The sequence below is a fragment of the Bradyrhizobium hipponense genome (assembly GCF_008123965.1).
Classification (GTDB): Bacteria; Pseudomonadota; Alphaproteobacteria; order Rhizobiales; family Xanthobacteraceae; genus Bradyrhizobium; species Bradyrhizobium hipponense.
On the sequence record NZ_VSTH01000127.1, the window covers coordinates 1 to 57039 of the forward strand.

The 57039-nt window shown below is 64.0% G+C and carries 49 protein-coding genes (1 of these 49 only partly in view); 20 read left to right on the plus strand and 29 right to left on the minus strand.

Features of this window, described 5'->3' with window-relative positions; translation table 11 throughout:
* Positions 1–120: 120 nt before the first annotated feature.
* The 6 genes from FXV83_RS31380 to FXV83_RS31405 are packed head-to-tail and all read right to left on the minus strand — an operon-like array spanning position 121 to position 7644.
* Positions 121–933, minus strand: a complete 813-nt coding sequence (locus FXV83_RS31380) for an HAD family hydrolase (protein WP_148743455.1) — start codon at positions 931–933, stop codon at positions 121–123.
* Positions 930–1502 carry a gluconokinase gene (locus FXV83_RS31385; protein WP_148743456.1) on the minus strand — a complete coding sequence of 191 codons (573 nt, stop codon included), beginning with the start codon at positions 1500–1502 and terminating at the stop codon, positions 930–932. The genes FXV83_RS31380 and FXV83_RS31385 overlap by 4 nt, the downstream gene beginning before the upstream one ends.
* Positions 1489–2238 carry a 6-phosphogluconolactonase gene (pgl, locus tag FXV83_RS31390; RefSeq protein WP_187436298.1) on the minus strand — a complete coding sequence of 250 codons (750 nt, stop codon included), beginning with the start codon at positions 2236–2238 and terminating at the stop codon, positions 1489–1491. Before pgl ends, FXV83_RS31385 begins: the two co-directional genes overlap by 14 nt.
* A complete protein-coding gene (gene zwf / locus FXV83_RS31395) occupies positions 2238–3749 on the minus strand; it encodes a glucose-6-phosphate dehydrogenase (RefSeq protein ID WP_148743458.1) in 1512 nt (503 codons plus the stop codon). Before zwf ends, pgl begins: the two co-directional genes overlap by 1 nt.
* A 36-nt stretch (positions 3750–3785) precedes the next feature.
* Positions 3786–4781, minus strand: a complete 996-nt coding sequence (gene gnd, locus FXV83_RS31400) for a phosphogluconate dehydrogenase (NAD(+)-dependent, decarboxylating) (protein ID WP_148743459.1) — start codon at positions 4779–4781, stop codon at positions 3786–3788.
* A 13-nt stretch (positions 4782–4794) separates the two neighbouring features.
* Positions 4795–7644, minus strand: a complete 2850-nt coding sequence (locus FXV83_RS31405) for a bifunctional transaldolase/phosoglucose isomerase (RefSeq protein ID WP_148743460.1) — start codon at positions 7642–7644, stop codon at positions 4795–4797.
* A 303-nt stretch (positions 7645–7947) separates the two neighbouring features.
* Between FXV83_RS31405 and FXV83_RS31410 the strand changes: the two genes are divergently transcribed.
* The 4 genes from FXV83_RS31410 (at position 7948) to FXV83_RS31425 (ending at position 13670) form a co-directional block, all read left to right on the plus strand.
* The gene (locus FXV83_RS31410) at positions 7948–8556 is read left to right on the plus strand and encodes an STM3941 family protein (protein ID WP_148743461.1); all 609 of its coding nucleotides are present in this window, start codon (positions 7948–7950) and stop codon (positions 8554–8556) included.
* A gap of 341 nt (positions 8557–8897) precedes the next feature.
* Positions 8898–10841, plus strand: a complete 1944-nt coding sequence (locus FXV83_RS31415; protein ID WP_148743462.1) for a PrkA family serine protein kinase — start codon at positions 8898–8900, stop codon at positions 10839–10841.
* 19 nt (positions 10842–10860) lie between these two features.
* Entirely contained in the window at positions 10861–12138 is a 1278-nt protein-coding gene (locus FXV83_RS31420; protein ID WP_187436299.1) for a YeaH/YhbH family protein, read from the plus strand.
* Complete coding sequence (locus FXV83_RS31425; protein WP_148743464.1) at positions 12135–13670, plus strand: SpoVR family protein; 1536 nt, start codon at positions 12135–12137, stop codon at positions 13668–13670. The genes FXV83_RS31420 and FXV83_RS31425 overlap by 4 nt, the downstream gene beginning before the upstream one ends.
* A gap of 255 nt (positions 13671–13925) precedes the next feature.
* On the opposite strand, the gene FXV83_RS31430 is transcribed toward FXV83_RS31425, so the two are convergent.
* The 6 genes from FXV83_RS31430 to FXV83_RS31455 all read right to left on the minus strand — a co-directional run bounded on the left by FXV83_RS31430 (position 13926) and on the right by FXV83_RS31455 (position 16704).
* Positions 13926–14369: a DUF1801 domain-containing protein gene (locus FXV83_RS31430; RefSeq protein WP_148743465.1), complete on the minus strand. Its 444-nt coding sequence runs from the start codon at positions 14367–14369 to the stop codon at positions 13926–13928.
* Positions 14366–14584 (minus strand): hypothetical protein, encoded by a 219-nt coding sequence (locus tag FXV83_RS31435; protein WP_187436293.1) that lies wholly within the window; start codon positions 14582–14584, stop codon positions 14366–14368. Before FXV83_RS31435 ends, FXV83_RS31430 begins: the two co-directional genes overlap by 4 nt.
* Before the next feature lie 45 nt (positions 14585–14629).
* Positions 14630–15061, minus strand: coding sequence for an SRPBCC family protein (locus FXV83_RS31440; protein ID WP_148743466.1), 432 nt, complete (start codon positions 15059–15061; stop codon positions 14630–14632).
* Positions 15058–15381, minus strand: coding sequence for an ArsR/SmtB family transcription factor (locus tag FXV83_RS31445; RefSeq protein ID WP_148743467.1), 324 nt, complete (start codon positions 15379–15381; stop codon positions 15058–15060). Before FXV83_RS31445 ends, FXV83_RS31440 begins: the two co-directional genes overlap by 4 nt.
* Before the next feature lie 212 nt (positions 15382–15593).
* Positions 15594–16043, minus strand: a complete 450-nt coding sequence (locus tag FXV83_RS31450; RefSeq protein WP_148743468.1) for a DsrE family protein — start codon at positions 16041–16043, stop codon at positions 15594–15596.
* A 40-nt stretch (positions 16044–16083) separates the two neighbouring features.
* Positions 16084–16704 carry a hypothetical protein gene (locus FXV83_RS31455; protein WP_148743469.1) on the minus strand — a complete coding sequence of 207 codons (621 nt, stop codon included), beginning with the start codon at positions 16702–16704 and terminating at the stop codon, positions 16084–16086.
* Between the two features lie 334 nt (positions 16705–17038).
* Between FXV83_RS31455 and FXV83_RS31460 the strand changes: the two genes are divergently transcribed.
* Both FXV83_RS31460 and FXV83_RS31465 read left to right on the plus strand, forming a co-directional pair.
* A complete protein-coding gene (locus FXV83_RS31460; RefSeq protein ID WP_148743470.1) occupies positions 17039–18589 on the plus strand; it encodes an SUMF1/EgtB/PvdO family nonheme iron enzyme in 1551 nt (516 codons plus the stop codon).
* A gap of 17 nt (positions 18590–18606) precedes the next feature.
* Positions 18607–19053 carry a DUF4399 domain-containing protein gene (locus FXV83_RS31465; RefSeq protein ID WP_148743471.1) on the plus strand — a complete coding sequence of 149 codons (447 nt, stop codon included), beginning with the start codon at positions 18607–18609 and terminating at the stop codon, positions 19051–19053.
* Here FXV83_RS31465 and FXV83_RS31470 read toward each other — a convergent pair whose 3' ends face one another.
* From FXV83_RS31470 to pqqA, 9 genes are all read right to left on the minus strand, one after another.
* Positions 19054–20109: a 2-oxoacid:ferredoxin oxidoreductase subunit beta gene (locus FXV83_RS31470; protein ID WP_148743472.1), complete on the minus strand. Its 1056-nt coding sequence runs from the start codon at positions 20107–20109 to the stop codon at positions 19054–19056.
* 166 nt (positions 20110–20275) lie between these two features.
* Complete coding sequence (locus tag FXV83_RS31475; RefSeq protein WP_187436294.1) at positions 20276–22123, minus strand: 2-oxoacid:acceptor oxidoreductase subunit alpha; 1848 nt, start codon at positions 22121–22123, stop codon at positions 20276–20278.
* On the minus strand, positions 22093–23892 hold the full coding sequence (locus FXV83_RS31480; protein ID WP_148743474.1) for an FAD-dependent oxidoreductase: 1800 nt from the start codon (positions 23890–23892) through the stop codon (positions 22093–22095). Before FXV83_RS31480 ends, FXV83_RS31475 begins: the two co-directional genes overlap by 31 nt.
* 251 nt (positions 23893–24143) lie before the next feature.
* Positions 24144–25130: a prolyl aminopeptidase gene (gene pip, locus FXV83_RS31485; protein WP_148743475.1), complete on the minus strand. Its 987-nt coding sequence runs from the start codon at positions 25128–25130 to the stop codon at positions 24144–24146.
* Complete coding sequence (gene pqqE / locus FXV83_RS31490) at positions 25127–26317, minus strand: pyrroloquinoline quinone biosynthesis protein PqqE (protein WP_148743476.1); 1191 nt, start codon at positions 26315–26317, stop codon at positions 25127–25129. Before pqqE ends, pip begins: the two co-directional genes overlap by 4 nt.
* Positions 26314–26625 carry a pyrroloquinoline quinone biosynthesis peptide chaperone PqqD gene (gene pqqD / locus FXV83_RS31495; RefSeq protein WP_148743477.1) on the minus strand — a complete coding sequence of 104 codons (312 nt, stop codon included), beginning with the start codon at positions 26623–26625 and terminating at the stop codon, positions 26314–26316. The genes pqqE and pqqD overlap by 4 nt, the downstream gene beginning before the upstream one ends.
* 10 nt (positions 26626–26635) lie before the next feature.
* Positions 26636–27415 (minus strand): pyrroloquinoline-quinone synthase PqqC, encoded by a 780-nt coding sequence (gene pqqC, locus FXV83_RS31500; RefSeq protein WP_148743478.1) that lies wholly within the window; start codon positions 27413–27415, stop codon positions 26636–26638.
* Positions 27412–28341 carry a pyrroloquinoline quinone biosynthesis protein PqqB gene (gene pqqB, locus FXV83_RS31505; RefSeq protein ID WP_148743479.1) on the minus strand — a complete coding sequence of 310 codons (930 nt, stop codon included), beginning with the start codon at positions 28339–28341 and terminating at the stop codon, positions 27412–27414. The genes pqqC and pqqB overlap by 4 nt, the downstream gene beginning before the upstream one ends.
* 151 nt (positions 28342–28492) lie before the next feature.
* Positions 28493–28573, minus strand: a complete 81-nt coding sequence (pqqA, locus tag FXV83_RS31510; protein ID WP_007595659.1) for a pyrroloquinoline quinone precursor peptide PqqA — start codon at positions 28571–28573, stop codon at positions 28493–28495.
* Positions 28574–28822: 249 nt separating this feature from the next.
* Here pqqA and FXV83_RS31515 point away from each other — a divergent pair, with 249 nt between their 5' ends.
* The 5 genes from FXV83_RS31515 to FXV83_RS31540 all read left to right on the plus strand — a co-directional run bounded on the left by FXV83_RS31515 (position 28823) and on the right by FXV83_RS31540 (position 31899).
* Positions 28823–29080 carry a DUF6894 family protein gene (locus tag FXV83_RS31515; RefSeq protein WP_148743480.1) on the plus strand — a complete coding sequence of 86 codons (258 nt, stop codon included), beginning with the start codon at positions 28823–28825 and terminating at the stop codon, positions 29078–29080.
* A gap of 265 nt (positions 29081–29345) precedes the next feature.
* Positions 29346–30746, plus strand: coding sequence for an amidase family protein (locus tag FXV83_RS31525; protein ID WP_148743481.1), 1401 nt, complete (start codon positions 29346–29348; stop codon positions 30744–30746).
* 2 nt (positions 30747–30748) lie between these two features.
* Complete coding sequence (locus tag FXV83_RS31530) at positions 30749–31225, plus strand: glutathione peroxidase (RefSeq protein WP_148743482.1); 477 nt, start codon at positions 30749–30751, stop codon at positions 31223–31225.
* Complete coding sequence (locus FXV83_RS31535; RefSeq protein ID WP_018318553.1) at positions 31222–31479, plus strand: DUF3297 family protein; 258 nt, start codon at positions 31222–31224, stop codon at positions 31477–31479. The genes FXV83_RS31530 and FXV83_RS31535 overlap by 4 nt, the downstream gene beginning before the upstream one ends.
* Before the next feature lie 132 nt (positions 31480–31611).
* Positions 31612–31899: a GIY-YIG nuclease family protein gene (locus tag FXV83_RS31540; RefSeq protein WP_148743483.1), complete on the plus strand. Its 288-nt coding sequence runs from the start codon at positions 31612–31614 to the stop codon at positions 31897–31899.
* An 831-nt stretch (positions 31900–32730) separates the two neighbouring features.
* On the opposite strand, the gene FXV83_RS31550 is transcribed toward FXV83_RS31540, so the two are convergent.
* Complete coding sequence (locus FXV83_RS31550) at positions 32731–34083, minus strand: malonyl-CoA decarboxylase (RefSeq protein WP_148743485.1); 1353 nt, start codon at positions 34081–34083, stop codon at positions 32731–32733.
* A 270-nt stretch (positions 34084–34353) separates the two neighbouring features.
* A complete protein-coding gene (locus tag FXV83_RS31560; protein WP_187436295.1) occupies positions 34354–35154 on the minus strand; it encodes an AraC family transcriptional regulator in 801 nt (266 codons plus the stop codon).
* Between the two features lie 60 nt (positions 35155–35214).
* Between FXV83_RS31560 and FXV83_RS31565 the strand changes: the two genes are divergently transcribed.
* Entirely contained in the window at positions 35215–36387 is a 1173-nt protein-coding gene (locus tag FXV83_RS31565) for an MFS transporter (RefSeq protein WP_148743487.1), read from the plus strand.
* A gap of 419 nt (positions 36388–36806) precedes the next feature.
* Positions 36807–39074, plus strand: a complete 2268-nt coding sequence (locus FXV83_RS31570; protein ID WP_148743488.1) for a cation:proton antiporter domain-containing protein — start codon at positions 36807–36809, stop codon at positions 39072–39074.
* A 171-nt stretch (positions 39075–39245) separates the two neighbouring features.
* On the opposite strand, the gene FXV83_RS31575 is transcribed toward FXV83_RS31570, so the two are convergent.
* From FXV83_RS31575 to FXV83_RS31595, 5 genes are all read right to left on the minus strand, one after another.
* Complete coding sequence (locus FXV83_RS31575) at positions 39246–42404, minus strand: efflux RND transporter permease subunit (RefSeq protein WP_148743489.1); 3159 nt, start codon at positions 42402–42404, stop codon at positions 39246–39248.
* A gap of 12 nt (positions 42405–42416) precedes the next feature.
* On the minus strand, positions 42417–43610 hold the full coding sequence (locus tag FXV83_RS31580) for an efflux RND transporter periplasmic adaptor subunit (protein ID WP_187436300.1): 1194 nt from the start codon (positions 43608–43610) through the stop codon (positions 42417–42419).
* 414 nt (positions 43611–44024) lie between these two features.
* Entirely contained in the window at positions 44025–45098 is a 1074-nt protein-coding gene (locus FXV83_RS31585; protein WP_148743490.1) for a hypothetical protein, read from the minus strand.
* Between the two features lie 128 nt (positions 45099–45226).
* Entirely contained in the window at positions 45227–46720 is a 1494-nt protein-coding gene (locus tag FXV83_RS31590; RefSeq protein ID WP_148743491.1) for a flavin-containing monooxygenase, read from the minus strand.
* Between the two features lie 106 nt (positions 46721–46826).
* A complete protein-coding gene (locus FXV83_RS31595) occupies positions 46827–47276 on the minus strand; it encodes a cupin domain-containing protein (RefSeq protein WP_148743492.1) in 450 nt (149 codons plus the stop codon).
* Positions 47277–47465: 189 nt separating this feature from the next.
* Between FXV83_RS31595 and FXV83_RS31600 the strand changes: the two genes are divergently transcribed.
* Positions 47466–48491 (plus strand): AraC family transcriptional regulator, encoded by a 1026-nt coding sequence (locus FXV83_RS31600; RefSeq protein ID WP_148743493.1) that lies wholly within the window; start codon positions 47466–47468, stop codon positions 48489–48491.
* A 189-nt stretch (positions 48492–48680) separates the two neighbouring features.
* On the opposite strand, the gene FXV83_RS31605 is transcribed toward FXV83_RS31600, so the two are convergent.
* A complete protein-coding gene (locus FXV83_RS31605; protein ID WP_148743494.1) occupies positions 48681–49313 on the minus strand; it encodes a cupin domain-containing protein in 633 nt (210 codons plus the stop codon).
* 216 nt (positions 49314–49529) lie between these two features.
* Between FXV83_RS31605 and FXV83_RS31610 the strand changes: the two genes are divergently transcribed.
* The 6 genes from FXV83_RS31610 to FXV83_RS31640 all read left to right on the plus strand — a co-directional run.
* Positions 49530–51221, plus strand: a complete 1692-nt coding sequence (locus FXV83_RS31610; protein WP_148743495.1) for a peptide ABC transporter substrate-binding protein — start codon at positions 49530–49532, stop codon at positions 51219–51221.
* A 27-nt stretch (positions 51222–51248) separates the two neighbouring features.
* Entirely contained in the window at positions 51249–52199 is a 951-nt protein-coding gene (locus FXV83_RS31615) for an ABC transporter permease (RefSeq protein ID WP_148743496.1), read from the plus strand.
* Between the two features lie 3 nt (positions 52200–52202).
* Positions 52203–53078, plus strand: a complete 876-nt coding sequence (locus FXV83_RS31620) for an ABC transporter permease (RefSeq protein ID WP_148743497.1) — start codon at positions 52203–52205, stop codon at positions 53076–53078.
* A gap of 48 nt (positions 53079–53126) precedes the next feature.
* Positions 53127–54455 carry an NAD(P)/FAD-dependent oxidoreductase gene (locus FXV83_RS31625; RefSeq protein ID WP_148743498.1) on the plus strand — a complete coding sequence of 443 codons (1329 nt, stop codon included), beginning with the start codon at positions 53127–53129 and terminating at the stop codon, positions 54453–54455.
* A 13-nt stretch (positions 54456–54468) separates the two neighbouring features.
* Positions 54469–55395, plus strand: a complete 927-nt coding sequence (locus FXV83_RS31630) for a 2-hydroxyacid dehydrogenase (protein ID WP_148743499.1) — start codon at positions 54469–54471, stop codon at positions 55393–55395.
* Positions 55396–55596: 201 nt separating this feature from the next.
* Positions 55597–57039, plus strand: the 5' portion of a protein-coding gene (locus FXV83_RS31640) for an ABC transporter ATP-binding protein (protein WP_148743500.1). The gene runs 480 nt beyond the window's last position; 1443 of the gene's 1923 nt are visible here — the first part of the coding sequence; its start codon is at positions 55597–55599; the stop codon falls past the right edge of the window.

Genomic DNA, 57039 nt, shown 5'->3' on the forward strand with positions numbered 1-57039 from the left:
GGAGGGCTGGGGTGGGGGTGCTTCCTCAATCGAGACTCCCAATGAGGAGAGAGCCCTCACCCGGCGCTTCGCGCCGACCTCTCCCGCAAGCGGGAGAGGTTGAACGAACCTGCGGCCCGCTCACTCCACCCCATTCCGCTTCAAGATCATCTCGATCGCCTCGGCGAAGCCATCCTGCTCGTTGGTGGCGGTGACGTGGGTCGCCTGCTCCTTGACGTTGCCGGCGGCATTGCCCATGGCGATCGAGACGCCGCTGACGCGGAACATTGCGAGATCATTCTGCATGTCGCCGATGGTGGCGACCGCGTCGGTCGCAATTCCGAGGCGCTTGGCCATAGCCTCGACGAAAGTGCCCTTGTTGAAGCCGGGCGGGGTGATGTCGAGATAATAGGTCTGCGAGCGCACCGCGGTCGCCTCGCTGCCGAGCGCCTCCTGCATCACCTTCTCGCAACGCTCCAGCCCGGCTGCATCGGCGCTGGCGCCGACGATCTTGCAGGCGCTGGTGAGGTACGGCGAAAAATCGGCTATGACGGTCGGATCGGACCGGATCGTGCGCTGCTCGTGGGCGACGTAGCTGCCGTCTGGATTGTCGATCAGCCATTTGTCGGTGGTGAAGAGCCAGATGTCGGCGCCGAATTCCCGGAGGATCTGCAAGCTTCGCTCGGTCGCGCTTGCGGGGATGAGGTGCTGCTCGACCGCGTTCATCTCGGGATCGACGATCGAGGAGCCGTTGAACGGGCCGACCGGCAGCCAGATCGCGAGCGGCTCGATCAGGAAGCGCATGCCGATCGCGGGGCGGCTCGACGTGATGGTGAAGCCGATGCCGGCCTTGTGCAGCCGCTGCACCGCCGCCTTGGCGCGGTCGGTCAGCATCTTGTCCTTGGTCAGCAGCGTGCCATCGACATCGGAAACCACGAGTGAGATTTGCGTCATGGCAGAACCTTGGGTTTCATGGCCTTGGATGTCACGGCCCTGGGCTTGTCGCCGCCCAATTTCAACTGCCGCACGACGCCGTCCACGATCGCCTCGACGGTCTCGTCGATCGAGACGCTGATCACGTGCTCGCCCGCTTCCGGCGGCTCCAGCGTATTGAACTGGCTGGTCAAGAGCTCGGGCGGCATGAAATGGCCCTTGCGGCGCGCGAGCCGATCGGCGATCAGCTCCTTGCTGCCCTTCAGGAAGACGAAGCGGACGTCACTCCGTCCACGCAAGAGCACGTCACGATAGCTGTGCTTCAGAGCCGAGCAGGCAATGATGACGTGCTCGCCGCGTCCGCAGACCCGTGCGATCTCGTCGGCGATGGCGTTGAGCCACGGCCAGCGATCCTCGTCGGTGAGCGGGTGGCCGGCCCTCATCTTCTCGACGTTGCTGGCGGGGTGAAAGCTGTCGCCGTCCTCGAACCGCCAGCCGAGCCGCTCGCCCAGCGCTTTGGCGATCGTGCTCTTGCCCGAACCCGACACGCCCATCACGATCAATGCACAAGGTGCTTCAACGCCCGCCACGAATTCCCTCCGGAAGCGCGGCCTGGTCGACCAGCCAGACGGTTTCACCATTCGAGCGCGCGCGCAACGCCGGCAGGTTCTCGCCATTGAAGAGGCGCGTCAAGATCGGCTGCTTGTCGTGCCCGGCAATCTCGAACAGCATTTCGCGGCAGGACGCCAGCGCGGGCAGGGTGAGCGAGACTCGCGGCACGAAGGGCGCGACGTTGGCCTTGGGCACGCCGACGACCCAGCGCTGCGTCTCTTCGAGGGCAGGATAGCCGGGAAACAGCGAAGCGGTGTGGCCGTCCGGGCCTGCGCCCATCAGCACGAGATCGAATAGAGGCCGCGACGGATCCAGCCGCTCCTCGCCGTAGAAGGACTGCAGCTCGCGCGCATAGGCCTCGGCGCTGCGGTCGGGATTTTCCGCGGTGGTCGGGATCGGGTGAATATGGCCGGACGGCGCGCTGCGATCGAGGAAGGCTTCGCGCGCGACAGCCATGTTGTTGAGAGGATCGCCTTCGGGCACGAACCGCTCGTCCCCAATGAACCAGTGCACGCGTTCCCAGGGAATTTTGTCGCGCCAGGAATCGCCGCCGAGTAATTGATAAAGCCTCTTCGGGCTGGAGCCACCGGTGAGGCAGATCGCGATACGCCCGGGATTGGCCGCGATCCGCGCCATCACCCGTTCGGCCGCTGCGCGGGCGAGCGCCTCGGCGTCGGTCTCGACGATCAGCTTGGGCAGGCCGGCGGCTGCCATCACGAAAACTTCCGCCAGCTTCGCCCGTCACGCCGGAGCAATTCATCGGCACAAGCCGGTCCCTCGCTGCCGGCGGGATAGGTCTCGATACCGTTGACGCCCGCCTTCTTCCAGGCATCCAGGAACGGTTGCACTGCCTGCCACCCGGCCTCGACGCCATCGGCGCGCTGGAACAGGATGTTGTCGCCGATCATGCAGTCATAAATCAGCGTCTCGTAGCCGGTGCTGGGATCGGCCCGGAAATAGTCGCCGTAGCGGAACTTCATTTCGACGCCATCGATCATGACGCTCGGTCCCGGAATCTTGGCATTGAACTGAAGCTCGATGGTCTCGGTCGGCGCAATGCCGATGGTCAGGAAGTTCTGCGACAGACGGTCGACGGCCGTGCCCGAAAACATCGATAGCGGTGCCTGCTTGAACTTGATCGCAACTTCCGTGCGCTTGTGCGCCAATGCCTTGCCCGTGCGCAAATAGAAGGGCACGCCGGCCCAGCGCCAATTGTCGATCATCAGCTTCAGCGCGACATAGGTCTCCGTGCTGCTGCCGGGTTTGACATCCTGGGTATTGCGATAGTCCGGAATCTCGTCGTCGCCGATGCGGCCGGCGAGATATTGCGCGCGGACTGAATTCCTCAGCGCTTCCTCCTCGCTCGGCTGCTGGATCGCGGTGAGAACCTCGGCCTTCTCGGAACGCACGGAATGGGCATCGAAGCGGCTCGGTGGCTCCATCGCCACCAGCGACATCAGCTGGAACAGATGGTTCGGCACCATGTCGCGCAGCGCACCGGTGGCATCGTAGAAGCCGCCGCGATGACCGACGCCGAGCTTCTCCTCCACCGTGATCTGGATGTGGTCGATATGGTTGCGATTCCAGATCGGCTCGAACATGCCATTGGCAAAGCGCAGCACCAGGATGTTCTGCACCGTCTCCTTGCCGAGATAGTGATCGATCCGGTAGATCTGGTGCTCCTCCATGATCTTCAGCAGTTCGGCGTTCAAGGCGCGGGCCGAGGCGAGATCGGTGCCGAACGGCTTTTCGATCACGAGCCGCCGCCAGGCGCCGTTCTCCTTCATCATGCCGGTGCGGCCGAGCTCGCGCGCGGTCGGTGCGAATGCGGCCGGCGGAGTTGCGAGGTAAAACAGCCGGTTGCCACCGGTGTCCTGCGCGCATTCCAGCGAGTCCAGATGCTCGTGCAAGCGGTCGAACGACGGCGGGTCCTTCGGATCGGCCTCGACGAACGTCACGCATTGCAGCAGCTTCTGGGCGACGTCGTCGTCAACCGGTCTCGTCGCGAACTCGCGCAAGCCCTGCATCAGGCTATCGCGCAGCTCGTCATCCGACTGGCCCTTGCGGGCCACGCCGACGACGCAGAACTTTTCCGGTAGCAGGTGCTCGGCGGCGAGATTGTAGAGTGACGGCATCACGAGGCGGTGGGTGAGATCACCAGTGACACCAAAGATGACGAAGGCGCAATTTTCCGGCTTGCGCTTTGCTTGCGGGTCTTTTGTCACGAATGATCGGCCTTCGCTTGTTACTTGCTCTTCTTGCTAGGACTTCGCAGCGTCCGGCTGCTTCGGCTCCTTGTGGCCGCCGAAACCCGCGCGCATCGCGGAAAGAATTTTTTCGGCGAAGGTGTGTTCCTGGCGGGAACGGAAACGTGCGTAGAGGGCCGCGGTCAGGACTTCGGCCGGCACAGCCTCGTCGATCGCCGCATTCACGGTCCAGCGTCCTTCGCCGGAATCCTCGACGAAACCGGAATATTCGGACAGCGCCGGGCTGTCGGCGAGCGCTGTCGAGGTCAAATCGAGCAGCCAGGACGGGATCACGCTGCCGCGCCGCCACACCTCGGCGATATCTGCAAGATCGAAATCGTAGCGATGATCCGCCGGCAACGCCTCGATGCTGGCGTTCTTGAGAATATCGAAACCTTCCGCATAGGCCTGCATCAGGCCGTATTCGATGCCGTTGTGGATCATCTTGACGAAGTGACCGGCACCGACCGGGCCGGCATGGATGTAGCCCTGCTCGATGCGGGGATCGCGGCCGTCGCGTCCCGGCGTTCGCGCAATGTCGCCGGCGCCGGGCGCGAGCGCGGCGAAAATCGGATCGAGCCGGTCGACCACGACCTTCTCGCCGCCGATCATCATGCAATAGCCGCGGTCCAGTCCCCAGACGCCGCCGGAGGTCCCGACGTCGACATAATGGATGCCGCGCTCCCTCAGCGCCTTGCCGCGGCGAACGTCATCTTGCCAGAAGGTGTTGCCGCCGTCGATGATGACGTCGTCGGCCCCCATCACGTTCGCAAGCGTGTCGATCGTCGCTTCGGTGATGCGGCCGGCAGGCAGCATCACCCATGCGGTACGCGGTCGTTCCAGCTTGGCGACGAATTCTTCGAGCGTCGCCGAGCCCTGCGCGCCGTCTCCGACAAGGCCGGCGACGGCCTTGGCGTCCTTGTCATAGACCACGGTCGAATGGCCGTGACGCATCAGCCGGCGCACGATGTTGCCGCCCATCCGGCCGAGGCCGATCATGCCGAGTTGCATTTGAATTATTCCCTTAGTTCAGCGCGTCCGTGAGGGCGGCGTTGAGTGCCGCGAGACCTTTCTTGAGCCCGCCCTTCAAGTGCACGCGGAGCGCACGTCGGCCGCGCTCGGTGAGCACATCGAAATCGCCGCGCGCCTGTGCCGCCTTGATGACGCCAAAGCTGGCCTTCTGGCCCGGCACGCCCAGGTCCTTGGCATCATCGGCGGTGATCTGGAGGAATACGCCACTGTCGGGGCCGCCCTTGTAGGCCTGCCCGGTGGAGTGCAGGAAGCGCGGCCCGAACTCGGCGCAGGTCGCGACGTGGTGCTTCTCGCGCACTTCGAGCCGCATCGTCTGGAGCGCATCGATGGTGGCCTTGTCGCGCGCGATGTAGCCGAGCAGGGCGACATAGTCGCCGTGACTGGAGCGGGCGAGATGCGCCTTCAACCATGAGGTGAGATCGCCGTTGGCCCCTGCGGCACGCAGCGCTGTGGCGTTGGCCTCGTCGGTGTAGAGATCGGCCTCCGCGGTGCTGACCACCGGCTGTTCCGCCGGCAGCGCGCCGGTCTTCTCGAACGCGGCGGTGAGCTCGCGGGTCTTGATCTTGGCCGCTTCCACGTCGGGCTGATCGAACGGGTTGATGCCGAGGATGCTGCCTGCCACCGCGGTTGCCATCTCGAACCGGAAGAATTCCTGCCCGAGATGATCGATCGACTTCATGACGATGCGCACGACGGGATGGCCGGCCGCTTCGATCGCGGCAAGCTTTGAGTCGTGTGGGGCGTCCGCCTCGCCTTCGGTGCGGATGTCGATGAAGAACCGATCGTTGCCGTAAAGTGAGGGCTCGCCGAGCGGCTCGTCGGCAATCGGGATCAGGCCCTTGCCTTCCTTGCCGGTCGATTCGGCGATGAGCTGCTCGGCCCAGGCGCCGAAATCGGCGATCTTCTTCGACGTCAGGATCGTCACCTTGTCGCGGCCTTCGAGCCCGGCGAGACCCATGGCAAGCCCGAGCTGCACGCCGGGGTTTTCTTGCGGCGGCACGTCCGGTCCGCAGGAGCGGGCCATCGAGAGCGCATGCTTGACCAGGGTCTTGACGTCGATGCCCGCGGTTGCCGCCGGCACGAGGCCGAACGGCGAGAGAACCGAATAGCGACCGCCAATCGAGGGATCGCCATGGAATATCCGCGCATAGTTCAGTTTCTTGGCCGCCTTCTCCAGCGACGAGCCGGGATCGGTCACCGCGATGAAGCGATGGCCGGTCTTGACCGACGGCCCGACCGCCTGCGCGACACGCTCATGGAAATAATCCTTCATCGCGTTCGGCTCGGCGGTGCCGCCGGACTTGCTGGAGACGATGAACACGGTGTTGGCAATGTCGATCCGGGCTTCCATCGCCCGCACCTGCGCCGGATCGGTGGAATCTAGCACGTGCAGCTTCGGGAAGCCGGACTTCCGCGCGAAGGTCTCCGCCAGTACTTCCGGCCCTAGGCTCGATCCGCCCATGCCGAGCACGACGGCGTCGGAAAATTTCTGACCCTTGACGCGATTCGCGTAGTCCTCATAGTCGGCGACGTCGGCCTTTGCGGCGCTGTCCAGCCAGCCGAGCCATTTGTCCTCGTCCGCGCCGGTCCAGACCGACTTGTCGCGCTGCCACAGCCTGCGGATTTTCGCTGACGCCCGCCAGTCCTCGGTGCTCTTCGCCACGGCCTTGCCGAGCCCGTCACCGAGGGAGAGCAGCTGGCGATCGATCGCGGGCCCAAGCACGGTGGCGCGCTTGTGGGCGACTGCGCCATACAGCTTATCAGCGGCGTCGGCAAACTGCTTGACGCCGTCCTTCACCAGCTCGGCGGTGATGGCGTCGAGCGAGATGCCGGAGCGCTCCAGCTCCTCCAGCACGCGGCGGGCGTCCTCGACATTCTCTTCGAGACTGTCGCGCGTCTTGCCGTGGTCGCGGAACGCGTCCAGCGTCGCCGGCGGCATGGTGTTGATGGTGTCGGGGCCGATCAGTTCCTCGACATAGAGGACGTCGCTGTAGTCCTTGTTCTTGGTTCCGGTCGACGCCCACAGCATGCGCTGCGGCTTGGCGCCCCTGGCTGCAAGCTTGTCCCAGCGGGGACCTGCAAACAGCCGCCTGTAGTCCTGGTAGGCGACCTTGGCGTTGGCGATCGCGACCTTGCCTTTCAGCGCGGCGAGCCGCTCCTTTTCGGATGGGTCGTTGGCACGGGCGATCTTCTCGTCGAGCTGCTTGTCGACCATCGAGTCGATGCGGCTGACGAAGAAGCTCGCCACGCTCGCGACATGCGAAGGATCGCCGCCGCCCGCGACATATTTCTCCAGACCGGCGAGGTAGGCCTCGGCGACCTCGAGATAGACCGCTTTGGAGAACAGCAGCGTGATGTTGATGCTGATGCCTTCGCCGATGAGTTGTTCGATCGCCGGCAGGCCCTCGGGCGTCGCCGGGACCTTGACCATCAAGTTCCTGCGATTGACGTCCTTCCAGAGCCGCTTCGCCTCGGCGACCGTGCCCGCGGTGTCCAGTGCGAGATAAGGCGAGACCTCCAGGCTGACGAAGCCGTCCTGGCCCTTGAGGCGGGCATAGACCGGGCGGAGCACGTCGGCGGCATTCTGGATGTCCTCGACCGCGACGGCCTCGAACAGGTCGGCCACGGTCCGGTCGCCCCGCTTGAGCGCCTTGCCGATCGAGGCGTCGTATTCGTCCGAGCTGCCGATCGCCTTCTCGAAGATCGAGGGATTTGAGGTGACGCCCTTGACGCCGTCAGTCTCGATCAGCCGTTTCAAATCGCCCTTGGCGATGAAGCCACGGGCGAGGAAGTCCAGCCAGACGGCTTGTCCGTGCTTTTCCAGTTCTTTGACGGGATTCATGCTGTTTATTTATCTCCAAGCCTGCGGGCGAGGGGTTTCCGCGCCGGTCCTGACGCGCTATCCTCTAGCTTACATGCGCATCTGAGGGAACCTATCAAGGGTACAGGGGTTTTGCTCTCGGTGTAACTCCGTCGCGATCGTGACGATCCAGGCGGCAGTAGCGGTGTTGCGTAAAATTCTCCGGCCGGGACGGTTCGACCGGGGCGCGTTGCGTAGCGTCAGCCTGCCACGTCTGCTTGTCGCAGCGCAGAGTGCCGTCAGGGGGCTTCCAATCCGCCTGATGCATCGTTGGCTCGGTCGCAAATGGCCATGCTGGGGGAGAGCATGCACGCTGAAACTGAGGGTCTGGCACTCGCCGTTCCCGACGGGGCGCAATCGGCCGGCCCGGCCGTGTGTATCGACGCATCCCACGATCTTGAAATCGGTCAATGCGCGACGCGCCTGCGGCTGCTGGTCGCGGCGGGATTTGCGATGATGCTGATCAGTGCGAGCCTCGCCTTTGGCTGGTGGGATGTCATCGGCAACTATGGCACGACGATCGGCTATACCGGCATCATGGTGTTCGGCCTGGTCACCTGCCGGCTGATCTGGATGCTGCCGTCCGAACGGGGGCCGGTGGTGATCGTCACCACCTACGGCATCCGCGATCTCCGCATCGGCAATGAATTTCTGCTTTGGGAGTCGATTGAGGACGTTTCGGCTGAAGAATGCCGCGGACACAAGGTCATCGTGCTGACGCTGACGCCGGCCTTCCAGCGTCAGCTCGCCTGCATCCACGCCACCTCGCGCACTGCGACCGCCGATCGCGTCGTCATCCGGCCCGAGGGTCTGACGATTGATTTCGGTACCTTGCTGCGCGCCTGCCGCGACTGTCATGCTGGCAGCGATTCACGCACCGCATTGCGGCGATAGCGCGATCATGGCACGCAAAGCTTGGCCGCACGAACGTCATAAAGCCGCCGCCAGCCGGCGGTTATGCTGCAGTGCCGGATGGGCCTATCCCCGGTAATGCCCGGATGTTGCGGTGAGGCGACATTTGCTGGAAATTAGCGGATACAAGTATAGATTCGCATAAATAACAGGCAGCTGCCTGTTCGTAACTCACCCGATGCCTACGTTGTGCGTTGCGTGGTGAAGGTCCTCGGGTGTCGAATGTCCGTCATGTGCTCACGCTGATTCGAGAGTGGCGCTAAGGAACGGTCCGGTCGCTGCTTTAGTTCAGTTGTGTAGCGGAACTCACGCGGAGAGGGATCATGTACAACGATTCTCTATTCAACGCTTTCGCTCGGTCGTTCGAGGCGAGAAGCCAGCACGACATGTCGATGGCGGAATATCTGGAATCGTGTCGAAGCGATCCCATGAAATATGCAAATGCGGCCGAACGATTGCTAGCCGCGATCGGTGAACCCCAGACGATCGACACGGCCAAGGACCCACGCCTTGGCCGTATTTTTTTGAACCGCACGATCCGCACCTATCCGGCCTTTGCCGGTTTCTACGGCATGGAAGAGACCATCGAGCGCATCGTTGGTTTCTTCCGTCATGCCGCGCAAGGCCTCGAGGAGCGCAAGCAGATCCTCTATTTGCTCGGCCCGGTCGGCGGCGGCAAATCCTCGCTCGCCGAACGGCTGAAGTCGCTGATGGAAGTGCATCCGATCTACGTGCTGAAGGCCGGCGACGAAGTCTCGCCCGTGTTCGAGAGCCCGCTGAGCCTGTTCGATCCCGATCAGCTCGGCCCGATGCTGGAGGAAAAGTACGGCATTCCACGCCGGCGTCTCACCGGGTTGATGAGCCCGTGGTGCTACAAGCGCCTCGAGGCCTTCGGCGGCGACATCTCGCAGTTCCGCGTCGCCAAGATCCAGCCGTCGCGGCTGCGCCAGATCGCGATCGCCAAGACCGAGCCCGGTGACGAGAACAATCAGGACATCTCCTCGCTGGTCGGCAAGGTCGACATCCGCAAGCTCGAGACTTACGCCCAGAACGACCCCGATGCCTACAGCTATTCCGGCGGCCTCAACCGCGCCAACCAGGGCATCCTCGAATTCGTCGAGATGTTCAAGGCGCCGATCAAGATGCTGCACCCGCTGCTGACCGCTACGCAGGAAGGCAACTACATCGGCACCGAGAATATCGGCGCGATTCCGTTTACCGGCATCATCCTCGCACATTCCAACGAGGCCGAGTGGTCGAGCTTCAAGTCGAACAAGAACAACGAGGCCTTCATCGACCGCATCTGCGTGATCAAGGTGCCCTATGTCCTGCGCTACACCGAAGAGCAGAAGATTTACGAAAAGCTGATCCAGGGCTCCGAGCTTGCGTCTGCGCCGTGCGCGCCGGCGACGCTGGAAACGATGGCACGATTCTCGGTGATGTCGCGGCTGCGCAAGCACGAGAATTCCACGCTGTTTGCCAAAATGCGGGTTTACGATGGCGAAAGCCTGAAGGAATCCGATCCCAAAGCGCGTAGCGTCCAGGAATACCGGGATGCCGCCGGCGTCGACGAAGGCATGGATGGCGTCTCCACGCGCTTTGCCTTCAAAATCCTGGCCGCGACCTTCAACCACGATCCGCAGGAGGTTGCCGCCGACGCCGTGCACCTGATGTATGCGCTGGAACAGTCTATCCGCCGCGAGCAGCTTCCTGAGGAAATCGAAAAGCGTTACCTGGAATTCATCAAGGCGGAACTCGCACCGCGTTATGCCGAGTTCATCGGCAACGAGATCCAGAAGGCTTATCTCGAATCCTACTCGGATTACGGCCAGAATCTGTTCGACCGTTACGTCGATTACGCCGATGCCTGGATCGAGGATCAGGACTTCAAGGATCCCGACACCGGACAATTGCTCGATCGCGAATTGTTGAACCAGGAGCTGACCAAGATCGAGAAGCCGGCCGGCATCGCCAACCCAAAGGATTTCCGCAACGAGGTCGTCAAGTTCTCGTTGAGGGCCAGGGCGCAGAATGCCGGCAAGAATCCGACCTGGACCTCCTACGAGAAGATTCGCGATGTGATCGAAAAGCGGATATTCTCCCAGGTCGAGGACCTGCTTCCGGTCATCTCGTTCGGGTCCAAGAAGGACGGCGAGACGGAGAAGAAGCACGGCGAGTTCGTCGCACGCATGGTGGAGCGCGGCTACACCGAGCGTCAGGTTCGCCGGCTCGTCGAGTGGTACATGCGCGTGAAGCAAGCCGGTTGAGGCGGATGGGAACGTGGCCATTCACATTATTGACAGGCGCCTGAATCCAGGCGGCAAGAGTCTTGAGAACCGCCAGCGGTTCTTGCGTCGGGCCAAATCCCTGGTGCAGGGCGCCGTCAAGAAGACCTCGCAGGAACGCGACATCAAGGATGTCCTGGAGGGTGGCGAGGTCACGATTCCGCTCGACGGCATGCACGAGCCGCGCTTCCGCCGCGAAGGCGGCACGCGCGACATGGTGCTGCCCGGGAACAAGAAGTTCATCGAGGGCGACTATCTCCCTCGATCCGGCCAGGGCAGCGCCAAGGAATCCGGTCCGGGCGAAGGCGACAGCGAAGACGCCTTCCGTTTCGTGCTGAGCCGCGACGAATTCGTCGATCTCTTCCTCGACGATCTCGAGCTTCCGGATCTCGCCAAGCGCAAGATCGCGCAGACCGAGAGCGAGGGCATCCAGCGCGCCGGTTACACCACGTCCGGCTCGCCAGCCAACATCTCGGTCAGCCGGACGGTGCGGCTCGCGCTCGCGCGCCGCATCGCGCTCAAGCGGCCCCGCAAGGAAGAGATCGAGGAGCTGGAAGCCGCGATCGCCGCATGCACCGACGAGAATGAGCGCGCGGAACTCGTCGCCGAGCTCGAGAAGCTCAAGGCGAAATCCAAGCGCATTCCCTTCATCGATCCGCTCGACATCCGCTATCGCCGCTTCGAGACGGTGCCCAAGCCGGTCGCACAGGCGGTGATGTTCTGCCTGATGGACGTCTCCGGCTCGATGTCCGAACACATGAAGGATCTCGCCAAGCGCTTCTACATGCTGCTCTACGTCTTCCTGAAGCGGCGCTACAAGCATGTCGAGATCGTCTTCATCCGCCACACCGACCGCGCCGAGGAGGTCGACGAGCAGACTTTCTTCTACGGCCCGGCGTCCGGCGGCACGCTGGTCTCCAGCGCGCTCCAGGCGATGCACGAGATCGTGCGCGAGCGCTTCAATCCGGCGGACTGGAACATCTACGCGGCCCAGGCCTCCGACGGCGACAACTCCTATTCCGACGGCGAGCTCGCCGGCATGCTGCTGACCGACAAGATCCTCCCGGTTTGCCAGTTCTTCGCCTATCTCGAGGTCGGCGAATCCGGGGGCAGCGCTTTCGATCTCTCGGACTCCTCGCTCTGGACCCTTTACGAGCGCCTGCGTAGCACCGGCGCACCGCTCTCGATGCGCAAGGTCAGCGAACGCAGCGAGATTTTTCCGGTGTTCCACGACCTGTTCCAGCGCCGCGAAACTACTCAGGAGAAGGCCGCTCCATGACGGAACGCTTGTTCGAAGGCGCGGATTGGGATTTCCACACCTTGCAGCGCATTAGCGATGCCTGCGAGGCGGTGGCGTTGAAAGATCTCGGGCTCGACGTCTATCCGAACCAGATCGAGGTCATCACCGCCGAGCAGATGCTGGATGCCTACTCGTCCGTCGGCATGCCCCTGTTCTACAAGCACTGGTCGTTCGGCAAGCACTTCGCCTATCATGAGGCGTCCTACCGCAAGGGCCTGATGGGCCTCGCTTATGAGATCGTGATCAACTCCTCGCCCTGCATCTCCTACCTGATGGAGGAGAACACGGCGACGATGCAGACCCTCGTGATCGCGCACGCCGCGTTCGGTCACAACCACTTCTTCAAGAACAACTATCTGTTCAAGCAGTGGACCGACGCCGACGGCATTCTGGACTATCTCGATTTCGCCAAGAAGTATGTGATGAGTTGCGAGGCGCGCCACGGCCGCGTCGAGGTCGAACGCACGCTGGATGCCGCGCATGCGCTGATGTCGCATGGCATCGACCGCTACCCCGGCAAGAAGAAGCTGGATTTGCGCGCCGAGGAGAAGCGGGCAGGGCGCCGCCGCCAGCATGAAGAGGAAGTCTTCAACGACCTCTGGCGCACCGTGCCGGCAGGAAAGAGCAAGAGCCGCTCCGCGATCAGCGTCGAGCGCCGCCGCAAGCTGCTGGGCCTGCCGCAGGAGAATCTGCTTTATTTTCTGGAGAAGAGTGCGCCGCGGCTGGCGCCCTGGCAGCGCGAGCTTTTGCGGATCGTCCGCCACATCGCGCAATATTTCTATCCGCAGAGCCAGACCAAGGTGATGAACGAGGGGACGGCGACCTACGTCCACTACCGCATCATGACCAAGCTGCACGAGCAGGGTCGGCTCACCGACGGCAACTTCCTCGAATTCCTGCAATCCCACACCAATGTGGTGTTCCAGCCCGAATTCGACGATCGGCGCTTCTCGGGCTTCAATCCCTATGCGCTCGGCTTTTCCATGATGCAGGACATCGAGCGCATCGTTACCCGTCCTGAGGACGAGGACCGCGAATGGTTCCCGGACATCGCCGGAAAGAACGATGTGATGGGCGTGCTGCGCGACGTCTGGGCCAACTACCGCGATGAGAGTTTTATCGCCCAGTACCTGAGCCCCAAGCTGATGCGGCACTTCCGCATGTTCCATCTGCACGACGATCCCGAGGAGCGCGCCGGCATCCGGGTCGATGCCATTCACGACGAGCGTGGTTTCCGCCGCGTGCGACGCGAGCTCGCGCGGCAGCATGATGTCGGCTACATCGATGCCAATATCGAAGTGGTCGACGTCGATCTGTCCGGCGACCGCCGGCTGATCGTGCATCATCGCGTCATCAAGGGCTCGCAGCTCAACGAGACCGACGCCAAGCGGGTGCTGCAGCATCTCGCCGATCTCTGGACCTATGACGTCGCGCTGATCGAGGTCGACGCCAACGACAAGGTCTTGCGGGAATATGTCGTGAGTCCGCGCCCAATCACAGCGGCGGCCTGACGCCGCCGGTTAAGCAGGATGAGCCTTGATTGAATCGGCGCAAGCCGAGGGCGCGGTTCACCTCTCCCGTAGGGAGAGGTCGGATCGCATCGAAAGATGCGATCCGGGTGAGGGGTTACGGTCTCACTGAATGCCGCGGCCCCTCACCCGGATTGCGCGGGACGATGCTTTGCATCGCCAGGCGCAATCCGGCCTCTCCCCGTTGGGGAGAGGTGAACATCGCGGTGGCCGGCTGTATCTGATCATCATCGTGGTCTAAGCCGAGCGCTTTGCGGATTTGCCTTTGGCCTTGGAGGTATTCAGGTCCACGGCCGCGCGGATGAGCGCCTTCAGCGCCTTCTCATTGATTTTCTCGCCTTCGCGAACATCGATCGCGCGCCTCACGTTTCCCTCGAGGCTCGCGTTGAACAGCCCCGCGGGGTCGTCGAGCGCAGCGCCCTTGGCGAAGGTCAGCTTCACGACAGCCTTGTAGGTCTCGCCGGTGCAGATGATCCCGTCGTGCGACCACACCGGCACGCCCCGCCATTTCCATTCCTCGACCAGGTCGGGATCGGCGTCCTTGATCAGGGCGCGAAGCCGACTGAGCATCTCGCCGCGCCAGTCGCCAAGCTCCTTGATCCTGCCGTCGATCAACTTGGAGGCTGAAGCTCCGTCCGCTTCCTTCGCGCTGCTGGTCTTCGCCGTCACAGCTTTCTTCATGATCTTGCCTCGTTCACGCGCCGCTGGCTGACGTATGGCAGCGCGAACAGATATAGCCCGGTCGCGAGCAACGGAATCAGCGGGACGAACGCCAACAGCCCGATCCACACCGCCTGCATCTGCAGGGCGATGGCGACAATATTCGCGGTGACGGCAACCGTGAAGGCGATGGACAGCCAGCGATGGATCTGCCGTATCCAGATGTTCGAGCTCAATGGGACCTCCTCTGAAGATGATTGGAATGGACATCGCCGGCCGGGCTAGTCTGCCCGCGCCAGCAGCTCTTCAAGCTTTGCAAAAAACTGGTTCCAGCCGGCGTGCGCGCCGCCATAGGCCTGCTTCTGGTTGGGACGGAAGCCCGCCTGCTCCACGCGCAGATGCGTGCCCGCGCCGGTCGGCGTCAGCGTGAAGGTCACGACGCTCTTCAAATCGAAGGCCGCGTCCTCATGCGTGAAATTCCAAGTGTAGGCGAGCGATCGCTGCGGCTCGATGGCGAGGACCTCGCAATCCAGCACGCCGCCCCACTCGCCACGAAGATTGAAGCGATGGCCGACGGTGGGCTTGAAGTCGTTCTTCATCAGCCACTCCTCGATCAGATGCGGCTGCGTCAGCGCGCGCCAGATCCGCTCCGGCGGAAAGGCAAATTCGCGCTCGATGGTCACGGAACGGGTTTCAGTCTCAGCTTCGCTCATTGGTCCATCCTCTTCAGGAGATCGTCGAGGGCGTCGAGCCGGTTCTGCCAGAACCCGGCCATCTGGCTGGTCCAGTCGATCAGCGGATTCAGGGCGCCGGGCTGCGCGCTGTAGTGCGTCTGCCGCCCCTCGTGACGGTCGCGCACCAGCCCGGCCAGCTTCAGCGCGCCGAGATGTTTCGAGACCGCCGGCTGGGAAACGCCGGATAGCGCCGTCAGGGCCCCGACCGTCTGCTCGCCCTCGCGGCACAGCCGCTCGAAGATCGCCCGCCGGGTGGGATCGGCGAGCGTTCTGAACAGAAGGTCGGGGGCGGTGGACATGAGGAATCCATAACCAGCAAGTTATGGGTTAAACTAATAACTGTAGAGTTATGGATGAGTCAAGTGCGATGCGGATCACTTGGGACCTCTCCCGCTTGCGGGAGAGGTCGACGCGAAGCGTCGGGTCTCGATTGCGCAGACAGCCCTCTCCCCGACCCTCCCCCGCAAGCGGGGAAGGGAGCGCACCGAATTCGCGGAAGCGTTAGTGGCCCTCAGGGCCGCAGATAGAGATAGCCCTGCGACTGCAGCTCGGCCAGGCGGACCACGCCGCCCTTCTCCGCGCTGACGAAGCCCGGCAGCAGATCCGTCAGCGTGACGTTCTGCGCCTTCATCGTGTTGCCGCAGGCGGCGAGCTCGACGCCGTCCTTGGAGAAATCGCCGACACGCTTGCTGACATCGGGATTGGCCTGCGCCGAGTGGAACGCCTTCAGCGCCGGACCGTGGATCACCAGCGCGATCGTCACGTGCTCGGGCCCGCCGACGCCGTAGATGTGATTCTGGATGTTCCCGAGCACGAAATTGACCTTCTCGGCGTCGCTAAGATGGTAGACGACCTTGAGCTTGTTGCCCGCGCTGGCTTCCGTCGCGGCCTCGGCGCGGGATGTTGCAAACGCCGCGCCCAAAGCCGAGACTGCGCTCCAAAGGATATTTCGGCGGTTCATGGCGATCTCCCTGGACTGGCCTGACTTTGCCGCACGCATATCACTTGTGGCGCAGTGCGGCGAGTTCCTTGCGGTCGGTCACGAGCGAAGCGCACTCGCTGTTGTCGGTGCGGTCGAGGCGGAAAATCTTGTCGTCGGCGCCGGCCACCAACGATTCTTCGGCGTCGTCGTCCGGCTTGTTGTTCTGCCAGACTCTGACCCGCGCAAGCCGGACGATCGCGGACTCGTTCTCCTTCGACAACGCCACCCCGATGCCGCCGCCCTCACAGTCGACGCCGCAGCCGAGGCGGGCGTCGTTGCCGTCCTTGGTGAACACCACGTGACTGCACGAGCCGCTGGAATCGAAATCGCCGGAGCGGTGGCGGTATCTGAAGCCGAGCCGGAAGGAGTTGTGGAGCTGCTTGTCCTCCTTGTCGTATTCCGCTGAGACCAGCAGCTTCATCGAGGCGACCTTCTGCTTCGGGTGCCGCGCCAGATGTTCGGCATCGTAGCGGCGGACGAAGCAGGCATAGGCCTTGTCTCCGGGCGGCCCTGCGTACATCCGCGCGTTGAAGGTCTCGGCTTCGGCCCTGCTGGCCTCGCGAATGTCGTCGGCCTCCGCGGCATGGCCGGGGCCGCTGAGCGCGGCAAGGATAAAGGCAATGAAAAGAGAGAGCTTCATGATCGCACCGAATGCGGGAACGGCAATTGGCCCGACCGCGAGGGACGGCGCGGGCCGGTTTGCCATTGGTCGCAGGCCGAACGCGGCGCGTTCACGCTCGCAAGCCCGCGAGGCTCCGCCGCGGCACAGGGATGAGATAGATGGCGCCGTGCGCCGCGTTAGTCGCAGGTCGGGTCAGGAAGGTTCAATCAACGTGGAGCCGTCAATCCTTGGAACTCGATATCGGCGATCTCTTCGACGTTGTCCGAGTTCGTCAGTGTGATAGCCTTCACAAACGATTGCTTCTCGAAATTGTAGGCTGGGCGGCCTCTTGCAGTTTGTGGAGTGCCCCGCAATGGGCGAAATTCGCAACTTCAGATCCGGAAGCCACGATGAGCCGCCGCAAAACGGCAGGATGCCTCGTCGTCTCGCCGCGATCATCGTCGGTGACATAGTTTCCTACAGCCGCTTGATGCAGGCCGACGAGGAAGGCACGCATGTTCGCGTCAAGCGGATCGAGCGGGATCTCATCCAGCCCAGTATCGTCGAGCACCATGGAAGCCTGGTGAAGACGACGGGCGACGGCTTCATCGCTATTTTCGACAGTCCAGTTGAGGCGGTTCGCTGCAGCATCGTCATCCAGCAAAATCTCATTGGCCGTAACGCCTCGCTTCCGAAGGGGTCCCGGATCGAGTACCGGATCGGAGTCAATCTCGGTGATGTCATCGTGGAGCCGGACGACGTGTATGGCGATGGCGTCAACATCGCCACGCGTATCGAGGGTATTGCCGAGCCCGGTCAGGTCTACATCTCAGGTGCGATCTACGAGCAGATCAAGCACAAGGTGGTGTGCGGCTATGAGTCGCTTGGCGACCGCAAGGTGAAGAACATCACCGACCCCGTGCGCATCTATCGCGTGCTGCCGGACGCAGATGCCGTGGGCAGGACGCGCGGCCGGCGCGAGAATATGCTGCTATTCCTTCTGGCCCTGACACTGCTCGTTATTGCGAGCGGCGTACTTTGGTATCTGCTCATGCAGCCGCCCAGCCGCCTCGGCGAACAGGCTGCGGCGCCCCCGACGCCGGCTCCGGCAGCATCCCCGTCGCAATCCGTTCAAGCCGAACCCGGTTCGTCGACGCAGGTGCCGCAGACAGCACCCGCGGCTTCTCCCTCGACGGCCGCAGTGCCTGCAAGCGCGCCTTCGCCGACCCCATCGCAATCCACGGTGCCGGTCCAGGAGCCGGAAATGGTTGCGATCCGCGGCGGCAGTTTCGCAATGGGCAGCAACGATGACCCGACGGAAAGACCTGTCCATCAGGTCGCGATCAAGCCGTTCGCGATCGGAAAATATCCTGTGACCGTTCGTGAATGGAATGAATGTGCGGCAGCGAAGGCATGCGGCTTTACAGCGATCGGGAAGGACGACGCCCCCGTCACCAATGTGAGCTGGGCGGACGCACAGCAATATGCGGGCTGGCTCGCGCAGGCGACGAAGAAGCCGTACCGCCTTCCGAGTGAGGCAGAGTGGGAATATGCGGCGCGTGCCGGCACGCAGACCAAATACTGGTGGGGCGACAAGCTCCAGCCGGGCGTGGCCGGCTGCAAGGATTGCGGTGACGTCACAGCCGAGCAGCCGGCGAAAGTCGGCAGCTTCAAGCCCAATCCGTTCGGGCTCCACGACATGGGCGGCGGCGTCGATCAGTGGGTCGAGGACTGTTGGCACAGGACCTATCAGGGTGCGCCCGGCGACGGCTCGGCATGGACCGGCGGGGACTGCACCTCGCACGTGCTGCGCTCGGGCTCCTGGAAGAACGATTCGAGATATGTCCGGCCGTCCAACCGCGACGGTTACGATACCAATGTTCGCTACCCGACGCATGGATTCCGCATTGCGCTCAGTCCTTAAGCGCTGGAGGAGGTCTGATGAAAATCCTTCGCTGCGTTGCGCTGTCGGCGGCGCTCGCGTTGCTTCCGGGCATCGCCTATTCGCAGGGCAAGACAGCGCCCAAGGACGCGAAGGTTTATTTCATCACTCCGCGTGACGGTCAGAAGATCCGGGGCGGATTCTGGGCCCGGTTCGGGTTGCGGAACATGGGCGTGACGCATGCCGGCGACGACTACCATAACGCCGGTCATCATCATCTGTTGATCGACGTGAACGAACCGATTGATCCCAAGGAGCCGATTCCGCAGGACAAGTCGCATCTGCACTTCGGAGCAGGGCAGACCGAAACTCTTCTCGAGCTTCCGCCGGGGACGCACACGCTCCAGCTGGTGCTGGGCGATGCGAAGCACTATGCGTTCGAACCGCCCGTCGTGTCAGAGAAGATCACCATCCGCGTCAGGCCGCCCGTTTCAGCCGCTAAGTGATCACCGCAGGCTGGCGTTGAACTTGTCCAGCGCCGCCGAACCCGGGCAGAGCGTATCGGCCTCCAGAGTATTGAGCGGCGTCTCCACCGTGTTGAGATGCTCGTGCAAATCTTCCGCGTCGGGATCGACATAGAGCAGGCCGGTGACGATCTGGCCCTTGGCGGCGTGCTTCTGCAGGAAGGTCATGGCGCCAAGCCGGTCGTGGGGATCGTAGTCCGCATCGATCTTGCGCAGCGCGATTCTGCTGCCGTCGTGCTGCTCGACCATTTGCACCGTGCCCGGCGCATAATCGACGGCGATCGGATCGCGGCCCACCAGCACGTCGAGCCGGTTCACCGCGTCATTGTGCTCGCGGACATAATCGAAACTCTTGGTCGAACCGGCGTGGTTGTTGAAAGCGATGCAGGGGCTGATGACGTCGATGAAGGACGCGCCCTTGTGGCCGATTGCGGCCGCGATCAGCGGTACGAGTTGGCTCTTGTCGCCGGAGAAGCTGCGCGCGACGAAGGTCGCACCCAGCTGCAGCGCAATCGCGACGAGGTCGATCGCGTTGTCGGTGTTGGTGACGCCCTTCTTGGATTTCGAGCCGCGGTCGGCGGTTGCCGAGAATTGCCCCTTGGTCAGGCCGTAGACGCCGTTGTTCTCGACGATGTAGGTCATGTTGACGCCGCGCCGGATCGAATGCGCGAACTGGCCGAAGCCGATCGAGGCGGAATCGCCGTCGCCGGAGACGCCGAGATAGATCAGGTTGCGATTGGCGAGATTGGCGCCGGTCAGCACTGACGGCATGCGGCCGTGCACGGAGTTGAAGCCGTGCGAATTGCCGAGGAAATAGTCCGGCGTCTTTGACGAGCAGCCGATGCCGGAGATCTTCGCCACCCGGTGCGGCTCGATCGACAGTTCATAGCAGGCCTCGATGATCGAGGCCGTGATCGAATCGTGGCCGCAGCCGGCGCACAGCGTCGAGATCTTGCCCTCGTAGTCGCGATGGGTGTAGCCGAGCTCGTTCTTCTTCAGCCCCGGATGATGGAATTTCGGCTTTGCAATGTAGGTCATGACACCACCTGCGATCCCAAGCCCGTCATGGCCGGGCTTGTCCCGGCCATCCACGTCTTGGCCAGGAAGAAGAAAGGCGTGGATGCCCGGGCACAGGCGAGCGGAAGCGACGCCGTCCTTCGGACGGCTATGCCCGGGCATGACGATGGAGAGAGTGACGCGTAGGTCATGACACGGCCTTGCGGAGCGGGGTCACCTTGAGGTGATCCTGATGGTCGCCAATGGCTTTGGCGATGAAACGGGCGGTGATTGGCGAGCCGTCGTAATGCACGATCGGCACCAGCCGCACCGGGTCGATGCCGTTCTCGTTGACAATGAGCTGGCGGAGCTGGCTGTCGCGGTTCTGCTCGACCACGTAGACGAAGTCGTGCTCGGCGAGGAAGCTGGCGACACTCGAGTGGAATGGGAAGGCACGGATGCGCAAACGGTCGAGATGATGCCCGCGTGCCTCCAACAGGCCGATCGCTTCGTCCATCGCCGGCGAGGTCGAGCCGAAATAGATCACGCCATATTTGGTCGGCCGTTCCGCATTAGCCTGGAGCGGCCGCGGCACCAGATCCTGTGCCGTCTCGAATTTGCGCACCAGACGCTGCATGTTGTCGGCGTAGACCGTGCCTTCCTCGGAGTAGCGCGCATAGCGGTCGCGCGAGGTGCCGCGGGTGAAGTAGGAGCCCTTGGTCGGATGCGTACCGGGATAGGTGCGGTAGGGAATGCCGTCGCCATCGACATCGAGGTAGCGGCCGAAGTCGCGGCCTTCGTCCAGCATCTCGGCGGTCATCACCTTGCCACGGTCATATTGCTTTGCGTCGTCCCACTTCAGGGGACGGCAGAGGCGGTGGTTCATGCCTATATCAAGGTCGAGCATCAGGAAGATCGTGGTCTGAAGCCGCTCGGCGAGATCAAAGGCGGCGGCCGCAAACTCGAAGGCTTCCGCCGGATCCTCGGGGAATAGCAGCACGTGCTTGGTGTCGCCATGCGAAGCATAGGCGCAGGCGATGATGTCGCATTGCTGGGTGCGGGTCGGCATGCCCGTCGAGGGGCCGGCGCGCTGGATGTTCATGATCACGGCCGGAATCTCGGCGAAATATGACAGGCCAATGAACTCGGTCATCAAGGAGATGCCGGGACCGGAGGTCGCGGTGAAGGCGCGGGCGCCGTTCCAGGAGGCGCCGATCACGATACCGATCGAAGCCAGCTCGTCCTCGCCCTGCACGATGGCGTATTTCGCCTTGCCGGTCACAGGATCGTGCCGGTACTTCTTGCAGTGGCTGGTGAAGGCCTCCGCCACCGAGGAGGACGGCGTGATCGGATACCAGGCGCACACGGTGGCGCCGCCATAGACGGCGCCGAGTGCGGCTGCGCTATTGCCCTCGATGAAGATGCGGTCGCCGACCTTGTCGGACTTCTTGACGCGCAAGCCGATCGGGCATTTCAGGTTTTGCAGCGCCCAGTCGCGGCCGAGATGCAGCGCGTGAACGTTGGAGGAGAGCAGCTTCTCCTTGCCCTTGTACTGCTCGCCGATCAGCTGCTCGATCAGCTTCGGATCCATGTCGAGCAGCGCCGAGAGGCTGCCTAGATAGATGATGTTCTTGAACAGCTGACGCTGGCGCGGATCGGTGTAGGTCGAGTTGGTGATCGCGGTTAAGGGAACACCGATCACGGTGATGTCGCTGCGGAATTTGGTCGACGGCATCGGCTTGGTCGAATCGTAGAACAGATAGCCGCCGGGCTCGATGCCGGCGACGTCCTTGTCCCAGGTCTGCGGATTCATCGCCACCATCATGTCGACGCCGCCGCGGGCGCCGAGATGGCCGTCTTCCGTCACCCGCACCTCGTACCAGGTCGGCAGGCCCTGGATGTTGGAGGGGAAGATGTTGCGCGGACTCACCGGCACGCCATGACGCAGAATCGCACGAGCGAACATCTCGTTGGCGCTGGCCGAGCCCGATCCGTTGACGTTGGCGAAACGGACGACGAAGTCGTTTACGCTGCTGATCGGCTTTTTGTCGGACATGATGATCCTGCGTACGTCATTTCGATGAAATACTTCTGCATGTCCCAGGCGCCGGTGGGGCAGCGCTCGGCGCATAGCCCGCAATGCAGGCAAACGTCCTCGTCCTTCACCATCACGCGCCCGGTCTTGAGATCGCTGGAGACGTAGAGGTCCTGGTCCGGACGCGGCGAGGGCGCCTTCAGGCGCTGGCGCAGATCGGCTTCCTCGCCATTCTCTGTGAAGGTGATGCAATCCATCGGGCAAATGTCGACGCAGGCGTCGCATTCGATGCAGAGCGACGTCGAGAATACGGTCTCCACGTCGCAGTTCAGGCAGCGTTCGGCCTCGCCCAGCGCCAGCTTGACGTCATAGCCGAGCTCGACCTCGGCGCGGATGTCCTTCAGCGCAATCACCTTGTCGCGATGCGGCACCTTGAAGCGCTTGTCGTTGGAGATGTCGTTGTCATAACTCCATTCGTGAATGCCCATCTTCTGCGAGGAGACATGCACCTCTGGCAGCGGCCGTTCGTTGATGTCCTCGCCCGAGAGCATCTTGTGGATCGACAGCGCGGCATCATGGCCCTGCGCCACCGCCCAGATGATGTTCTTCGGCCCGAACGCGGCGTCGCCGCCGAAGAACACCTTTGGATTGGTCGAGACGAACGTCTTGGGATCGACCTTCGGCATATTCCACTTGTCGAACTCGATGCCGCAGTCGCGCTCGATCCAGGGGAAGGCGTTCTCCTGGCCGACCGCGACCAGCACGTCGTCGCATGCGAAGGTCTGGTCGGGCTCGCCCGAGGGCACCAGGTTGCGGCGGCCCTTGGCATCGTATTCGGCTTTCACCTTCTGGAAGGTGATGCCGGTGAGCTTGCCGCCTGCGTGGATGAAGGCGACGGGGACGAGGAAGTTGAGGATCGGGATGTCCTCGTGGATCGCGTCCTCCTTCTCCCAGGGCGAAGCCTTCATCTCCTCGAAGCCGGAGCGCACGATCACCTTGACATCTTCGCCGCCGAGCCGGCGCGCCGTGCGGCAGCAATCCATTGCGGTGTTGCCGCCGCCGAGCACGATCACGCGCTTGCCGATCTTATCGGTGTGGCCGAACGACACCGAGGACAGCCAGTCGATGCCGATATGGATGTTGGCCGCGGCCTCCTTCCGGCCGGGAATCTCGAGCTCGCGGCCGCGCGGTGCGCCCGAGCCGACGAAGATGGCGTCGTACTTCTCGGCGAGCAACGCCTGCATGCTCTCGATGCGATGACCGCCCTTGAACTCGACGCCGAGGCCCAGGATGTAGCCGGTCTCCTCGTCGATCACGGAGTTGGGCAGGCGGAATTTCGGGATCTGCGAGCGCATCATGCCGCCGGCTTCCGGATCGGCGTCGAACACGGTGCAGTGATAGCCGAGCGGCGCGAGATCGCGCGCCACCGTCAGCGACGCCGGGCCGCCACCGACCAGCGCAATGCGCTTGCCGTTCCTGGGCGAGGGCTTCGGCAGGCGCTGTCTGATGTCGTCCTTGAAGTCGGCGGCGACGCGCTTGAGGCGGCAGATCGCGACCGGCGTTTCCTCGACGCGTCCGCGCCGGCACGCCGGCTCGCATGGACGATCGCAGGTGCGTCCCAGAATTCCAGGAAACACGTTCGATTTCCAATTGATCATGTAGGCGTCGCTATAGCGGCCTTGGGCGATCAGTCGGATATATTCGGGAACCGGGGTGTGTGCGGGACAGGCCCATTGGCAATCGACCACCTTGTGAAAATAGTCGGGGGCCGCGATATCGGTCGGTTTCATTCCTACCCTGTCCGCACAGGCTCAAGGACCCGGCGGCCTTTTCTTGAGCTTGGCGAACGCCTAACGCGCGTCGATCTGGTTTCTGAATAGCATCATTGGGTTAGCTTATTAGAACCGCTCCGAAGTACAACGGCAAAATTGGGAAATCACCGGCTTTCATGGGAGCTGCGCGCACACAGCATTAACGGCTGCGCGCGAGATGCGGCAGTGCAGCATCTCGCGATGCGTGTGACACGGTAGGAGACAGATCTCTATCGCGCGGTCTTCGAAGCAAGGTCCGCGATCGACTTCATGACCGCGTCCCGCACGCCGGCATCATAGAGCGAATGTCCGGCTTCTTCCACGATGCGAACCTCGGAACCCGGCCATACTTTCGCGAGCGCCTCGGATGTCTCGGGCGGGCATAACAGATCGTAGCGGCCCTGAACGATGATGCCGGGAACGCCGGCGAGCCGGCCCGCATTCCGCAGCAGCTGGTGTTCGCTCATGAAGCTGTCGTTGACGAAATAGTGCGCCTCCATGAACGGCGTTGCGGGCAAAGTCCGCCATACGTTCAGCGAGGCCAGGTCCAGTCGCGTCCGCGCCGGCTTGTGTTCCGACAATGCTCGCTCGGTGTCGTGCCAGGCCCGCGCCGCGGGTCCATGCACGGCCGGATCGGCGTCGAGAATGCGGCGCCAATAGGCTTGCACCGGTTGCTCGCGTTCTTCTGGTGGAAGCACGCTCAGGAAGTCCGCGTGAAGAGCGGGATAAAACTGCGCCAGGCGCGAGGCGAAGGCCGCCTCGACCTCGGCCCGCGTGCCCAGGAAGGTCGCGCGCAGTGCGATGCCGGAGACGCGTTCGGGATGGGCCTCTGCGTAAGCCAGCGCCAAGGTCGCGCCCCAGGAGCCGCCGACCACCATCCAGCGTGCAAAACCGAATTTGTCGCGGATCTTCTCCATGTCCGCGATCAAATGCTGCGTGGTGTTATGCTCGCGCGATCCCTTGGGCCGGCTGCGGCCGCAGCCGCGCTGGTCGAACAGCACAGCGCAGAAGCGGTCAGGATCGAACAGCCGGCGATGGTCGGGCTGGCAGCCGCTGCCGGGCCCACCATGCAGATAGATCGCGGGAATGCCATCAGTGCGGCCGACGCTTTCGACATAGACCTCGTGGCCGTCGCCGACGTCGAGCAACTCGGAGGTCAGCGGCGCAAAGGGATCGGCACGCTTGGCCGCTGCGGCCGCGTCGGCGTCAGGCATCATTCGGATTCCAGAGTGCCGCCGGCAAAATTGCGGTAGATGAAGCGGTTGGTCTCGCCCTCGGCCTCGCGCTCGGCCTGCTTGAAGATGGTCTCGTGCAGCGGCGATAGCGCGCAGGCCGGATCGGTGTTGGCGGCGTCACCGGTCAGCGCAAAGGCCTGGCAGCGGCAGCCGCCGAAATCGATCTCGCGGAATGCGCAAGATTTGCACGGCTCCTTCATCCACCCCGTGCCGCGATAGCGGTTGAAGGCGTCCGAGTTCTGCCAGATCCAGGCGATCGAATGGTTGGAGCGCACGGATTCGAAATCGAGCCCGGTGATGCTCTCGGCGGCATGGCAGGGCAGCACCTTGCCGGCCGGCGAGATGTTGAAGAACTGCCGGCCCCAGCCCCCCATGCACTTCTTCGGCCGCAGCGCGTAATAATCCGGCACCACGTAGTCGATCGACAGCCGGCCCTTCAGCTGCTCGCGCGCCTCCTCGACGATGCGGGTGCACTCCTCTAACTGCGCCACCGTCGGCATCAGCGCGGCGCGGTTCTTCAGCGCCCAGCCGTAATATTGTACGTTGGCGACCTCGAGCCGGTCGGCGTCGAGATCGACCGCCATCTGGATGATCTCGGGGAGCTGGTGCAGGTTTTGGCGATGCATCACCGCGTTCACGGTGAGCGGCAGGTCGACCTCGCGCGTCCATTTTGCCACTTCGAGCTTCTTGCCATGCGCACCCTTGTAGCCGGCCACGCGATCGGACAGACTTATTTCGGTGCCTTGAAAGCTGATCTGCACATGGCAGAGCCCGGCATCCGCAAGATCGCTCAGTTTCTCGCGCGTCAGCAGCACGGCCGAGGTGATCAGATTGGTGTAAAGACCGGCGTCGCTGGCATGCTTGACCAGCTCGACGAGGTCCTTCCGCGCCGTCGGCTCGCCGCCGGAGAAGTGCACCTGAAGCACGCCGATCTCGGCAAGCTCGCTCAGCACCTTCTTCCATTCCTCGGTGGTCAGCTCCTTGCCGGAGCGGTCGAGCTCGACCGGGTTGGAGCAGTATGGGCATTGCAGCGGGCAGCGATGAGTGATCTCGAGCAGCACCGCAAGCGGAATGCCGAAGGTCTCCGCCGTCGAGCGCTGCTTCTCCAACACCGCGAGGCTGTCGCTGGCGTCGGGCGGGATTGTTGGATTACCGAGCAAATCGCTCATGACGTCTTCTCCCGGGCTTCGGTGAGAAAGCCCTTGTCGGCGAGATCCTGAAGCATGGCGATCACGTCGGTCAGGATCGCCTCGCGCGGCGCGGCGTATTTCGCCGCCAGCTGGTCGGAGATGTCGCCGACGCTGCGCTCGCCGTTGCAGAGCTGCAAGACCTCGACCGCGATCTCGTCCGGCGCCAGCACCCGCTCCGGCGCCAGGATCACCCAGACTTGCCGCGTCTCGTCATATCTGAGCTTGGCATGCCGCGGCAGCACCGGCCGGCTCGGCTCGCTGACGCTGATGTGACGCGGCCCGGCCATCGATTGCTCCTCAGCTCGCCTTGGGCACGAACGCGCCCGGCGGAATGTGCCCCTCAACATAGGCGTGGTAGAGCGCGTCGAGCTGCACCCACAGCACGTTGGTCTTGAAGATCAGCGCGTTGCAGACGGACGCGCGCTCCTCCGGCGTCCTGGCATGCGCCTTGACATAGTCGAGTGCAAAGCCGGCATCGCGCGGCGCCTGTGCCAGGCGGCGCTTGAAGTAGCTCATGGTATCCGGATTGACGAAGTCGTAATGCTCCAGCATGCCGGAGATGCGCTCTTCGTGCAGGTTCGGCGCGAACAATTCGGTGAGCGAGGAGGCGATCGCCTCCAGCGGGCTTTTTTCCCGGCAGTAGTGCACGTACGCCTCCACCGCAAAGCGCGTCGCGGGCAAAATGCCTTCCGTTGATTCCACATAGGCGGTGTCGAGCCCGAGGCCCTCTGTTAGCTTGAGCCAGCGCTCGATGCCGCCCTCGCTGCCGACGTCGCCGTCATGGTCCTCGATGCGGTGGCGCCATTCCACGCGCGTGGCGCGGTCGCGGAAGCGCGAGATCACCACCGCGTCCTTGATCGGGATCGTGCTCTGGTAATAGTAGCGGTTGAGCGCCCAGGCCTGGACCTGGCCCTTGTTCAGCTTGCCGCCGTGCAGCAGCTTATGGAACGGATGCAGGCTGTGATAGCGCGTCGCGCCAATGTGGCGCAGCGTCGCCTCGAGCTCCTCGGCCGAGTTGAGCCGGATGTCCTTGCCGATCGAGAGCGCGGTCATTCCTGTCAGCGACGCGGCATTCACAGCACGATCTCCGTTCCGTCGGCGGGTATCTGCCAACCCGCCTGTTCGGCCGCCTTGCGCTCGGGCGAGGAGGGCAAGAGAGCCGGATTCGAGTTATTGATATGCAGAAACATCTTCCTGTCGATAGTAAGATCGGCAAGCCGCGCGATCGCGCCGTCCTCGCCCGACATCGCGACATGTCCCATGCTCTTGCCGGTCTTGTGGCCGAGCCCGATCTTGATCATCTCGTCGTCCTGCCACACCGTGCCGTCGAAGAACACCAGCGCCGCGCCGTCGATCTCGGCCTTGAGCGCGTCGGTCACCTCGGCACATGCGGCGAGGAAATAAAAGCTCTTGCCGGTCGACCTGTCCGTAATCTTCAATCCAAGGGTATCGCCGTCGCCAGTCTCCCCGCCGGGATGCGCCTTGCCTTCGAGATACCAGGCCGACTTGCCGGGCACGGCGAATGGCAGCACCTCGATCCCCGAACGCGCGCCGTCGGGCAATCGCGGCTCGAATGGCTCGCTGATGTCGATCGGCTGCCGTCGCACGTTCTTTTCGTTCAGCACGTTGAAGATGCTGTTGGCCTTCAGGATCGCCAGCACCTTTTCATGCGCATAGACCGTGAACGGCGAACCCTCGCGCATCGAGAGCAGGCCCGCCACCGCATCCACCTCACCATTGGTCAGGATCACGCCGGCGATCGGCGTGTGACGCAGCGTGCCCGCCTTGGGATGCAGTTGCGGCGCGCCATTCAGCTGCTGGCGCAGATCGGGCGAGGCGTTGATCAAAAACCAATGCTCGCCGTCGCCGCTGAAGGCGACCGAGGCTTGCGTCCGCACAAGCTCACGGCCGTTTGCACGGGCTGCCCGGCAGCCCTCGCATCCGCAATTCCATTGCGGAACTCCGCCGCCGGCTGCGGCGCCCAGGACGACGACGCGAAGCATGATCCGTCTCCTGGAGGGAACGTTGCGAGGTGGATCTCAAGTCAACACAAATCCTGTCTTTCGGAAACGCATTGTGTCCGAAAGAACCCGACCTGCCTGAAACAACGCGACCGAACGATCCACCTGCGCTGAACACAAACTGACCAACCGCTTACTTGCGGGTGGCGCTCACATACATGTTGATTTCCATGCCGCAGGGCACTTCGACGATCTTGGGGGCTTTCCAGGCCATTTCGGCTCTCCATTTTCAGAATTCGGACGTATCCGCCCATGCCTTAAATTAGTGCCGGCGCAAAACTTCGCCAGTTAAATCTTTGGCTAAAGGTCTCATGTTGCGCCGCGAAATATGGGCTTGGAACACCGCTTTTGGTGAGGCAGTCTTGCGTTCGGCGCATTCGGTCGCGAACCCTGCCCTGATAAAGCAGTTGTGAGTGCAGTGCAGCTTTCAATCCGGTACAGGCGGCCCAATTGGATCTCGGTAATGCCCAAATACTTCTTCAACACCCGTATCGGCGATGAATTGATCGTAGATCCTGAAGGCGAGGATCTGCGCAATCCGGATCGTGCCTGGGAGGTAGCCCGCCAGATGATTCTGGAGGTGCTGAAATCCGAGGGGACCCAGCCGGCCCTGCTCGAGGCGGTGATCGAGGTCACTGACGTCGCCGGCGACATCGTGCTGGAATTCCCCTTCACCGAGGCGCTGCTGGACATGCCGGACCAATCGGCGACGCGGCATTAGCGTCGTGCGAGGTGTGCTCCCTCCCCCGCCTGCGGGGGAGGGTTGGGGAGAGGGTGCTTCCACGAGCGAGAACCCCCAGGAGGAGCGAGCCCTCACCCGCGCCTTCGGCGCGACCTCTCCCGCAAGCGGGAGAGGTTATGGAGCCCGCGGCTTCGATCGACCAAGCCAATCACCCGCTGACATCCCGCCCGCCCTCGCCCCTGCGAAATCGCATGGCTTTGCCGCTGTCCCGGCGCTAAAAGACGCCGGTCATACGGAGCAAGCCATGCAAGACCTCTGGCGCCTGTCGGCCGCCGACCTCGCCACCCTCGTCAAGTCCAAAAAAGTGTCCGCCAGGGAGGCCGCCAGGGCCGGCCTTGCCCGGCTCGATGCGGTCAACCCCAAGCTCAATGCTGTGATCGACCATCGGCCGGAGGACGTGCTCAAGCAGGCCGACGCCGTCGATGCGGCGATTGCGAGGGGTGAGGATCCCGGCGTTCTGGCCGGCGTGCCCGTCACCATCAAGGCCAATGTCGACCAGGAAGGCTTTGCCACCACCAACGGCCTCAAGCTGCAGCGCGACCTGATCGCCCGCGAAGACAATCCGGTGGTCGCCAATTTCCGCAAAGCGGGTGCCGTTCTGCTCGGTCGCACCAATTGCCCGGCCTTTTCCTATCGCTGGTTCACCACCAATCTGGTCCATGGCGACACCAAAAACCCGCGCGATGGCTCGCTGACCCCCGGCGGCTCGTCTGGTGGCGCCGGTTCGGCGGTCGCCGTCGGCATCGGCCACATCGCCCACGGCACCGACATCGCCGGCTCGATCCGCTATCCCGCCTATGCCTGCGGCGTGCATGGCCTGCGCCCGACGCTCGGCCGGATTCCGGCCTTCAACGCCGCGCTGCCGGAGCGCCCGATCGGGCCGCAAATCATGGCGGTCTCGGGTCCGCTGGCGCGCACCGTCAACGACATCAGGATTTCGCTCGCCGCCATGTCGGCCCGCGACGTCCGCGATCCCTGGTGGATGCCGGCGCCGCTCGAAGGTCCGGCGCGGCCGAAGCGCGCCGCGCTCTGCCTCAATCCGGACGGGCTTGCGACCACCCCGGAGGTGAAGGCGGCCGTCGCCGATGCCGGCAAGCGGCTGGAGCGCGCCGGCTGGACCGTCGAAGCGATCGAGAACACGCCGCCGATGCGCGAGGCGGTCGAGTGGCAGACAAAGCTCTGGCTCGGCGACGGCTACGAGGCGCAGCTGGAAATGGCCGAACGCGAGGGCGATCCCGGCGCGCTGGCATGCCTGCGCGGCAATCGCGCCAGGGTCACGCCGCTCGACCAGGCGAATTACGCCAAGGCGCTCATCCGCCGCGCCACGCTGACCCGGGACTGGATGCTGTTCTTCGAGCAATACGCGGTGGTGCTGACGCCGGTATCCGGCGAGCTGCCGTTCCCGGATCAGCTCGACCTCAAGGACGACGAATCTTTCGAGCGCGTCTGGGAGGCGCAACTGCCGCAGATCGCGATTCCCTTCATGGGACTGCCGGGCCTGGTGGTCTCGACCGGCCTCGTGGGCAAGGCTCCGGTCGGCGTGCACATCGTCTCCGGCCGCTACCGCGAGGACCTGTGTCTGCTCGCAGGCGAAGCGATCGAGGCCGGCGGCGTGCCGCCGTCGCCAATCGACCCCGTGGACTGATGATGTCGACCATCTACGACTTCAAGGCCAACTCGCTTGCCGGCGATGAGGTGCCGATGCGCCGCTTCGAGGGACAAGTGCTGCTGATCGTCAACACCGCGAGCAAATGCGGCTTCACGCCGCAATATCGCGGGCTCGAGGATCTGCACCGCGATCTCAATCCGCGCGGCTTTTCGGTGCTGGGCTTTCCCTGCAACCAGTTCGGCGCGCAGGAGCCGGGGCAGGCGAGCGAGATCCAGGCGTTCTGCTCGACCAATTACGATGTCACCTTTCCGCTGTTCGAGAAGATCGACGTCAACGGCAGCAATGCGCATCCTTTGTATGAGTACCTGAAACGTCAGCAATCCGGCCTGCTTGGCGCCTCCATCAAATGGAATTTCACAAAATTCCTGGTGGATCGCGCCGGCAAGGTGATCGCGCGCTACGCGCCGACAGCGCGGCCCGAAGGATTGCGGCAGCAAATCGAGACCCTGTTATGAGCGAGACAATCATGAGCGACGAATTTCCGGACCGCCTGTCGGTCGATCCGAACAGCCCCTATTACAATGCGGATATCCTGGCGCGCGACGTCGGCATCCGTTTCAAGGGCGTCGAGAAGACCAATGTCGAGGAGTACTGCATCAGCGAAGGCTGGGTCCGCGTCACCGCAGGCAACGCCAAGGACCGCCACGGCAACCCGCTGACCATCAAGGTGCATGGGCCGGTCGAGCCGTATTTCAGGGATAAGAAGTAGTCTGGCACGCCTCTCTCCCCTCGCAATGACGATGTTGGGCGAGCTTTGCGGTTTCCTCGTTCTATTGCGCTCGTTGCTCGCAATCATCTTGTGGTTGTGATATCGTGGTGGCTCTCTCAGCCGAGAGCGCTCATGAAGCAGCCTTGCGTGTACATGTTCGCCAATCGCCGCAATGGGACGATCTACACGGGCGTCACTTCCAATCCGCCGCGTCGCGCGTTCGAGCACCGCGAGGGATTGGTCAAGGGGTTCTCTTCGAAGTACGGCTGCAAGCTTCTCGTCTGGTACGAACTGCACGCGACCATCACCGACGCGATTACACGCGAAAAGCAGATCAAGGGCGGCAGCCGGGCGAACAAGCTTGCGCTGATCGAGACGCTTAATCCGGATTGGAAGGATTTGTACGAGACGCTGATTTGATGGCCGAGAGCGCGGCACCCGTTAGTCGCGTGATGTCGCCACACGCTCCGTCATTGCGAGCGCAGCGAAGCAATCCAGAGTCCTCGCGCGGAGGCAGTCTGGATTGCTTCGTCGCAAGAGCTCCTCGCAATGACGGCGGAGAGGGCGGTGTCGGCTGAGGGTGGCCGGGCCTCGGAGGAAGGCTGGAAGCTGCGCGAGATGTCGCCACACTCTCCGTCATTGCGAGCGCAGCGAAGCAATCCAGAGTCCTTCCGCGGCGGCAGTCTGGATTGCTTCGTCGCAAGAGCTCCTCGCAATGACGGCGGAGAGGGCGGTGTGCCAAGGCCGGGCCCTCAGCCCGCGGACGACGGAGCTGGAATCGTGCGAGGTGTCGCCACACTCTCCGTCATTGCGAGCGCAGCGAAGCAATCCAGAGTCTTTCCGCGGCGGCAGTCTGGATTGCTTCGTCGCAAGAGCTCCTCGCAATGACGGCGGAGAGGGCGGTGTCGGCTGAGGGCGGCCGGGCCTCGGCGGACGAAGGCTGGAAGTTGCGCGAGGTGTCGCCACACTCTCCGTCATTGCGAGCGCAGCGAAGCAATCCAGAGTCCTTCTGCGGCGGCAGTCTGGATTGCTTCGTCGCAAGAGCTCCTCGCAATGACGGCGGAGAGGGCGGTGTGCCAAGGCCGGGCCCTCAGCCCGCGGACGACGGAGCTGGAATCGTGCGAGGTGTCGCCACACTCTCCGTCATTGCGAGCGCAGCGAAGCAATCCAGAGTCCTTCCGCGGCGGCAGTCTGGATTGCTTCGTCGCAAGGGCTCCTCGCAATGACGAGGTGGTGCGAGCCGGCCGTCCGTTACGACAACCTCATATCCAGCCGCCGCCGCCCTTCGCCTTTCAGCAGCTTCTTTACCGCGCTTGAGGTCACGACCTCGCCGTCGTTGGCGTAAGCCTCGTGGTTCTTCTCGATGTCGTCGAGGCGGTAGAGATAGTTGACCATGACGCCCGCGGACTCCCGCATGCCCTTGGGCGAGAGGTCGCCGAGCCAGTTGATGCGCTCGAGCCGGGCGCCGTTGCCGAGATGGAAGCGGGCGACCGAGTCGATCAGCCGGCCCTTCGGCGTGCGTGCCTTCAGGAAATAGTGGGCGGCGAGCGGTTCAATCAGGCCGCGCAGCTGCGCGGTCGCATCCGCATCCTCGAACCATTTCGGCTCGTCCAGGCGCTTCAGCAGCTCGCGGTCTTCGTCCGAGAGCGGCAGGTCCTTGTCCTGCTTGATCCACGGCATGAAGCCCGGCACCGGCGACAGCGTCACGAAATTGTCGAGCTTCGGCAGTTCGCGGCGCAATTCCTCCACCACCTGCTTGATCAGGAAGCTGCCGAACGAGATGCCGCCGAGACCGCGCTGGGTGTTGGAGATCGAATAGAACACCGCGGTGCGCGCCCGCTCGATCGAGACGGGCCGGCGGTCGACCGCGAGCAGCGGCGCGATCGCGCCGGGGATCGTCTCGGTCAGCGCCACCTCGACGAAGATCAGGGGCTCGTCGACCATGGCGGGATGGAAGAAGGCGTAGCAGCGGCGGTCGACCGGATCGATGCGGCGGCGCAGATCGTCCCAATCGCTGATCTCGTGCACGGCTTCGTAACGAATGATCTTTTCGAGGATGTTGGCCGGGGTCGACCAGTCAATCCTGCGCAGCACGAGAAACCCCCTGTTGAACCACGAAGAGAGCAGATGCGACATGTCGCGATCGAGCGCGGCGAGATCGGTGTGCCCGTTCATCATCCCGAGCAGATCGGCGCGCATCTTGACGAGATCGCCGGTGCCGCCGGGCGCACGGTTGAGGCGGCGGATCAACTCCTGCCGCCGCGGCTCGGAGGCGAAATGCAATGAACTTGCGTCCTCGTCGCTGGGCCCGGCGCGCCACGTCTCGACCGCTTTTGCCAGACGCTCGCGATCGGGGCCGAAATCGCGCACCAGGGCCTCGAAGAACGCGCGGCGACCGGCCGCGTCCAGGTCCTGATAGAGATCGAGCACCTCGCGCGCCATGGCGGTACCGGACGCTTCGCCCCGACCGGAGAGCAGCGCGCCGCAGAGCTCGATCAGGCCGTCGGCATCCTGCTTGGTATCAGCAGAATCGCCACGGCGAAGCAGCGTGCGGCCGCGCTCGGAGATCGTGGCGAGCAGATCGGAGAAGAAGGCATTGGCCATCTGGGCTTTCGAATCCGGTTGTGCGGTGCGGGAAGCTTACACAGGATTTAGGCGGAAGCCGATCACATTCAAGCAGGCGAAGCCTGCATCTTCAGCGGTGCCATGCGCCGCAAGAAAGCTGTCATGCCCCGCGAAGGCCGTCATGTCATCCGACGCCGTCATGCCCCGCGAAGGCGGGGCATCCAGTACGCCGCGGCCTATCGGTTCAGCAACAGCGGCCTCGGAATACTGGATTGCCCGCCTTCGCGGGCAATGACAGCGCGAGGGAGGCTACCCCTTCCCGGCAAACTCCGTCGGCGTCCGTCCCGTCACCTGGCGGAACGCCGCCGAAAAAGCCGGCACGCTGGCATAGCCGAGCTGGGCCGCGAGCTGCTTGACCGAGACGTTGGCATCGGTCGACAGTCTTTCGATCGCCGCCGCGATGCGAGCGCGCTGGCACCAGCTCTTGAAGCTCAATTGTATCTCGCTCGAGAACAGTCGCGACAGCGTGCGCGCGGAGGTACCGACGTCCCGCGCCAGCGCGTCGATGTCGTGCAGGCCGGTGGGATCGTCGAGAACGATCATCGCGGCACGCCGGCAGCGCGGTTCGCGCGGCAGCGGTACGAAGGTCGCGGAATCCTCGGCCTGGTGCAATTCCAGCATCAGCAGGCGGACCAGCAGCTCGGTGCGCTCGGCCGTGTTGCGGGCATCGAACAGCGCGAGAATCGCCTGATGTAGCAGTGGCGACACCCGCACCACGAACTCTTTGGTCAGGCCCTGATAGCGCTTTTCTTGCTTGAGCCAGGGCAGGTCGAAATACAGCGTGCGCATCTCGATGTCGGCGAGCAGATCGATGGCGTGCTCGAGCCCGGCCGGAATCCAGACCGCGCGGTCCGGCGGCACCAGCCAGCGCCCTTTGGGTGTCGTCACCTGCATGGTGCCTTTGGCCGCATAGACCAGTTGCGCCTCACGGTGCAGATGCGGGTCGATCCGTAAGCCCTTGGGATAGTCGCGCGCGACCAGGTGCACGCCCGCGGGTGAGCGATGGTTGCTCCGGACCTCCCGCAGAATTGGCGTTTCCAAGACAGTCATTGGCAGCATCCCGTCATGGGTCCGACATATAACTCATTTCGGTGCAGGAGAGGATTCGGAATGAACAGCCCCAGCCGGGTGATCGGCTTCGTCAACGCAGGCCATTTCATCGACCATTATGCGATGCTGATCTTCGCCGCCGCCGTGATCATCATGGGGCCGGCGCTCGGCATGGCCTATTCGGAGCTGCTGCCTTATGCGACGCCCGGCTTCGTCGCCTTCGGTGCGGGATCGCTTTTGACCGGTTGGCTCGGGGACCGCTGGAGCCGCCGCCACATGATGCTGATCTTCTTCATCGGCATTGGCGCGGCCATGATCTCGGTCGGCTTGGTGCAGACCCCGTCGCAGCTCGGCGCGGCGCTGTTTGCGATTGGCATCTTCGCCTCGATCTATCATCCCGTCGGCACCGCGATGATCGTGTCCTATGCCGACAGACTCGGCCGCGAGATGGGGCTGAACGGCGTCTGGGGCAATCTCGGCGTGGCGTCCTCGGCTCTGGTCACCGGCGTAATCGGCCAGTATCTCGGCTGGCGCTTCGCCTTCATCGTTCCAGGCGTAGTGACGGTCCTGATCGGCATCGGCTTTGCGATGATGGTCGTGCATGAGGACCGCAAGGGCAGCAAGCAGGCGGCGGCTCAAGCGCGGGTGGCAAAGCAGGACATGTGGCGCGTGATCCTGGCGCTCTTGATCGTCGTCATCGCGATCTCCACGACCTTCAACGCGGTGACGGTGGCGCTGCCAAAACTGTTTGCGGAGCGGCTCGCGGATCTCACCAGAAGTCCTGCGCTGCTGGGTGTGATTGCGGCCTGCGTCTACGTGTTCGGCGCGATGACGCAGTACACGATCGGCCGGCTGCTCGACCGCTATTCGCTGAAGGCGGTGGCGCTGCCGCTGTCGTTCATGCTGGCGCCATTCCTGTATCTCGCCGCGACCCTGTCCAACCTGCCGCTGATCCTGGTTTCGATCGGCATCGTCATGGGCGCCTTCGGACAGGTCACGGTCAACGACGCCATGGTCGGCAAATACACCACCGAAGAGTGGCGCTCGCGCGCCTATGCCGTACGCTATTTCGTCGGCTTCACCGCTGCCGGCGCCTCCGTCGGCCTGGTTGCCTGGCTCTACGAGCAGGGCGGCTTCGTCACCATGCTGCACGCCTTCGCCGCACTCTGCCTGCTGGCGATCGCCGCCGCGCTCATCCTGCCCCGCGAGATCAGGACGCCGCAGCCGGTTTAACGGATGTCGCGAGGCCCTCGGCTCGCGCCACATCGTCATTGCGAGGAGCCCTTGCGACGAAGCAATCCAGACTGCCCCGCGGAGGGACTCTGGATTGCTTCGCCGCGCTCGCAATGACGGAGAAGCTAGGAATGAGGGGATATGGCGGCACTTCGCGCAAGCCGCCCATGATGCAATTCTGCCGGTGTTTTGCCCGACGAGTCAAACGTCGGCGCGGGCCACAAAACCTCGGCCAGAAAACCTCAACGCCATCAACGCCGTTCTACTTTGCATGGGGTTGTTTTCGACTTTTTTGCTTTCGCCCCGTCAAGCCGGCCGCGAGCGGCGGGAACCCGCTCCACCTCCCGCGGGTTCTACTTCCTCCGGCACTTGCCGGGACGTTGAAGGGGCGGGACAGTTGAAGGGGGAAAGACACCCGCATGCAGTGGAGCCTGCTCCGAACGGTCGATCTTGTCCCCGCGGCGCTTGTCCTCACCACGATTGCGGCCGGTGCCGAGGGCGGCAAATCGGCCGCTCCCTCCGAATTCCTTTTGGTGGCGCAGATCGTGCTGCTGATTGCCGTCGGCCGCGGCCTCGGCGAGACCATGCAGCGCATCGGTCAGCCCTCGGTGATGGGCGAGCTGCTCGCCGGCATCCTGCTCGGGCCGTCGCTGTTCGGCTGGATCTGGCCGGAGGCGCAGCAGGCGATCTTCCCCAGGGCGCCCGAGCAGAAGGCGATGATCGACGGCATCGCCCAATTCGGCATCCTGCTGCTGTTGCTGCTGACCGGCATGGAGACCGACCTCAAGCTGGTCAGGAAGGTCGGCAAAGCCGCGATCGCGATCTCGATCGCCGGCATCCTCGTGCCCTTCGCCTGCGGTTTTGCGCTCGGCGAGTTCCTGCCCGATGCGCTGCTGCCCAATCCGCAAGCCCGCCTGGTGGCCTCGCTGTTCATGGGCACGGCGCTGTCGATCTCCTCGGTGAAGATCGTCGCGATGGTCGTGCGCGAGATGAACTTCATGCGCCGCAATGTCGGCCAGATCATCGTCGCGACCGCCGTGATCGACGACACCATCGGCTGGATCATCATCGCGGTCATCTTCAGCCTGGCCTCGCAGGGCACGCTGGATGTCGCCTCCCTCGCCAAGGCGGTGCTCGGCACGCTCGCCTTCCTCGCCGTCAGCTTCACCATCGGCCGCCGGCTGGTGTTCCAGCTGATCCGCTGGGCCAACGACACGCTCGTCAGCACCGCCCCGGTCGTCACGGTGATCCTGCTGCTGATGGGCGCGATGGCGCTGATCACGCATCTGATCGGCGTCCACACGGTGCTCGGCGCCTTCGTCGCCGGCATCCTGGTCGGGGAATCGCCGATCCTGACGCGGCAGATCGACGAGCGCCTGCGCGGGCTGATCTCGAGCTTCTTCATGCCGGTGTTCTTCGGCCTTGCCGGGCTCAGCGCCGATCTGTCGGTGCTCCGCGACCCCAATCTCCTGATGCTCACCGGCCTGCTGGTCGTGATCGCCAGTGTCGGCAAGTTCGGCGGCGCGTTCGTCGGCGGCACCCTGGGCGGCCTGAACTATCGGGAGTCCCTGGCGCTCGCGAGCGGGATGAACGCGCGCGGCTCGACCGAGGTCATCATCGCGACCATCGGCCTGTCCATCGGCGTGCTCAGCCAGAACCTGTTCACGATGATCGTGACCATGGCGATCCTGACGACGATGGCGATGCCGCCGATGCTGCGCGCGGCGCTGGCGAAGCTACCGATGAGCGAAGACGAGAAGGGGCGCCTGGAGCGCGAGGAGTTCGAGAAGCGCGGTTTCGTCGCCAATCTCGAACGTCCCCTGCTGGCGGTGGACGAGAGCGTCAACGCCACCTTCGCCGCACATATCGCGGGCCTGATCGCCGGCAAGCGCGGCCTGCCGATCACCGTCCTGCATATCGGCAAGCGCGCCGAGGAGCAGGAGAAGGGCCGCGGCGCAGAAGAGAGCCACGAAGCCGTGGTGAAGAAGGCCGCCGGAGCCTTGTCGGCCCATGGCGAGGGCGACGCCGGCAGCGTCGATGTCGTCACGCGGGCGAGGCGCGCGGAGCTCGGCGAGACCATCGCCGCCGAAGCGCGCAAGGGCTTTGATCTCCTTGTCGTCGGCGTCGGCAAGATCACCGCCGCCAAGGACCGCTTCGACCAGACGATCGAGGACATCGCCGCCGGGTTCGAAGGTCCGCTCGCGATCGTGGCGGCCAAGGGCAAGCATTTGAAGCAGCCGACGCCGGACGCCCTCAACATCCTCGTTCCCATCTCCGGCAGCGGTGTCTCGAAGCGCGGCGCGGAAGTCGCGGTCGCACTGGCACAGGCCGGATCAGGCTCGCTCCGGGTGATCTATGTGGCGACGACGCGGGACAAGGGCGCGCAGCGCGGCGCGTCCCGCGGGCTGAGCCAGGAGGAAGGTATCCTGAAGGACGCCAGCGACCTCGCCGCCCGTTACGACGTCGACATCACCACGACCTTGCGCGTGAACCGCGCGCCGGAAGCTGCGATTCTGCGCGAGATCGACACCACCGACGTCGATCTCGTGGTGATGGGCGTCGACCGCATCCAGGCGGATCATCTCTCCTTCGGTGGCGTCGCCGGCGCCGTGCTCGGGCGGTCGAAGGTCTCGGTGCTGCTGGTTTCGAGCGGCGAGGCGCAGCAGGCGCCGGCGGAGAAGGCGTGAAGGCCGGTACACTCCCTCTCCCGCTTGCGGGAGAGGGCAGGGGAGAGGGTGTCTCCTCATTGGGACACTCCCGATGAGGAGAGAGCCCTCACCCGGCGCTTCGCGCCGACCTCTCCCGCAAGCGGGAGAGGTTGCAGCGAGTTCGTGGCCGCACGATCTGCCAAACTTGCTTTAGGACTTCACCTCCGCCACCGGCTGCGCCTTCGGCGACTTCTTCGACGCGCGCCAGTTCTCGAAGCGCTGCACCACCACGAAGAAGGCCGGCACGAACAGCACCGCAAGGCAGGTCGAGGCCAGCATGCCCGAGAATACGGTGATGCCGATCGACTTGCGCGCACTGGCGCCGGCGCCCGTTGCGAGCACCAGCGGAACCACGCCGAGGATGAAGGCGAACGAGGTCATCAGGATCGGGCGGAAACGGGCGCGCGCCGCCTCGATCGCGGACTCCAGCACCGGCTTGCCGTCGCGCCCGTGCAGCTCAAGCCCGACCTCGACGATCAGGATGGCGTTCTTGGCCGACAGCGCGATCAGCAGGATCAAGCCGATCTGGCAGTAGAGATTATTATCGATCTTTAACGCGTTGAGGATCAGCATCGGCCCGATCAGCGACAGCGGCACCGCCAGGATCACCGAGATCGGCGCGTACCAGCTCTCGTACTGGCCGGCGAGCACGAGATAGACCAGCAGCATGGCAAGCCCGAACACCCAGTAGATCTGGTTGGAGACCGCCTTCTCCTGATACGACATCGCAGTCCATTCGAAGCCGGTGCCCGGCGGCAGCGTCTTGTCTGCGATCTCTTCCATCAGTTGCAGCGACTGGCCGGATGAATAGCCCTGCGCCGGCAGACCGACGATGGTTGAGGATGGATAGAGGTTGTACAGGCTGATCAGCGACGGGCCCGTCGCCGCCGTGATCTTGGCGACGGTGCCGATCGGGATCATGTCGCCGTTCGAGTTGCGCACCTGCATGTTGGCGATGTCGCGCTCGGTGACGCGGAACGCCGGATCGGCCTGGGTGTACACCTGGAACACGCGGCCGAACTTGTTGAACTGGTTGACATAGGACGAGCCGAGATAGGTCGACAGCGCCGCGAACACCTGATCGGTCGTCACGTGCAGCGTCTGGGTCTTGATGCGATCGATCTCGACGTTGAACTGCGGCACCGAAGAGCGGAACGAGGACTGCACCCGCTGCAGCGCGCTCTGGCTCTGGGCGTTAGAGACCATCGCACCGGTGATGGCCTGGAGCTTTGCGAAATCGCTGTTGCCGTCGCGCAGCTCGACCTGCATCGAGAAGCCGGCCGCGTTGCCGATGCCCTGGATCGGGGGCGGCGGCAGCACCACCGTGCGCGCTTCCATGATGGTCGCGAGCTTGTCGTTCAGCCCGTACACCAGCGAGCGCAGGTCCTCGCCGGGTCCTTTGCGCGCCTCCCAGTCCTTCAGGATGATGTAGGCGACGCCGGCATTGGCCAGGCTCGCGCTGCTGTCGAGCGCGGAGATGCCGGCGATGGTGATGACCTGCTGGACGCCCGGCGTCTCCTTGATCAGCTCGCTCGCTCTGTCGAGCACCGTCTGGGTTCGTTCCAGCGCGGCGCCATCGGGCAGCTGCACGGCGGCGATCAGATAGCCCTGGTCCTCGATCGGCAGGAAGCCGGTCGGCACCCGCGACAGGCCATAGCCGCCGATCCCGATCAGCACCAGTGCGATCGCAACCGAGATCGTGCTGTTCCTGCACAGCACGCCAATGAGCCGCGTGTAGCCCCGCTCGAGCCTGTTATAGACCGCGTTGAAGCCGCGGTAGAAGAAATTGCGCTGCTCCGGCGGCACCGTCGGCCGCAGCCAGAGCGCGCATTGCGTCGGCTTCAAGGTGGCAGCGTTGATGGCACTGAGCAGCGCGGTCGCGGCGATCACCAGCGCGAATTGCGAATAGATCCGCCCGGTGAGGCCGGCGAGGAACGACGCCGGCAGAAACACCCAGATCAGCACCAGGGTGATGCCGACGATCGGCGCGAATAGCTGGTCCATCGCCTTGATCGCGGCGTCGTGGCCGTTCATGCCCTGCTCGATGTTGTGGGCGGCGCCCTCGACCACGACGATGGCGTCGTCGACCACGATGCCGATTGCCAGCACGATCGCAAACAGCGTCGACATGTTGATGGTGAAGCCGAGCGCCGCCATCGCGGCGAAGGCGCCGATGATGGTGACCGGCACCGTCGTCGCCGGCACCAGCATGGCGCGCCAGTCCTGCAGGAACACCAGGATCACGACCAGCACCAGGAGGCCAGCCTCGATCAGGGTCATGTAGACCTCGTGCACCGAGGCCTCGACGAATTTGGTGGTGTCGAACGGCGTGTCGTATTTGATGCCTTCCGGGAACCGCTTGGCGAGCTCCGCCATCTTCTTCTCGACGGCCTGCTCGACCTGAAGCGCGTTGGCGCCGGGCGATTGGAACACGCCGATGCCGGTGGCGGGCTGCTTGTTGAGCGAGAAGATCTGGCTGTAGGTCTGCGCGCCGAGCTCAACCCAGCCGACGTCGCGCACCCGCGTGACGTCGCCGCTAGTGCCTGATTTGACGATGATGTTCTCGAACTGGCCGGTGTCGTCGAGCCGGCCGTTGACGTTGAGCGTGTACTGGAATGCCTGGCCGGGTGGCGTCGGCGGCGCACCGACCTGGCCGGCCGAGACCTGCTGGCTCTGCTGCTGGATCGCCTGGATGACATCCTGCGGCACGAGGCCACGGACTTGCAGTTTGTTCGGATCGAGCCACACCCGCATCGAATATTGGCCGGCGCCGAACACCGTGACGTTGCCGACGCCGGGCAGGCGCGAAAGCTCGTCGCGGATGTTGATGGTGGCGTAGTTGCTCAAGTAGAGGCTGTCGAACCGGGAGTCCGGCGAGGTCAGCGTCACGAACAGCAGGATCGAGGTCGACTTCTTCTGGACGGTGACCCCTTGGTTCTGCACGGACGTCGGCAATTGCGACAGCGCGCTGGAGACGCGATTCTGCACCAGTACCTGCGCGAAGTTGAGGTCAGTGCCGATCTTGAAAGTGACGGTTAGCGTGTAGGTGCCGTCGGAGCCGCTATAGGACTGCATGTAGAGCATGTCCTCGACGCCGTTGACCTGTTGTTCTATCGGCAAGGCAACCGTGTCGATCACGGTCTTGGCGCTGGCGCCGGGATAGCGCGTGGTCACCTGCACCGTCGGTGGCACCACGTCGGGATATTGCGCGATCGCGAGGTTGAACAGCGCGACCCCGCCGACCAGGATCATCAGTAGCGCGATGACGTTCGAGAGGACCGGCCGCTCGATGAAGAATTTTGAGATCATGGCCGGCGGCTCCTACTTGGCAGACGCCTGCGGCTGCTCGATCTTTGTGACTTGCGGGTCGATCTTCTGGCCGGGGATCACCCGCAGCAGCCCTGCGATGACGACGCGGTCGTCCGGCTTCAGGCCGCTTTCGATCACGCGCAGGCCGTTGTCGACGGGACCGATCTGCACCTTGCGCTGCTCGACGGTGTTGTCCTTGCCGACCACGAGCAGATAGCGGCCGCCCTGGTCGCTGCCGAGCGCGGTGTCCGGCACGAGCAGGGCCGCTTGATCCTGATCGAAGGGCACGCGGACGCGGACGAAATAACCAGGCAGCAACACGCGCTTGTCGTTGGGCACGAGGCCGCGCACCGCAAGCGTGCCGGTCGAGGTGTTGAGGGTGGGCGAGACATAGTCGAGGTGGCCTTCATGCGGATAGCCGGACTCGGTCTGCAGGCCGACCTGGATCGGGAATTGCTTGAGGTCAGTAGGCGTAAGACCCCGTCGGGCCGCCTCGGCGCGAATGCGCAGCACGTCCTGCTCGTTGACGGTGAAGTTCACATAGATCGGGTCCATCGCGACGATGGTCGCGAGCTGGGTCGGGGAGGAGACGCCGACGAGTTCGCCGATCGAGACCATGTGCGCGCTGACGATGCCGTCGAATGGCGCGCTCACCTTGGTGTAGCCGTAATTGACCTCGGCGAGCCTGGTATTGACTTGGGCCTGCTGGAGAGTCGCCTGAGCGTTGTCGCGAGTCGATGTCGAGGTGTCGAGGGTGGACTGCGAGACCGCCTGGCGCTGCACGAGCTCGGCCTGCCGCTTGAAATCGGCTTCGGCCTGCTTGACCGTGGCCTGCGCACCGGCTTCGGCTGCCTGCGCCTGGTCCAGCTTGAGCTTGTAAGTCTCCGGCTCGATCGTGAACAGCTGGGTGCCTTGTTTGACGAAGGTGCCGTCCTGGTAATCGATCGATTGCAGAAAGCCCTGCACGCGGGCCACGAGATCGACGCTCTTGATTGGCGCCGTGTTACCGGTGGCTTCGACATAGCGCGTCACCGCCCGCTGCACCGGCGCGGCGACATCCACCTTGGGCGGGGGCGGGGCGACGAAAGTGTTCTTGTCCTCGCAGCCGGCGAGCGCGATCACGGCCATCATGGCGGCCAGCGCCCGCCCGATATGTCTCCACTCACCATTGCGTCGTGCGGGAGATGCGGAATTCGCGCAGGTCATTCGATGGCCCCCGATTGCAGTCTGTCGGAGCGGCAGGCTAGCAACAAATGATCGGCCGTGGAACACCATAGCCATGGCAGCCAGGGGGCTTGCACTGCAAACAGTGGCATGGCCTTTGACAGGTTTGTCATGACGAGGCGCCACGCGGACAGCAGCCGCTTCATTGCTCGTGAGACCGATGACGGGACCGTTGCTGGCATCGAGCCAGTCGAGCGTATCGCGCGCGGTGACCGCCAGCGGTCGCAAGGTCAATCCGGCCTCGTCTGCTGGCGACCTATCGCGCGTGAGGAAGCCCACGAAGTCGGGCAGGGGCAGTCCCATCGGAAGCGATCGCGGGCGCCCAGCGCATGAGGTCGTTCCCTTCCAGGAACGTCCAGTAGCATCGATCCGCTCCGCCTGCGGCCGATCAATCTTTCACCGCTCCTTGATCTCCGCGTACTTCGCCAGCGCCCGTTCGAACTTCCTGTTGAACAGCCACATGGCGCCGAGAATTTCGCGGAAGCTTGGCGAGGTCCGCGACCTGTCGGCCTGTCCGAATGCGAAGATGCTGTTGTTGCGCAGATGCTTCATGATGGTGGGACTAGACACCCTGTAGTCCAGCAGATTGCCAGATTTGAGCGCTGAACGTGTCGGGGTGGGAATGATCTGGATCAGCTCGAACAGCTTCATCTGGTCGATCGGATCGGGCAGCGTCTTCACGATCACGGGGATCTCCGCGAAAAGCTCGGCATGCGCATTCATGAGGCCGTCTCGCACCGCGGTCCAATGGTTGAAGCGGTGATCGGTGCCGCGGGCGCGCGCCTCTTCCTTGTCGTCGCGCGCGTTCAGCTCGGGATCGGCCGCGGCGACCGCAGGCTTGATGGCCTCCCATTTCCGGCGTCCGTTACGGTCTTCGGACGGGCCGGTCTGAAGACTGCCCATATAGGTGTTCGAGCGCCCGTTGCGGACATTCTGCTTGCCGTTGGTCTCCGCAAAGAACAGCCCGAGGCTGATCCGGCCGGCCGCTTCGGCGTGAACCGGGGCCAGCCCCTTGGCGCGCGCGATCGCAACCGCAAGATCGACGACGTCCTTGAACGGCGTTGCCGAGGCTTGCGCGCCGGCAGGTGGCGCCTCCATCAGGTCGAACAGCCGTCCGTATTCGTCGATCAGCGGTTCGATGTCGGCGTCGAAATAGGCTGGTGGAATTTCGAACTTGTTCGGCCTTCCGATCCTGGACGGCATGGCGTCAGTGAGATCCTTGTAGGTGCTGATCACCGCGACCCGCGCCAGATAGATCGCCTGTCCGGGCAGGTTTGGCAGCGGCTGCTTCGACTCGATCTGGTTGCGCCGCTCGGCAAGGATCGATTTGAAATCGACGAGCGCGCGCTCGTAGGCGGCAAGCGCATCGGATTGCCTGGCGGTGAGCGCATCCTTCTGTCCCATGGCGGGCGCCATGATGGCGAAGGCAACAGCCATGAAGGCTGCAACGGCAAGACGTCTCGGTCTCATTGCCCGTTCCCCAAGGTCTGCGAAGGCCTTCCGATGAGGCCTGTCGATTCGATGGCCAAGGGGATCGTAAACATCGGATGCGAGGGCTGGCGAGATGCAAATCCCCGCTCAACAGCAATTCTTCGCCGTCATGCCGCCGCACGATAGTCCGGAGCCGAAGCCAGGAACTTCGCGTAGGCATCCGCGTCCGGCGGCTGGAAGCGGCCTGCGAGCCCGCCACGCTTCTGTTCCTTGGTGCCGATGTCGGCCAGCAGCTCATCGAAATGGCGGTAGTGATAGGGCGCGACGCAAAGACCGCCGTAGACGCCGGCGGCCGGCCGCTCGACCCGCTTGAAGTGCAGCATCATCTCGATGTTCTCGCGCATCTGTTGCGCACTCGGCTGACGTGCGAGCTGACCGTCGGCATAACGGACCAGCCAGTTGGCGGCGAGGTCGGCGCAGAGCACGGTGCAGAATGAGGAGTTGAAGCCGACGAAGCCAAGATCCGGCAGGTCGGGATTGGCGATCAAGCGATAGAGCCGGTACTGCCCGTCCGCGTCGACCAGCTTTGCCTGATACGCGGCGGGCAGGAATGGCACGCCGAGCTTGTAGCCGATCGCGAGCAGCGCGACATCCGCAGCGACGCGCTCGCCGCCGCTCATCACGATGGTGTCGCCGTCATAATGATCGAAGCTGCCGAGCACGGCCTTGATGCGGCCGTCGGCCACCATCGGATAGAAGCCGGGCGTTGCGATCGGTACCGAGCAGTTGACGCCGTCCTCGATCCGCTCCTTCGGCACCATCTTGCATCGCTTCAGCTTGAGCTGCGTTTTCAACAGGCCCTCCAGCCCGCGCCAGTTCGCCCAGACCAACGGTGCGGCGATGCGGTGCGCAAGCCGCGACATCGCCCCGATACCCCAGCCCGGAAACATCTCCTCCTGGGCGCGGATGTAGAGGATGCGCTTGAAGTTCACGAGCCCGCCGATGAAATAAGGAATGCGCCAGACCGGCTCGCGCATCACGATCGTCACCTCGCGTGCGCCTGCCTTCACGGCGTTCACCGCGATATCGGTCGCCGATTTCGATCCGCCGAGCACGACGACGCGGCGGCCTTTGGTCAGTGCCGGATCGTTGTATTTCGATGAATGGAGGACCTGTCCGCCCTTCGCCACAAACCCGTCTTTGCCGGCGCAGTGCAACTCCCGCGGCTCGTTGAATTGCCCGGTGCAGACCGCGACGAAGTCGAAATCTTCGATCGAGGCTGCGCCGTCCTTGTTGGTGAGCGCGAGCGTCCAGCCCGGCCTGCCGTCGGCGCGCCGCTCCATGCCCGATACCCCGGTGTTGAGGCGCAGCATGGCGTCGAGGCCAAAACTCCGGGCATAGTCGCTGAGATAGGCATGGACCTGCGGCCCGGTCGGCCATTCCGGGTAGGAGTCGGGCATGGCGCGGTCAGTGTAGCGGTAGAGCTCCTTGGGGCTCTGGGTCTGCACCTCCGGATAGGAGCGCGCGGGCTCCCAGACGCCGCCGAGATCGCCGCTGCGCTCGACGATGGTGACTCGATGACCGCGAGTCGAGAACGCCTTGGCGGCGGCAAGGCCGGAGACGCCGGCGCCGATTACGCAGACATACTTTGGACTGACCATCGGATTGCTCGCAAATTCGAGTGTTCTGGGCACAGCAGGCCGCGTTCGGCCGCGCTGTACGGCCGCTCGACCTGCGACGAAGCAGAAATGGGAGGAGGCCGGCCGCCTAGTCGTTCGCTTCAGGCGGCAGGAAGTCGACCTCGTGCAGCGCCGAGATGCGCACCACCTCGGCGGGGTCGGTCAGATTGTGCAGCTGGTTGAACAACGCTTCCAGCTTCTGCATGGGCGAGACCCAGAACAGCGCACGGCAGGGCTTATCCGACTTGTTGAAATAGCCGTGCGGAATGCCGCGCGGCATGCGCACGAGGTCGCCTGCATGGGCCTTGACCCACTGTCCGTCGAGCTTGAGGTCGAGCACGCCCTCCTGCACCAGGATGAATTCCTCCTGGGTCGGGTGGATGTGGACCGGCACGAACTGGCCCGGCTCGCTGTTGGTCTCGAACGCGAAAGTGGAGTCGGTGACGGCCTTGGGGAAATACACCTGGCCCAGGATGTTCCAGGTCTTGCCGCCATATCCGGTGCCGTTCGCGGTAATGCCCTTCTCGAGTGCAGTCATAGCTCGCCTCCATCGTGGATCCCAGCGAGGGTGGAGCTTCGGGCACGCGCAGGGCGCTGTCTATCCGCTAAACGAATCCCTGCGCGGCCGGTGGCCGCACAGCCCGACGTTTTTGCCTCAGGGCTCTTTCCGCGGGCCGGGAACTCTTATAGGCTTAAAACACTTCCGTGGCGCGAAGGGTGGTCGACCATGTCCGCTGCCGAGCTCGAAACGAGTGCGCGTCGGTCCGGTGCCGAAAGGCTCACGGCGTTCGCCCGCGTCACCACTGATGACGTCGACGAGGCGGCCGAGCAGATCGGGCGCATCTTCTGCCCGCATGACCTGATGCCGGCCCAGGCGCGGCCATCCGGCTTCTATGCTACACACAATTGCGCGGCGTTCGACGGCTTCTCCATCAACTACGTTGCCTATGGTGGGTCGGTCACGATCGATCCCGGCTGCCTTGAGCGCTTCTTTCTGGTGCAGATCCCGCTCGCGGGCACGGCCCGCATTCGTGCCGGCGCCCGCGAACTCGACACCGCGCCGGAGCGGATGGCGTCGTTGTTGTCGCCGACGATTCCGACCCGAATGGTTTGGACCGGTTGCGCGCAGGCGATCCTGCTGCTTGACCGCCGCGTGGTCGAGCAGCGCGCCGCTGCATTGTCGGGCAGGGCGGCCGGTACGATCGAGTTCGATCCGGCCATCGATCTCGATAACCCGGCCGCGCGCAGCCTCTGGGCGAAGCTCGATGACCTCATGACGCTCGCCGAGCGCCTCGGTCCCGGCGCCAGGCTGCCGGCGGTCGCCGGCGCCAACTGGCGCGAGGCGCTGCTCGACCATCTTCTCAACGCCCAGCCGCATGGTTTGTCCGGCGCGGTCCGAACCTTCTCGGGCCGGGCCGAACGCCTGCCGCGCGCCCTGCGCGCCGCGCGCGACTGTCTCCACGACATGGCTTGCGAACCGCTCGACCTCGTGCAACTGGCATCCTCCTCCGGCGTTGGCATCCGCGCGCTCCAGCTTGGCTTCCGCCGACATTTCGGCGTGTCGATCTCGGAGATGCTGCTCGACATTCGCCTTGCCAAACTACACGCCCGGCTCTCGCGCGCCGCCCCTGATGCCTCCATCACCGGCATCGCCTTCGATCTCGGCTTCACCCATCTCGGTCGTATGGCCGGCGCCTATCGCGAAAAATTCGGCGAGACGCCATCGGCGACGCTGAGACGACGGATGAGCTAGGGGCGACGAGCTACTTTCGCGATCGGGTCGTGCCGCCCTCGTCAGTCGCCTGTTTGCGCAAGAAGCGCTCGACATCGGCCTGCGCCGGCACTGTGGAGGAGTCCGGCTTCATGTGAGCTACAGACTCCAAGCGTCTGCGTCGAGGGTCAATTTCCGGCGGCGCGAGACGGCCGGCTTTTCCGCGGCGGTTCAACCTGCGGGCGAATCGGCCTGGCGCAGCGTCGTTACCCAGATCACGCGCGCCACCTGCTGGGTCGGGTTGTCGAACATGTGCGGCACGATGCTCGGAAAGCGAAAGCTGTCGCCGGCCTCGAGCAGATGCGCCTGGTTGTCGAGCCACAGCCGCAGGCTGCCTGAGAGGATATAGCCGGCCTTCTCGCCGGTGTGCTGCAGGAAGTCGGTGCCGGACGAGGCGCCGGGATTGAGCGTGAGCTCGTAGAGTTCGAGCTGGCCCTGGTCTGCCGGCGTCAGCGCCTCCTTGACGACGCCGCTGGCCGTGAGCCGCAGCAGCCGCCGGCTGTTCTTGCGCACGATGTAGCGCTGCACGTCGGCGGGATCGCTAGTCTCGAAGAAATAGGAAATGGGAACGTCGAGGGCGATGCTGAGCAGGCGCAGCGTGCGTATCGACGGCATGGCGCGCGCGCGTTCGAGCTGGCTGATCATGCCGTTGGAAAGGCCGGTGCGGTTGGCGACGTCCTGGATCGAAAGGCCGGCGCGCTGGCGGAGCAGGCGTACGGTCTCGCCGAGGCGCTGGTCGACCGCATCGTCGCTCTCGATCGTCGGGGCGTCCTTCGGACCGCTTGTGTCGCCGCGACCATCCATGTCGCTCTCCCATGCATCATCTCGCCGCCGGACCGCACCGTCCGAGGCTTCAGCCAGAGTGAAAAGGTCGCGCATACTAGCAATGCGATTGACAGCTGTATTTAGTCATGATGAACTTTTGATAGAAAAATTTAGAAGCACTAAAGCCCACTCCTGTCCCTTGCCGGGGTCTCGGGGCGCGGGAGATGGTGCCGCGTGCGACAACGGAGAGTGGTCATGGCAGACGACACCGGCAGGTTCGGCGCTCCGGCACTGCATCTCGGCATTCCGAATCGCCGTCAGTTCTTTCAGCTCGGTGTTGGCGCGGCGGCGGGGTGGAGTCTTTCCGGCTCCACGTTTGCCCAGAGCGAACGCCCGACCAATCCTCCGGACAAGCCGCGCGGGCAGGTGATCGCGGCGCTGTCGCAGGAGCCGACCGTCTTTCATCCCCTGATGCCGGGCATCGAGGTCGATCAGGGCATCTGGTGGCAGGTGTTCTCGCCACTCTGGTTCATCGATCCCGATGGCAACTTCGTTCCCGACCTCGCCCGCGAAGTCCCGACGATCGAGAACGGCGGCCTGTCGGCCGACGGTCTGACCTGGAAGATCAAGCTGCGCAGCGACGTGAAGTGGCACGATGGCACGCCGTTCACCGCCGAGGACGTCAAGTTCTCGCTCGATCTGATCAACAATCCGGATTTCCGCGCGCGCAGCCGCGTCGGCCATAGCCTGGTGAAGGACATCAAGGTCGTCGCGCCCGACGAGATCCATTGGCGGATGGAAGCTGCCTATTCGCCCTACATGTCGATCCTGGGGGCGCTGACCTTCATCGTGCCCAAGCACATCCTGGAGAAGGTGACCGATCCGAACGCCTCGCCGTTCCACAACGCGCCGGTCGGGACCGGACCGTTCCGCTGGGGCGAGCGCGTGCCGGGCGACCACATTCAGTTGAATGCCCATACCGGCTACCACGGCAAGGGACCTTACCTCGAGCGCGTCGTCTTCAAATACATTCCGGACCTCACTGTTCTCTACACGCAGTTCCGCACCGGTCAGGTCGATTACACTGGCCTGCAAGGCATTTTGCCGAACTTCGTCCAGGAGGCGAAGGCGCTGAAGGGGCGCAAGATCTTCGTCTCCTCGACGTCATCGGTGGAGCACATCGCGCCCAATCTGGAGTTTGGTCCTTTCGCGGACCGCACGGTGCGCGAGGCGCTGTATCTCGCCATCAACAAGCAGGCGATCATCGATGCCCTGAACTATGGCCTGCCGAGGCAGACCGAAAGTTTCGTGCCGCAGCAGGCCTGGTCGTTCCAGCAGGGACTGCCGCAGCACAAATACGATCCTGCAAAAGCCAATACACTGCTCGATGCCGCCGGATGGGCTCGCGGCTCCGGCGGCGTGCGCGAGAAGGGCGGCGTCAAGCTCGAATTCGCCAATTCGACGACATCGGGCAACGCGGTGCGCGAGCAGACCCAGCAGCTTCTGATCCAGGACTGGCGTGCCATTGGCGCTGCGATGCGCGTCAACAACATGCCGGCCGCCGTCATCTGGGGTGACTTCTGGCAGCAATCAAAATTCAATTCGGTGATAGTCGGGGTGAACTTCATGTTGGGCAGCGATCCCGACGTGACGCCCCGCTTCGGCTCCGGCGCGATTCCCGCCAAGGGCGGCCGTGGCTACAACACCTATCAGTACCGCAGCCCGGAGGCCGACCGTCTCCTCGCCGAGGGCGCCAAGCAGTTCGAGCTGGCGCAGCGCAAGACGACCTATGGCGATCTGCAAAAGCTGATCCGCAACGACCTCGCGATCCTGCCGCTGTTCCAGGGTTTCATCGCCGAAGGCGTGAAGGAAGGGCTCCAGGGTTTCCGCCCCAACATCAACATGTCAATCAACTGCTGGAACATCCGCGAATGGTATTGGGCGTGAACCGTCCGGTGCGCGGGCCCGTCTGAGATGGTGCGCTACGTCGTCAATCGCCTGGCGCAGGCGGTCATGTTGCTGGTGATCGTCTCCGCGATCGGCTTTGCCATCCTGCATCTGGCACCGGGCGGTCCGCTCTCGCAATTCGCGGCGTCCGCGCAGATGACGCAGGAGGACCTCGAACGCGTCACGCGGCAGCTCGGCCTCGATCGACCATTGCCGATCCAGTACCTCGACTGGTTCGGCCGTATGCTGAGAGGCGACTGGGGCCGCTCCTACCGCGACGGCGAGGCGGTGCTGTCGGTGATCTCCTCGCATCTCGGCGCCACCCTGGAGCTGATGACGACGGCGACGATCATCGCGGTGCTGCTCGGCTGCTGGATCGGTGTGTTAGGGGCGCTACGCCGCTATTCGCTGTTCGATTCGCTGGCGACCGTCGGCGCCATGATCGCGCTGTCGATCCCGACCTTCTGGTTCGGCCTCGTCACCATCTACGTGTTCTCGGTGAAGCTCGGCTGGCTGCCGGCCGGCAACCGCGAGACCGTCGGCGACGGCTCGCTGCTCGATCTGCTCCATCATCTGATCGCGCCGGCGCTGGTGCTGGCGCTGGTCGAGACCGCGATGTGGGGCCGCTTCATGCGTTCCTCCATGCTTGAGGTCATCAACCAGGACTATATCCGCACCGCGCGCGCCAAGGGCATGCCGGAGTGGCATATCCTCACCGTGCACGCCTTGCGCAACGCGCTATTGCCGATGATCACCGTTGCCGGCTTGCAATTTCCGACGCTGCTTGGAGGAGCGCTGGTCGCCGAGACCGTGTTCACCTGGCCCGGCATGGGCCGGCTGTTTCTCGATTCCATCGGCTATCGCGACTATCCGGTGGTGATGGGCATCTTGATGTTTTCGGCGACGATGGTGTTGATCGGCTCGCTGCTGGCCGACATCTTCTATGCCGTCGTCGATCCGCGCATCCGGGTGGGCTAGGCGATGACGAGCGCAACTCTCGCCACCGTTCAGCTCGCGCCAGGCCAGGCCGCCTGGCGGCGATTCCGCCGGCACCGGCTGGCGCTGGCTGGCGCCGTGATCATTTTGATTCTAGTTCTCGGTTCGGCGCTTGGCCCATATCTGCTGCCATTCGATGACACCTATATCGACATCATGAAGCGGTTCGCGCCGCCATTTTCGGGTGCGCACATCCTCGGCACGGACGAGCTTGGCCGCGACGTGCTGGCTCGGCTGATGATGGGCGGGCGAGTGTCGCTTTCGATCGGCATCGTCGCGATGGTGATCGCGATGGCGGTTGGCATCGCCGTCGGCGCCTTCGCCGGTTTCTATGGCGGCGTGGTCTGCGCGGTGCTGATGCGGCTGGTTGACGCCGTGCTGTGCTTTCCGACGATCTTCCTCCTGCTCGCGCTCGCTGCGCTCACCGAGCCGGGCCTTGTCACCACCACGGTGCTGATTGCGGCCACCGCCTGGATGGCCGTCGCCCGCGTCGTCGAAGCCCAGGTGCGCTCGTTGCGCGAACGCGAATTCGCGGTGGCGGCGCTCGCCTTCGGCTCGTCGAACCTGCGCATCATGTTCCGCGAGCTCGTGCCGAATGCGATGGCGCCGATCGTGGTGGCGGCGACACTGAACGTCGCCAAGGCGATCCTGCTCGAATCCTATGTCAGCTATCTCGGCTACGGCATCCAGCCGCCGGCCGCGAGCTGGGGCAACATGCTCAACAACGCGCAGATCTATCTCACCAGCGCGCCGTGGCTGGCGATCGCGCCGGGTCTTGCCATCACGCTCGCGGTTACGAGCTTCAACTTCCTCGGCGATGGCCTGCGCGACGCGCTCGATCCGAGGATGAACATCCCATGACGAGCCCAGCCCACCTGCTTCGATCGAACGGAATATCTGGAGTATCCCATGTCCCCGCCGCTCACCCGCATAACCAGCGACGAACGCCTGCCCACTCAGGTTGACGTCGTCGTCATCGGCGGCGGTGTGATCGGTGTCTCCGCGGCCTATCATCTGGCGAAAAAGGGCCATTCCGTCGCGCTCGTCGAGAAGGGCCATGTCGGCGGCGAGCAGTCGAGCCGCAATTGGGGCTGGTGCCGCCAGCAGGGCCGCGCACGCGAGGAGATTCCGCTCGCTCGCGAGGCACTGCTTCTGTGGGAGGACATGCAGAACGATGCCGGCGTTGACGCCGGCTTCCGCCGCACCGGCGTTCTGTTCCTGACCAAAAGCAAGGACGAGCTCGCCGGTTGGGAGCGATGGGCGGCGATGGCGCGTGAGCAGCAGGTTCACTCCACCATCTTGACGCCGGCCGAGATCGCCGAGCGCCTGCCCGGCACCGCCGACAAATGGGTCGGCGGTTTGCACACGCCGAGCGACGGCCGGGCCGAGCCGTCAATGGCGGTGCCGGCGCTCGCGACCGCCGCGCGCAAGCACGGCGTCACCATTCACCAGGGCTGCGCCGCGCGTGGCCTGGAGACGCAAGGCGGACGGGTCAGCGCCGTCGTCACCGAGAAGGGTACCATACGCACGCAATCCGTGCTGCTGTCGGGCGGCGCATGGTCGTCGCTGTTCTGCCGGCGCCACGGCATTGAGTTGCCGATAGGCCTCGTCAACGCCACCGCATGCCGGACCACGCCCGGGCCGGAGATCATTTCGGGTGCGCTCGGCACCGACTTCTACTGCATCCGCCGCCGTCTCGACGGCGGCTTTACGCTGGCGCTGCGCAACCGCGGCACAGTCGAGCTGTCGCCCGATCTGTTCCGTTATGCGCGGACGTTCTGGCCGACCTATCTGCACCGCCGCAATGGACTGAAGCTGTCGTTCGGCAAGTCGTTCTTCGACCAGGTCATGCGCGGCACGAGCTGGAGCTTTGACAAGCCGTCGCCGTTCGAAACGGAGCGCGTGCGCGATCCGGAGCCGGACATGTCGCTGGTCAATGCGGCACTCGCCGCTCTGATCAAGTCGAACCCTGAATTGAAGGACATCGAGATCGCGGAAGCCTGGGGCGGCACGATCGACTGCACACCCGATACCATTCCGGTGATTGCGCCGGTCGATGCGCTGCCCGGCTTTTTCCTCGCGACTGGTTTTTCCGGCCACGGTTTTGGCATTGGGCCTGCGGCCGGCAAGCTCGCTGCCGACATCGTGACCGGCTCGACACCGCTGGTGGACCCCGTGGCCTATAGCCACAAGCGCTTGATCGACGGCCGGCGGCTCGCGCCGGTCAGCCCGTTCTGACAGCGTTGGCGGCATGACGGTTCTCTACAAAGCCAACATGGTGCGCGGTGCGGAATGGGCGACCTTCTTCGCGGAGCGCGCGCCAAACCTGCCGTTCCGGCTCTGGCCCGACATCGGCGACCCCGCGGACGTGCGCTATCTGGTGGCCTGGGTGCCGCCGGATGACATCGCGGCGAGCTTTCCTAATCTCGAGCTGGTCTTCTCGGTCGGCGCGGGCGTCGACCAGTTCGATGCCACGAAACTTCCCGCCCACATTCCGCTGGTGCGGATGCTTGAGCCCGGCATTGCCGAGACCATGGTCGAATACGTCACCATGGCCGTGCTCGCGCTGCATCGCGATCTCCTGCACTTCATCGCCCAGCAGCGAGAGCAGGTCTGGCGCGAGATCCGCATCACGCCGGCCAAGCGGCGGCGCGTCGGCGTGATGGGGCTCGGCCAACTCGGCCTGGCCGTGCTCGAACGTCTCAAGGCGTTCGGCTTTCCGCTTCTCGGCTGGAATCGCTCGCTGCGGGATATCGAAGGCGTGGCCTGCTACGCGGGCGTGGACGCGCTACCGGCCTTTATCGAGCGCACCGACATTCTCGTCTGTCTGCTGCCGCTGACCGACGAGACCCGCGGCATCCTGAACGCCGACCTGTTCGCGCGCCTGCCGCGCGGTGCGGGGCTGGTCAATGTCGGGCGCGGGCCGCATCTGGTCGAAGCAGATTTCCTTGCGGCACTCGACAGCGGCGCGCTGTCGGGTGGGGTACTCGACGTCACCGAGCCCGAGCCGCTGCCGCCAGGCCATCCGTTTTGGAGCCACCCGCGCATCCTTGTCACTCCACATAATGCGAGCATGACGACGCCGGACACGGCCGTCGACTACGTGCTCGACGTCATCGCGCGTCATCAGCGCGGCGAAGAATTGCCAGGGCGTGTCGATCGTAGTCGTGGTTACTGAGGACGAGATGTTGATGGTGTCATCGGTGCAGCTACGGGCTCCTCTTACCTCTTCCGCATGCGGGAGAGGTCGCGCCGAAGGCGCGGGTGAGGGTTCTGTCCTCTTGGGGGTTCTCGATTGTGGAGACACCCTCTCCCCAACCCTCCCCCGCAAGCGGGGGAGGGAGCGCACCTTCGTCGCGGCACGCGTGAGGATCTTCGCATGAGCATTGGCGCAAGCGCACCTGACCAAGTCGTTGCAGAGGCCCAGGCGCCGGCGCTGTCGGTTGCGGGCCTGACCACGTCATTCATGCGCGAGCGGCAGTGGCTTCCCGTCGTCCGCAACGTGTCATTCGATATCGCGCCCCGGGAAACCGTGGCGATCGTCGGCGAGTCCGGCTCGGGCAAGAGCGTCACCGCGCTCTCCATCATGCGGCTGATCCCGAAGGAGAGCGGCCGCATCGACGGCCGCGTCATGCTGGCCGGCCGCGATCTGCTGACGCTGCCCGAACACAGCATGAAGGATATCCGCGGCAACGACGTTGCCATGATCTTCCAGGAGCCGATGACCAGCCTCAATCCGGTGCTTACCATCGGCTTCCAGATCGCCGAGGCGTTGATCTACCATCGCGGCCTGTCGCGCGCGGCCGCTGAGGCCGAGACCGTGCGACTGCTCGATCGGGTCCGTATCCCCGCGGCGCAATCGCGCTTCTACGAGCATCCGCATCGTTTCTCCGGCGGCATGCGCCAGCGCGTGATGATCGCCATGGCGCTGGCCTGCAAGCCGAAACTCCTGATCGCCGACGAGCCGACCACCGCGCTCGACGTCACGATCCAGGCCCAGATCCTGGAGCTGCTCAAAGAGCTGCAGCAGGAGGAGGGGATGTCGATCCTCTTCATCACCCACGACATGGGCGTGGTCGCCGAGATCGCGGACCGCACCGTGGTGATGTATGGCGGGCAGGCGGTGGAGCTTGATGCGACCGCGCGCATCTTCGCTGCACCCGCGCATGCCTATACCCGTGCGCTGCTCGCGGCCGTGCCGCGCCTCGGCTCCATGAAGGGACGGCCTCGGCCGATGCGTTTTCCGATCGTCGACAAGATCACGGGGACGTCGGACGATCCGACGCAGACGCCGGATACGGTCTCGATCGCCGAGCGGCCGCTGCTCGAAGTATCCAACCTCACCACGCGCTTTCCGATCCGCTCGGGATTGTTCGGCAAAGTCTCGGGCCGCGTGCATGCGGTCGAGAACGTCTCCTTTGCTCTACGTGCCGGCGAGACGCTGGCGCTGGTCGGCGAGTCCGGTTGCGGCAAGTCGACGACGGGCCGCTCCATCCTGAGGCTGCTCGAGCCGAACAGTGGGACCGTCCTGCTCGACGGTCAGGACGTCCTCGGCATGAGCGGCCACACCTTGCGCGACTGCCGCAAGCAGATGCAGATCGTGTTTCAGGATCCGTTCGCAAGCCTCAATCCGCGCATGTCGGTGGGAACGGCGGTCGCAGCGCCCTTGCTTGCCAACGGTCTCGCCACCGCATCGCAAGCGCGAGACAAAGTCGCCGACCTCCTTGTCCGTGTTGGTCTGACCCCGGACATGGCCGCGCGCTTTCCGCACGAGTTCTCCGGCGGGCAGCGCCAGCGCATCTGCATTGCGCGTGCGCTCGCG

What these genes read in the sequence shown, in the direction of transcription:
- FXV83_RS31585 (WP_148743490.1), bottom strand. Translation starts at nt 45,098, where the DNA reads ATGAGACCGAGACGTCTTGCCGTTGCAGCCTTCATGGCTGTTGCCTTC.
- FXV83_RS31560 (WP_187436295.1), bottom strand. Translation starts at nt 35,154, where the DNA reads ATGACTGTCTTGGAAACGCCAATTCTGCGGGAGGTCCGGAGCAACCAT.
- FXV83_RS31540 (WP_148743483.1), top strand. Translation starts at nt 31,612, where the DNA reads ATGAAGCAGCCTTGCGTGTACATGTTCGCCAATCGCCGCAATGGGACG.
- pqqE (WP_148743476.1), bottom strand. Translation starts at nt 26,317, where the DNA reads ATGAGCGATTTGCTCGGTAATCCAACAATCCCGCCCGACGCCAGCGAC.
- FXV83_RS31430 (WP_148743465.1), bottom strand. Translation starts at nt 14,369, where the DNA reads ATGAAGAAAGCTGTGACGGCGAAGACCAGCAGCGCGAAGGAAGCGGAC.
- FXV83_RS31605 (WP_148743494.1), bottom strand. Translation starts at nt 49,313, where the DNA reads ATGGATGGTCGCGGCGACACAAGCGGTCCGAAGGACGCCCCGACGATC.
- pqqB (WP_148743479.1), bottom strand. Translation starts at nt 28,341, where the DNA reads ATGCTTCGCGTCGTCGTCCTGGGCGCCGCAGCCGGCGGCGGAGTTCCG.
- FXV83_RS31610 (WP_148743495.1), top strand. Translation starts at nt 49,530, where the DNA reads ATGGCAGACGACACCGGCAGGTTCGGCGCTCCGGCACTGCATCTCGGC.
- FXV83_RS31470 (WP_148743472.1), bottom strand. Translation starts at nt 20,109, where the DNA reads ATGACCTACATTGCAAAGCCGAAATTCCATCATCCGGGGCTGAAGAAG.
- FXV83_RS31565 (WP_148743487.1), top strand. Translation starts at nt 35,215, where the DNA reads ATGAACAGCCCCAGCCGGGTGATCGGCTTCGTCAACGCAGGCCATTTC.
- gnd (WP_148743459.1), bottom strand. Translation starts at nt 4,781, where the DNA reads ATGCAACTCGGCATGATCGGCCTCGGCCGGATGGGCGGCAACATCGTG.
- pqqA (WP_007595659.1), bottom strand. Translation starts at nt 28,573, where the DNA reads ATGGCCTGGAAAGCCCCCAAGATCGTCGAAGTGCCCTGCGGCATGGAA.
- FXV83_RS31590 (WP_148743491.1), bottom strand. Translation starts at nt 46,720, where the DNA reads ATGGTCAGTCCAAAGTATGTCTGCGTAATCGGCGCCGGCGTCTCCGGC.
- FXV83_RS31620 (WP_148743497.1), top strand. Translation starts at nt 52,203, where the DNA reads ATGACGAGCGCAACTCTCGCCACCGTTCAGCTCGCGCCAGGCCAGGCC.
- FXV83_RS31580 (WP_187436300.1), bottom strand. Translation starts at nt 43,610, where the DNA reads ATGACCTGCGCGAATTCCGCATCTCCCGCACGACGCAATGGTGAGTGG.
- FXV83_RS31410 (WP_148743461.1), top strand. Translation starts at nt 7,948, where the DNA reads ATGGCCATGCTGGGGGAGAGCATGCACGCTGAAACTGAGGGTCTGGCA.
- FXV83_RS31480 (WP_148743474.1), bottom strand. Translation starts at nt 23,892, where the DNA reads ATGAAACCGACCGATATCGCGGCCCCCGACTATTTTCACAAGGTGGTC.
- FXV83_RS31570 (WP_148743488.1), top strand. Translation starts at nt 36,807, where the DNA reads ATGCAGTGGAGCCTGCTCCGAACGGTCGATCTTGTCCCCGCGGCGCTT.
- FXV83_RS31425 (WP_148743464.1), top strand. Translation starts at nt 12,135, where the DNA reads ATGACGGAACGCTTGTTCGAAGGCGCGGATTGGGATTTCCACACCTTG.
- FXV83_RS31455 (WP_148743469.1), bottom strand. Translation starts at nt 16,704, where the DNA reads ATGAAGCTCTCTCTTTTCATTGCCTTTATCCTTGCCGCGCTCAGCGGC.
- FXV83_RS31380 (WP_148743455.1), bottom strand. Translation starts at nt 933, where the DNA reads ATGACGCAAATCTCACTCGTGGTTTCCGATGTCGATGGCACGCTGCTG.
- FXV83_RS31445 (WP_148743467.1), bottom strand. Translation starts at nt 15,381, where the DNA reads ATGTCCACCGCCCCCGACCTTCTGTTCAGAACGCTCGCCGATCCCACC.
- FXV83_RS31440 (WP_148743466.1), bottom strand. Translation starts at nt 15,061, where the DNA reads ATGAGCGAAGCTGAGACTGAAACCCGTTCCGTGACCATCGAGCGCGAA.
- pgl (WP_187436298.1), bottom strand. Translation starts at nt 2,238, where the DNA reads ATGGCAGCCGCCGGCCTGCCCAAGCTGATCGTCGAGACCGACGCCGAG.
- FXV83_RS31600 (WP_148743493.1), top strand. Translation starts at nt 47,466, where the DNA reads ATGTCCGCTGCCGAGCTCGAAACGAGTGCGCGTCGGTCCGGTGCCGAA.
- FXV83_RS31465 (WP_148743471.1), top strand. Translation starts at nt 18,607, where the DNA reads ATGAAAATCCTTCGCTGCGTTGCGCTGTCGGCGGCGCTCGCGTTGCTT.
- FXV83_RS31450 (WP_148743468.1), bottom strand. Translation starts at nt 16,043, where the DNA reads ATGAACCGCCGAAATATCCTTTGGAGCGCAGTCTCGGCTTTGGGCGCG.
- pqqD (WP_148743477.1), bottom strand. Translation starts at nt 26,625, where the DNA reads ATGGCCGGGCCGCGTCACATCAGCGTCAGCGAGCCGAGCCGGCCGGTG.
- pip (WP_148743475.1), bottom strand. Translation starts at nt 25,130, where the DNA reads ATGATGCCTGACGCCGACGCGGCCGCAGCGGCCAAGCGTGCCGATCCC.
- FXV83_RS31405 (WP_148743460.1), bottom strand. Translation starts at nt 7,644, where the DNA reads ATGAATCCCGTCAAAGAACTGGAAAAGCACGGACAAGCCGTCTGGCTG.
- FXV83_RS31475 (WP_187436294.1), bottom strand. Translation starts at nt 22,123, where the DNA reads ATGTCCGACAAAAAGCCGATCAGCAGCGTAAACGACTTCGTCGTCCGT.
- FXV83_RS31535 (WP_018318553.1), top strand. Translation starts at nt 31,222, where the DNA reads ATGAGCGAGACAATCATGAGCGACGAATTTCCGGACCGCCTGTCGGTC.
- FXV83_RS31615 (WP_148743496.1), top strand. Translation starts at nt 51,249, where the DNA reads ATGGTGCGCTACGTCGTCAATCGCCTGGCGCAGGCGGTCATGTTGCTG.
- FXV83_RS31415 (WP_148743462.1), top strand. Translation starts at nt 8,898, where the DNA reads ATGTACAACGATTCTCTATTCAACGCTTTCGCTCGGTCGTTCGAGGCG.
- FXV83_RS31630 (WP_148743499.1), top strand. Translation starts at nt 54,469, where the DNA reads ATGACGGTTCTCTACAAAGCCAACATGGTGCGCGGTGCGGAATGGGCG.
- FXV83_RS31575 (WP_148743489.1), bottom strand. Translation starts at nt 42,404, where the DNA reads ATGATCTCAAAATTCTTCATCGAGCGGCCGGTCCTCTCGAACGTCATC.
- FXV83_RS31515 (WP_148743480.1), top strand. Translation starts at nt 28,823, where the DNA reads ATGCCCAAATACTTCTTCAACACCCGTATCGGCGATGAATTGATCGTA.
- FXV83_RS31550 (WP_148743485.1), bottom strand. Translation starts at nt 34,083, where the DNA reads ATGGCCAATGCCTTCTTCTCCGATCTGCTCGCCACGATCTCCGAGCGC.
- FXV83_RS31625 (WP_148743498.1), top strand. Translation starts at nt 53,127, where the DNA reads ATGTCCCCGCCGCTCACCCGCATAACCAGCGACGAACGCCTGCCCACT.
- FXV83_RS31460 (WP_148743470.1), top strand. Translation starts at nt 17,039, where the DNA reads ATGGGCGAAATTCGCAACTTCAGATCCGGAAGCCACGATGAGCCGCCG.
- FXV83_RS31530 (WP_148743482.1), top strand. Translation starts at nt 30,749, where the DNA reads ATGTCGACCATCTACGACTTCAAGGCCAACTCGCTTGCCGGCGATGAG.
- FXV83_RS31525 (WP_148743481.1), top strand. Translation starts at nt 29,346, where the DNA reads ATGCAAGACCTCTGGCGCCTGTCGGCCGCCGACCTCGCCACCCTCGTC.
- FXV83_RS31595 (WP_148743492.1), bottom strand. Translation starts at nt 47,276, where the DNA reads ATGACTGCACTCGAGAAGGGCATTACCGCGAACGGCACCGGATATGGC.